The sequence below is a fragment of the Micromonospora sp. SD12 genome, from assembly GCF_052068495.1.
Taxonomy (GTDB): domain Bacteria; phylum Actinomycetota; class Actinomycetes; order Mycobacteriales; family Micromonosporaceae; genus Micromonospora; species Micromonospora echinofusca.
The window spans coordinates 111,555-168,084 of record NZ_JBQHDF010000002.1 but is presented as its reverse complement, the minus strand read 5'-3'; the positions used below and the strand labels follow the sequence as shown (position 1 = coordinate 168,084).

Annotated in this window: 52 protein-coding genes and 1 pseudogene (2 of these 53 only partly in view); 31 read left to right on the top strand and 22 right to left on the bottom strand. The window is 73.5% G+C overall.

What is annotated here, in order from left to right; genetic code table 11:
• Both ACTMS2_RS04555 and ACTMS2_RS04550 read left to right on the top strand, forming a co-directional pair.
• On the top strand, window positions 1–580 hold the 3' portion of the coding sequence (locus tag ACTMS2_RS04555; RefSeq protein WP_441174255.1) for a MerR family transcriptional regulator. Its footprint begins 179 nt before the window's first position; the window shows 580 of its 759 coding nt (coding positions 180–759); its start codon lies beyond the left edge, outside the window; its stop codon occupies window positions 578–580.
• A 26-nt stretch (window positions 581–606) separates the two neighbouring features.
• Complete coding sequence (locus ACTMS2_RS04550; protein WP_089001854.1) at window positions 607–891, top strand: putative quinol monooxygenase; 285 nt, start codon at window positions 607–609, stop codon at window positions 889–891.
• Between the two features lie 10 nt (window positions 892–901).
• On the opposite strand, the gene ACTMS2_RS04545 is transcribed toward ACTMS2_RS04550, so the two are convergent.
• Window positions 902–2,422, bottom strand: coding sequence for a gluconokinase (locus tag ACTMS2_RS04545; protein ID WP_441174254.1), 1,521 nt, complete (start codon window positions 2,420–2,422; stop codon window positions 902–904).
• A gap of 173 nt (window positions 2,423–2,595) precedes the next feature.
• On the opposite strand from ACTMS2_RS04545, the gene ACTMS2_RS04540 reads away from it, so the two are divergent.
• From ACTMS2_RS04540 to ACTMS2_RS04525, 4 genes are all read left to right on the top strand, one after another.
• Window positions 2,596–4,974: an acylase gene (locus ACTMS2_RS04540; RefSeq protein ID WP_441174253.1), complete on the top strand. Its 2,379-nt coding sequence runs from the start codon at window positions 2,596–2,598 to the stop codon at window positions 4,972–4,974.
• Window positions 4,975–5,277: 303 nt separating this feature from the next.
• Window positions 5,278–6,423: a hypothetical protein gene (locus ACTMS2_RS04535; RefSeq protein WP_441174252.1), complete on the top strand. Its 1,146-nt coding sequence runs from the start codon at window positions 5,278–5,280 to the stop codon at window positions 6,421–6,423.
• A 474-nt stretch (window positions 6,424–6,897) separates the two neighbouring features.
• On the top strand, window positions 6,898–7,335 hold the full coding sequence (yidD, locus tag ACTMS2_RS04530) for a membrane protein insertion efficiency factor YidD (protein ID WP_441174251.1): 438 nt from the start codon (window positions 6,898–6,900) through the stop codon (window positions 7,333–7,335).
• Between the two features lie 93 nt (window positions 7,336–7,428).
• Entirely contained in the window at window positions 7,429–7,917 is a 489-nt protein-coding gene (locus ACTMS2_RS04525) for a WapI family immunity protein (protein ID WP_441174250.1), read from the top strand.
• Window positions 7,918–7,921: 4 nt separating this feature from the next.
• On the opposite strand, the gene ACTMS2_RS04520 is transcribed toward ACTMS2_RS04525, so the two are convergent.
• Entirely contained in the window at window positions 7,922–8,362 is a 441-nt protein-coding gene (locus ACTMS2_RS04520) for a VOC family protein (protein ID WP_441174249.1), read from the bottom strand.
• A gap of 81 nt (window positions 8,363–8,443) precedes the next feature.
• Window positions 8,444–8,887 carry a MarR family winged helix-turn-helix transcriptional regulator gene (locus ACTMS2_RS04515; protein WP_441174248.1) on the bottom strand — a complete coding sequence of 148 codons (444 nt, stop codon included), beginning with the start codon at window positions 8,885–8,887 and terminating at the stop codon, window positions 8,444–8,446.
• A 79-nt stretch (window positions 8,888–8,966) separates the two neighbouring features.
• On the opposite strand from ACTMS2_RS04515, the gene ACTMS2_RS04510 reads away from it, so the two are divergent.
• Window positions 8,967–10,199 carry a multidrug effflux MFS transporter gene (locus ACTMS2_RS04510; protein ID WP_441174247.1) on the top strand — a complete coding sequence of 411 codons (1,233 nt, stop codon included), beginning with the start codon at window positions 8,967–8,969 and terminating at the stop codon, window positions 10,197–10,199.
• A gap of 67 nt (window positions 10,200–10,266) precedes the next feature.
• On the opposite strand, the gene ACTMS2_RS04505 is transcribed toward ACTMS2_RS04510, so the two are convergent.
• The 3 genes from ACTMS2_RS04505 to ACTMS2_RS04495 all read right to left on the bottom strand — a co-directional run bounded on the left by ACTMS2_RS04505 (window position 10,267) and on the right by ACTMS2_RS04495 (window position 14,907).
• The gene (locus ACTMS2_RS04505; RefSeq protein WP_441174246.1) at window positions 10,267–10,947 is read right to left on the bottom strand and encodes a hypothetical protein; all 681 of its coding nucleotides are present in this window, start codon (window positions 10,945–10,947) and stop codon (window positions 10,267–10,269) included.
• A gap of 5 nt (window positions 10,948–10,952) precedes the next feature.
• The gene (locus ACTMS2_RS04500; protein ID WP_441174245.1) at window positions 10,953–12,806 is read right to left on the bottom strand and encodes a hypothetical protein; all 1,854 of its coding nucleotides are present in this window, start codon (window positions 12,804–12,806) and stop codon (window positions 10,953–10,955) included.
• 553 nt (window positions 12,807–13,359) lie between these two features.
• Window positions 13,360–14,907 (bottom strand): sigma-70 family RNA polymerase sigma factor, encoded by a 1,548-nt coding sequence (locus tag ACTMS2_RS04495; protein ID WP_441174244.1) that lies wholly within the window; start codon window positions 14,905–14,907, stop codon window positions 13,360–13,362.
• Window positions 14,908–15,111: 204 nt separating this feature from the next.
• Here ACTMS2_RS04495 and ACTMS2_RS04490 point away from each other — a divergent pair, with 204 nt between their 5' ends.
• Window positions 15,112–16,320 (top strand): aminoglycoside phosphotransferase family protein, encoded by a 1,209-nt coding sequence (locus tag ACTMS2_RS04490; protein WP_441174243.1) that lies wholly within the window; start codon window positions 15,112–15,114, stop codon window positions 16,318–16,320.
• Between the two features lie 23 nt (window positions 16,321–16,343).
• On the opposite strand, the gene ACTMS2_RS04485 is transcribed toward ACTMS2_RS04490, so the two are convergent.
• The 3 genes and pseudogenes from ACTMS2_RS04485 to ACTMS2_RS04475 form a co-directional block, all read right to left on the bottom strand.
• Window positions 16,344–16,460, bottom strand: coding sequence for a hypothetical protein (locus ACTMS2_RS04485; RefSeq protein ID WP_441174242.1), 117 nt, complete (start codon window positions 16,458–16,460; stop codon window positions 16,344–16,346).
• A gap of 68 nt (window positions 16,461–16,528) precedes the next feature.
• Window positions 16,529–16,795 (bottom strand): annotated as a pseudogene (locus tag ACTMS2_RS04480) (macro domain-containing protein); the annotation flags it as partial.
• Window positions 16,796–16,807: 12 nt separating this feature from the next.
• Complete coding sequence (locus ACTMS2_RS04475; RefSeq protein ID WP_441174241.1) at window positions 16,808–17,818, bottom strand: hypothetical protein; 1,011 nt, start codon at window positions 17,816–17,818, stop codon at window positions 16,808–16,810.
• Window positions 17,819–18,168: 350 nt separating this feature from the next.
• On the opposite strand from ACTMS2_RS04475, the gene ACTMS2_RS04470 reads away from it, so the two are divergent.
• Together ACTMS2_RS04470 and ACTMS2_RS04465 are read left to right on the top strand one after the other, a co-directional pair.
• Window positions 18,169–18,417 carry a type II toxin-antitoxin system RelE/ParE family toxin gene (locus tag ACTMS2_RS04470; protein ID WP_441174239.1) on the top strand — a complete coding sequence of 83 codons (249 nt, stop codon included), beginning with the start codon at window positions 18,169–18,171 and terminating at the stop codon, window positions 18,415–18,417.
• A 2-nt stretch (window positions 18,418–18,419) separates the two neighbouring features.
• Window positions 18,420–18,722, top strand: coding sequence for a helix-turn-helix domain-containing protein (locus ACTMS2_RS04465; RefSeq protein ID WP_441174238.1), 303 nt, complete (start codon window positions 18,420–18,422; stop codon window positions 18,720–18,722).
• Window positions 18,723–18,862: 140 nt separating this feature from the next.
• Here the strand turns inward: ACTMS2_RS04465 and ACTMS2_RS04460 are convergent, their stop codons facing one another.
• The 5 genes from ACTMS2_RS04460 to ACTMS2_RS04440 form a co-directional block, all read right to left on the bottom strand.
• On the bottom strand, window positions 18,863–21,937 hold the full coding sequence (locus tag ACTMS2_RS04460) for a DUF3427 domain-containing protein (protein WP_441174237.1): 3,075 nt from the start codon (window positions 21,935–21,937) through the stop codon (window positions 18,863–18,865).
• Between the two features lie 220 nt (window positions 21,938–22,157).
• The gene (locus ACTMS2_RS04455) at window positions 22,158–22,781 is read right to left on the bottom strand and encodes a hypothetical protein (protein ID WP_441174236.1); all 624 of its coding nucleotides are present in this window, start codon (window positions 22,779–22,781) and stop codon (window positions 22,158–22,160) included.
• A gap of 64 nt (window positions 22,782–22,845) precedes the next feature.
• Window positions 22,846–23,598, bottom strand: coding sequence for a hypothetical protein (locus ACTMS2_RS04450; RefSeq protein WP_441174235.1), 753 nt, complete (start codon window positions 23,596–23,598; stop codon window positions 22,846–22,848).
• A 339-nt stretch (window positions 23,599–23,937) separates the two neighbouring features.
• Window positions 23,938–24,771 (bottom strand): inositol monophosphatase family protein, encoded by an 834-nt coding sequence (locus tag ACTMS2_RS04445; protein WP_441174234.1) that lies wholly within the window; start codon window positions 24,769–24,771, stop codon window positions 23,938–23,940.
• Complete coding sequence (locus tag ACTMS2_RS04440; protein ID WP_441174233.1) at window positions 24,768–25,826, bottom strand: DUF5919 domain-containing protein; 1,059 nt, start codon at window positions 25,824–25,826, stop codon at window positions 24,768–24,770. The genes ACTMS2_RS04445 and ACTMS2_RS04440 overlap by 4 nt, the downstream gene beginning before the upstream one ends.
• A gap of 293 nt (window positions 25,827–26,119) precedes the next feature.
• Here ACTMS2_RS04440 and ACTMS2_RS04435 point away from each other — a divergent pair, with 293 nt between their 5' ends.
• The 5 genes from ACTMS2_RS04435 to ACTMS2_RS04415 all read left to right on the top strand — a co-directional run bounded on the left by ACTMS2_RS04435 (window position 26,120) and on the right by ACTMS2_RS04415 (window position 29,952).
• On the top strand, window positions 26,120–26,413 hold the full coding sequence (locus tag ACTMS2_RS04435; protein WP_441174232.1) for a hypothetical protein: 294 nt from the start codon (window positions 26,120–26,122) through the stop codon (window positions 26,411–26,413).
• The gene (locus ACTMS2_RS04430) at window positions 26,410–27,480 is read left to right on the top strand and encodes an FAD-binding oxidoreductase (protein WP_441174231.1); all 1,071 of its coding nucleotides are present in this window, start codon (window positions 26,410–26,412) and stop codon (window positions 27,478–27,480) included. Before ACTMS2_RS04435 ends, ACTMS2_RS04430 begins: the two co-directional genes overlap by 4 nt.
• On the top strand, window positions 27,480–27,755 hold the full coding sequence (locus ACTMS2_RS04425) for a DivIVA domain-containing protein (protein ID WP_441174230.1): 276 nt from the start codon (window positions 27,480–27,482) through the stop codon (window positions 27,753–27,755). The genes ACTMS2_RS04430 and ACTMS2_RS04425 overlap by 1 nt, the downstream gene beginning before the upstream one ends.
• A 62-nt stretch (window positions 27,756–27,817) precedes the next feature.
• Window positions 27,818–29,122, top strand: coding sequence for a VWA domain-containing protein (locus ACTMS2_RS04420; RefSeq protein ID WP_441174647.1), 1,305 nt, complete (start codon window positions 27,818–27,820; stop codon window positions 29,120–29,122).
• Entirely contained in the window at window positions 29,119–29,952 is an 834-nt protein-coding gene (locus tag ACTMS2_RS04415; protein WP_441174229.1) for a peptidase, read from the top strand. Before ACTMS2_RS04420 ends, ACTMS2_RS04415 begins: the two co-directional genes overlap by 4 nt.
• Before the next feature lie 170 nt (window positions 29,953–30,122).
• Here ACTMS2_RS04415 and ACTMS2_RS04410 read toward each other — a convergent pair whose 3' ends face one another.
• Complete coding sequence (locus tag ACTMS2_RS04410) at window positions 30,123–30,443, bottom strand: GYD domain-containing protein (protein WP_441174228.1); 321 nt, start codon at window positions 30,441–30,443, stop codon at window positions 30,123–30,125.
• A gap of 109 nt (window positions 30,444–30,552) precedes the next feature.
• Entirely contained in the window at window positions 30,553–33,825 is a 3,273-nt protein-coding gene (locus ACTMS2_RS04405; protein WP_441174227.1) for an NACHT domain-containing protein, read from the bottom strand.
• Window positions 33,826–34,008: 183 nt separating this feature from the next.
• On the opposite strand from ACTMS2_RS04405, the gene ACTMS2_RS04400 reads away from it, so the two are divergent.
• The 3 genes from ACTMS2_RS04400 (at window position 34,009) to ACTMS2_RS04390 (ending at window position 37,397) form a co-directional block, all read left to right on the top strand.
• Window positions 34,009–34,857, top strand: a complete 849-nt coding sequence (locus ACTMS2_RS04400; protein ID WP_441174226.1) for a sugar phosphate isomerase/epimerase family protein — start codon at window positions 34,009–34,011, stop codon at window positions 34,855–34,857.
• Between the two features lie 23 nt (window positions 34,858–34,880).
• Window positions 34,881–36,206 (top strand): AAA family ATPase, encoded by a 1,326-nt coding sequence (locus tag ACTMS2_RS04395; protein ID WP_441174225.1) that lies wholly within the window; start codon window positions 34,881–34,883, stop codon window positions 36,204–36,206.
• Between the two features lie 285 nt (window positions 36,207–36,491).
• Window positions 36,492–37,397, top strand: coding sequence for a hypothetical protein (locus ACTMS2_RS04390; protein ID WP_441174224.1), 906 nt, complete (start codon window positions 36,492–36,494; stop codon window positions 37,395–37,397).
• Window positions 37,398–37,517: 120 nt separating this feature from the next.
• On the opposite strand, the gene ACTMS2_RS04385 is transcribed toward ACTMS2_RS04390, so the two are convergent.
• Window positions 37,518–38,417, bottom strand: coding sequence for a cellulose binding domain-containing protein (locus ACTMS2_RS04385; protein WP_441174223.1), 900 nt, complete (start codon window positions 38,415–38,417; stop codon window positions 37,518–37,520).
• A gap of 256 nt (window positions 38,418–38,673) precedes the next feature.
• On the opposite strand from ACTMS2_RS04385, the gene ACTMS2_RS04380 reads away from it, so the two are divergent.
• From ACTMS2_RS04380 to ACTMS2_RS04365, 4 genes are all read left to right on the top strand, one after another.
• Complete coding sequence (locus ACTMS2_RS04380; protein ID WP_441174221.1) at window positions 38,674–39,351, top strand: hypothetical protein; 678 nt, start codon at window positions 38,674–38,676, stop codon at window positions 39,349–39,351.
• A 16-nt stretch (window positions 39,352–39,367) separates the two neighbouring features.
• Window positions 39,368–39,628, top strand: a complete 261-nt coding sequence (locus tag ACTMS2_RS04375) for a hypothetical protein (protein ID WP_363623956.1) — start codon at window positions 39,368–39,370, stop codon at window positions 39,626–39,628.
• The gene (locus tag ACTMS2_RS04370) at window positions 39,625–40,026 is read left to right on the top strand and encodes a hypothetical protein (protein ID WP_441174220.1); all 402 of its coding nucleotides are present in this window, start codon (window positions 39,625–39,627) and stop codon (window positions 40,024–40,026) included. Before ACTMS2_RS04375 ends, ACTMS2_RS04370 begins: the two co-directional genes overlap by 4 nt.
• Window positions 40,027–40,154: 128 nt before the next feature.
• Window positions 40,155–43,577: an ATP-binding protein gene (locus tag ACTMS2_RS04365; protein WP_441174219.1), complete on the top strand. Its 3,423-nt coding sequence runs from the start codon at window positions 40,155–40,157 to the stop codon at window positions 43,575–43,577.
• A 100-nt stretch (window positions 43,578–43,677) separates the two neighbouring features.
• Here the strand turns inward: ACTMS2_RS04365 and ACTMS2_RS04360 are convergent, their stop codons facing one another.
• The 3 genes from ACTMS2_RS04360 to ACTMS2_RS04350 form a co-directional block, all read right to left on the bottom strand.
• Window positions 43,678–44,529, bottom strand: a complete 852-nt coding sequence (locus ACTMS2_RS04360; RefSeq protein ID WP_441174217.1) for an ABC transporter permease — start codon at window positions 44,527–44,529, stop codon at window positions 43,678–43,680.
• Window positions 44,526–45,536 (bottom strand): ATP-binding cassette domain-containing protein, encoded by a 1,011-nt coding sequence (locus tag ACTMS2_RS04355; RefSeq protein WP_441174216.1) that lies wholly within the window; start codon window positions 45,534–45,536, stop codon window positions 44,526–44,528. Before ACTMS2_RS04355 ends, ACTMS2_RS04360 begins: the two co-directional genes overlap by 4 nt.
• Before the next feature lie 338 nt (window positions 45,537–45,874).
• A complete protein-coding gene (locus tag ACTMS2_RS04350; protein ID WP_441174214.1) occupies window positions 45,875–46,831 on the bottom strand; it encodes a LysR family transcriptional regulator in 957 nt (318 codons plus the stop codon).
• 59 nt (window positions 46,832–46,890) lie between these two features.
• Here ACTMS2_RS04350 and ACTMS2_RS04345 point away from each other — a divergent pair, with 59 nt between their 5' ends.
• On the top strand, window positions 46,891–47,850 hold the full coding sequence (locus ACTMS2_RS04345; protein WP_441174213.1) for a serine hydrolase: 960 nt from the start codon (window positions 46,891–46,893) through the stop codon (window positions 47,848–47,850).
• 154 nt (window positions 47,851–48,004) lie between these two features.
• On the top strand, window positions 48,005–48,985 hold the full coding sequence (locus ACTMS2_RS04340) for an MBL fold metallo-hydrolase (RefSeq protein ID WP_441174212.1): 981 nt from the start codon (window positions 48,005–48,007) through the stop codon (window positions 48,983–48,985).
• 33 nt (window positions 48,986–49,018) lie between these two features.
• Here ACTMS2_RS04340 and ACTMS2_RS04335 read toward each other — a convergent pair whose 3' ends face one another.
• The gene (locus ACTMS2_RS04335) at window positions 49,019–49,555 is read right to left on the bottom strand and encodes a hypothetical protein (protein WP_441174211.1); all 537 of its coding nucleotides are present in this window, start codon (window positions 49,553–49,555) and stop codon (window positions 49,019–49,021) included.
• A complete protein-coding gene (locus ACTMS2_RS04330; protein ID WP_441174210.1) occupies window positions 49,552–50,484 on the bottom strand; it encodes a ParA family protein in 933 nt (310 codons plus the stop codon). The genes ACTMS2_RS04335 and ACTMS2_RS04330 overlap by 4 nt, the downstream gene beginning before the upstream one ends.
• Before the next feature lie 105 nt (window positions 50,485–50,589).
• Between ACTMS2_RS04330 and ACTMS2_RS04325 the strand changes: the two genes are divergently transcribed.
• The 7 genes from ACTMS2_RS04325 to ACTMS2_RS04295 form a co-directional block, all read left to right on the top strand.
• On the top strand, window positions 50,590–51,102 hold the full coding sequence (locus tag ACTMS2_RS04325) for an ArsR/SmtB family transcription factor (RefSeq protein WP_441174209.1): 513 nt from the start codon (window positions 50,590–50,592) through the stop codon (window positions 51,100–51,102).
• A 146-nt stretch (window positions 51,103–51,248) separates the two neighbouring features.
• On the top strand, window positions 51,249–52,721 hold the full coding sequence (locus ACTMS2_RS04320; RefSeq protein ID WP_441174208.1) for a serine hydrolase domain-containing protein: 1,473 nt from the start codon (window positions 51,249–51,251) through the stop codon (window positions 52,719–52,721).
• 155 nt (window positions 52,722–52,876) lie between these two features.
• A complete protein-coding gene (locus ACTMS2_RS04315; protein WP_441174207.1) occupies window positions 52,877–54,508 on the top strand; it encodes an AAA family ATPase in 1,632 nt (543 codons plus the stop codon).
• A gap of 31 nt (window positions 54,509–54,539) precedes the next feature.
• A complete protein-coding gene (locus tag ACTMS2_RS04310) occupies window positions 54,540–54,992 on the top strand; it encodes a hypothetical protein (protein WP_441174206.1) in 453 nt (150 codons plus the stop codon).
• Entirely contained in the window at window positions 54,989–55,204 is a 216-nt protein-coding gene (locus ACTMS2_RS04305; protein WP_089001817.1) for a DUF2997 domain-containing protein, read from the top strand. The genes ACTMS2_RS04310 and ACTMS2_RS04305 overlap by 4 nt, the downstream gene beginning before the upstream one ends.
• A complete protein-coding gene (locus tag ACTMS2_RS04300; RefSeq protein WP_441174205.1) occupies window positions 55,188–56,150 on the top strand; it encodes a ComEA family DNA-binding protein in 963 nt (320 codons plus the stop codon). Before ACTMS2_RS04305 ends, ACTMS2_RS04300 begins: the two co-directional genes overlap by 17 nt.
• On the top strand, window positions 56,143–56,530 hold the 5' portion of the coding sequence (locus ACTMS2_RS04295) for a 4Fe-4S single cluster domain-containing protein (protein WP_441174204.1). Its footprint extends 296 nt past the window's final position; only the first 388 of its 684 coding nucleotides appear in the window; its start codon is at window positions 56,143–56,145; the stop codon falls past the right edge of the window. Before ACTMS2_RS04300 ends, ACTMS2_RS04295 begins: the two co-directional genes overlap by 8 nt.

Here is a 56,530-nt window from a genome sequence, read left to right as displayed (position 1 = left end):
CCCGCTGGAGGAGATCGCCGCGATCCTCGACGACCCGGCGAGCGACCCGGCGGCGCACCTGCGCCGCCAGCACGAGCTGCTGTCCGTACGGATCAGGAAGCTCCAGGAGATGGTCGCGGCGATCGAGTTCGCGATGGAGGCGAGCAAGTTGAACATTCCACTCACCCCGCAGGAGCGGTTCGAGGTCTTCGGCGACTTCGACCCGGACGCGCACACCGAGGAGGTCGAGCAGCGCTGGGGCGACACCGACGCGTACCGCCAGTCGAACGAGCGGGTCTCCCGCTACACGAAGGACGACTGGCTGCGGAACAAGGCCGAGAACGAGGACTGGGCGCGGCGGTTCGTCGAGGTGATGTCCTCCGGGGCACCCGCGGACGGGCCGGCGGCGATGGACCTGGCCGAGGAGCACCGGCAGCTCATCAGCCGCTGGTTCTACGACTGCCCGTTCGAGCTGCACACCTGTCTGGCCGACATGTACGTGTCGGACGAGCGGTTCACCGCGTACTTCGAGACGATCAGGCCGGGGATGGCCGCGTACCTGGGTGAGGCCATCCACGCCAACGCGATCACCCGCGCCTGAGGCGCGGCCGTCCCCGGAGGTCAGCAGTGCTCATCGTCGCCGGCAGTCTCTACGTCGACCCGGACCAGCGGGACGCCTACCTCGCCGACTGCGTGGAGGTCGTCCGGCAGGCACGGTCGGCGCCGGGCTGCGTCGACTTCGCGATCGGCGCGGACCTGGTCGAGCCTGGCCGGATCAACGTCTACGAGCGCTGGGAGTCCGAGGAGCAACTGCTCGACTTCCGGGGATCCGGCCCCGCCGAGGAGCAGACCGTGGCGATCCGCGGCGCGGAGGTGCACCGCTACCTGATCTCCGGGGTCGAGGCGCCCTGACCGGGCCGGGTCACTGCGGCGGCAGGCCAGGGGCGAGGCGGCGCAGCGAGGTGAAGGTGGGGACCAGCGCGTCGTACAGCTCGTTGAACAGCGGCAGCAGGGCGGCGTAGGTGGCGGCGGCGGCCGGGTCGGGGTACGCCGTCTGCTCGATGCGCACCAGGTCGGCGGCGACGTCGACGGACGGGATGAGCCCCAGCGCCTGCATGCCGAGCAGGGCCGCGCCGAAACCGGAGCCCTCGTGCCCGGCGGGGAAGCGCACCGGCACGCCGAGCACGTCGGCGAGCATCTGCCGCCACAGCGGACTGCGCGAGAAGCCGCCGCCGGCCCGGATCTCGCGGACCTCGTTGCCGGCGGCGCGTACCGAGGCCAGCACCAGCGCCAGCTGCTGGCAGACGCCCTCCAGCGCGGCCCGCACCAGGTGCGCGCGGCGGTGGCCGTTGGTCAGCCCCACGTACGCGCCGCGCGGCAGCGCGCTCCAGTGCGGGGCGCGCTCGCTGAGCAGGTACGGCAGCATGATCAGGCCGCCGGAGCCCACCGGTGCCCGGGCGGCCAGCGCCAGCAACTCCTCGGCGTCCTCGCCCAGCTCGGGGGCGAGCGCCTCGCCGACCCAGTCCAGCACGATGCCGCCGTTGTTGATGGCCCCGCCGACCACCCAGCGGTCCTCGGTCAGCGCGTAGCAGAACACCCCGCCGAGTGGGTCGACGCCGGGGTGCTCCACCATCACCCGCATCGCGCCGCTGGTGCCGATCGAGCAGGCCATCACGCCCGGGGCGACCGCGCCGAGCCCGAGGTTGGCCAGCGGGCCGTCCCCGGCGCCGACGACCACCCTCGTGTCGCGGGGCAGCCCGGTGGCCGCGGCGGCCTCGGCGGTGAGGCCGGGCAGCACGGTGGTGGTGGGCACGAGCTGCGGCAACTGCTCGGCGGTGATCTCGGCGATGCCGAGCGCCTCGGAGTCCCAGGAGAGCTGGCGCAGGTCCATCAGCCCGGTGGCGGAGGCGACCGAGTGGTCGGTCACCAGCGTGTCGCACAGCCGCAGCAGCACCCAGTCCTTGACGCCCACCCAGTACGCCACCCGGCCGAACAGCACCGGCTCCTGCTCGGCGAACCAGAGCAGCTTGGGCAACGGCGCCATCGGGTGCACCGGGGTGCCGGTGCGGCGGTGCAGCGCCAGCCCGGACGGGGCGGCGCGCAGCCGCTCGGCCTGTCGGCTGGCCCGCGAGTCCGCCCAGGTGACCGACGGGGTGAGCGGGCGGCCGTCCGGGTCCAGGCCCATCAGGCTGTGCATGGCCGTGCCGAAGCTCAGCCCGGCGACCGGGCGGTCCAGCTCCGCCACGACAGTGCCTATCGCCTCCAGCACCGCCGCGTGGATGTGCCGCGCGTCCTGCTCTGCGTAGCCGGGGTGCGGCTCGTCGAGCGGGTAGCCCGCCGAGTGGTGGGCGAGGCGCACACCGTCCACGTCGTACGCGATCGCCTTGGTGCTGGTGGTGCCGATGTCGACGCCGATCACCACCGGGCGGAGCGGGTAACCCACCGGCCCCACCCCCTCGTCGGCCCTGGGTGCCGCCGACGTTACCCAGCGTCCGGGCGGCCCGTAGGGGGAACAACCTGTTTCCCGACCGGGTCTTCCTCGGCACGCCCGCGCCCGGCGAGAATGCCCGTCAGTGTGAACGCTTCACACGTCCACCCGACGGGGAGGAAGTCACGATGAGGCCGAAGCCGCTCTGCGCGCTGGTCACCGCCCTCGCCACGGTCGCCACCACGGCGGTCGCCGGCGTCCCGCCCGCCGCCGCGCGGCACCAGGACGGCGGCTACTCGGCGGAGATCCGCCGGGCGTCGTACGGCGTTCCGCACATCACCGCCCGCACCTTCGCCAGCCTCGGCTTCGGCGTCGGCCACGTTCAGGCCGAGGACAACATCTGCGTCATCGCGGAGAAGGTCGTCACGGTCAACGCCGAGCGGTCCCGCTACTTCGGCGCCGCGAGCCCCACGGACGCCAACGTGCGCAGCGACCTGTTCCACCGCAAGGCGATCGACGACCGCACCGCAGAGCGGCTGTTGCAGGGGCCCCGCGACGGCGTGCACTCCCCGTCGAACGAGGTCCGCGACCAGATCCGCGGCTTCGTCGCCGGCTACAACAGCTACCTGCGCCGCACCGGCGCGGCCAACCTCACCGACCCGGCCTGCCGGGGCAAGCCGTGGGTGCGCCCGCTGACCGAGCTGGACATGTGGCGGACGAGCTGGGCCAGCATGGTGCGGGCCAGCTCCCGGGCGGTGCTCGACGGTATCGTCGCCGCCGCCCCGCCCACGGCCACCGGCCCGGCCGCCGTCCTCGACGCGCCGGGCGCCGCGGCGGTCGTCGCCGCCCGCGACGGCGCGCCCGCCGGAGTCGGCAGCAACGCGTACGGGCTGGGCGCGCGGGCCACCACCCACGGCGGCGGCATGGTGCTGGCCAACCCGCACTTCCCGTGGGAGGGCGCGGAGCGCTTCTACCGGATGCACCTGAAGGTCCCCGGCCGCTACGACGTGGAGGGCGCGGCGCTGATCGGCGACCCGGTCATCGAGATCGGGCACAACCGCACGCTCGCCTGGAGCCACACCGTCTCCACCGCCCGCCGCTTCGTCTGGCACCGCCTCGCCCTGGTCCCCGGCGACCCCACCTCGTACTACGTGGACGGCCGGGCCCGGAAGATGACCACCCGCACGGTCACCGTCCAGGTGCCCGCCCCGGGCGGCGGCACCGTGCCGGTCAGCCGCACCTTCCACGACACCCACTTCGGGCCGGTGGTCGTCGTCCCCGGCACCTTCGACTGGACCGCCACCGCCGCGTACGCGATCACCGACGTCAACGCCACCAACAACCGCGCCTTCGACGGCTGGCTGGAGATGGGCCGGGCGAAGACCGTACGCGAGCTGAAGCGGGTCCTCGACCGGCACCAGTTCCTGCCCTGGGTGAACGTGATCGCCGCCGACGCCCGCGGCGAGGCGCTCTACGCCGACCACTCGGTGGTGCCCCGGGTCACCGACGAGCTGGCCGCCGCCTGCATCCCCGCGCCGTTCCAGCCGCTCTACGCCTCCAGCGGCCAGGCCGTCCTCGACGGCTCCCGGTCGGCCTGCGCGCTGGGCCGCGACCGCGACGCGGTGGTGCCCGGCATCCTCGGCCCGGCCAACCTGCCGGTCCGCTTCCGCGCCGACTACGTGACGAACTCCAACGACAGCCACTGGCTGGCCAACCCCGAGGCGCCGCTGGAGGGCTACCCGCGCATCATCGGCAACGAGCGCACCGAGCGCAGCCTGCGTACGCGCCTCGGCGTGGAGCAGGTACGGGAGCGGCTCGCCGGCACCGACGGGCTGCCCGGGCGGGGCTACACCACGTCCCGGCTCTGGCAGACGGTCTTCGGCAACCGCGCGTACGGCGGCGAGCTGCTGCGCGACGACCTGGTGGCGCTGTGCGCCGCGCACCCGACGGCGACCGCCTCGGACGGGACGACCGTCGACCTGCGCGGGGCGTGCGCGGCGCTGAAGGGCTGGGACCTGCGGGTCGACCTGGACAGTCGGGGCGCGCACCTGTTCACCGAGTTCGCCCTGGCCGGCGGCATCCGGTTCGCCGACGCGTTCGACGCCGCCGACCCGGTGCGTACGCCGAGCCGGCTGAACACCGCCGACCCGCGCGTGCTCACCGCCCTCGCCGACGCGGTCCGCAAGCTCGCCGGCATCCCGCTCGACGCGCGCCTCGGCGACATCCAGACCGAGCCGCGCGGCGACCGGCGCATCCCGATCCACGGTGGACGCGCCGAGGCCGGCGTCTTCAACTTGATCATCAGTCCGCTGGCGCCCGGCGTCGGCTACCCGAAGGTGGTCCACGGCTCGTCCTTCGTGATGGCCGTCGAGCTGGGCCGCGACGGCCCCTCGGGCCGGCAGATCCTCACCTACTCCCAGTCGAGCAACCCGAATTCTCCCTGGTACGCCGACCAGACCCGGCTCTACTCCGGCAAGGGCTGGGACACCATCAAGTACACGGAGGCGCAGATCAAGGCCGACCCGAACCTGCGCACCTACCGGGTGGGGGAGGGCCGCCGCCACTGACCCGCCGTCCGTCGCGCCCGCCCGGTCACCGCGACCGGGCGGGCGCGACCGCGTTCCCGGCTGCGCCGTGCGGGAGTGCGGGCCACACCCCGTCGGCGCCTACGCTCGCGTCCGCCGCTCGGCGCTCGGCGCTCGCCGTCGACACGCCCGACGGATGCGAATCGACTCGGCGAAATCCTCCTCTCGCCCGATTTCGCCCGTCGTTCGGCCAATTTGCCCCGTTACGGCGTGTCCCCGCCGGGCGTTGTCGCAGTTGACAGCTGTGACACCCCGGTTGGTGGCCTGCGCGGCGAAGGAGTCGGCGTGGCAAGGACTGATTCGACGGGTTCCACGTGGCGGTACCGGTGGGTGCACCGGCAGAACGAACGGCGGCGGCGGGAGTTCCGCAGCGCCGACAAGGCATGGCGACGACGCGACGACGAGCTGCGCCGCCTGCGTACCCTCGCCGAGGAGTTCCAGGGCTCGGCCGAGGCGGGCGCCGGCCTACCCCTGGAGCTCGCGCCCGACGAGGTGGTCTTCTGGGTGCTGCCGGCCGCGCAACTGGTGGAGGTCCGACACACCACCGTGCTGCCCGCGCCGGACCTGACGGTCGCCCCGGCGGCCGCGCCGCCGCGGCCACGCCGGCCCGACGGCGTCCGGGTCGCCGACGCCGGCATGGCGGTCATCACCAACCGCCGGCTGGTGCTGCTCGGCGGTCGCGGCCGGCGCGACTGGTCGTACGGGAGGATGACCGGCCTGGCCCACGACCCGCACGCGCCGGTCACCCTCATGCAGGTGCTGGACCGGCGGCGTACCTCCGGTCTGATGCTCCCCGCCGACGTCGCCGCGGACTTCCGGTTCAAGCTGACCCTGGCCTTCGCCGACGCCATCGAGCAGCGCGGCGCGGTGCTCGACCAGCTCGACGAGGCGATCGCCGAGCACGCGCAGCTCAAGCCGTTCCGGCCGCAGATCGCCACCCCCGCGCAGGCCCGGCACTTCGCGTTCGTGCCCGGCGGCCGGCGCACCGTGGCCGTCGCCGCCGGCATCGCACTGCTGGTGCCCGCGGCCCTGCTGGACACCGATCCCTCCGACCCGACCGGCTCCGAGGTCGCCGTCGCCGCGACCCCCGCGCCGAGCACCGCCGCCCCGCCTGTCGTCCTGCCGGCTGCGCCGGCGAAGGCGCCGCCCGCCGTGTCGAAGCCGCGCCGCAGCAGCACCGCCGCCACGCCGACGCCCGCCCGCGAGCCGCGCTGCGGCGCCCCGGCAAACCCGATGGGGTACGACTTCTGCGGCGGCGAGCGCATCCGCAGGCCGGCCGTCGAGGTCTGCGACTGGTTCGACTGCGTGCCCGAGTTCTGGGCCGGCCGGGGCCACCTCGTGCAGTGCGGGGACGGCTCGGTCAGCCTCACGGGCGGGCGGCGCGACGCCTGCGCCGCGCACGACGGGGTGCGCCGCACGGTCTGGCGCTGACCCCGCTGCGCCACCTGGCCGGGCTGCGACGGGCCGGCTGCGCCACCTGGCCGGGCGGCGGCGGGCCGGCTGGGGCAACGGGCCGGCGGAGGTGACGGGCCGGCGGAGGCGACGGGCCGCGTGTCGTCGTCCGGCTTGGCGGGGGCGTCCGCACCGGCTCCGCGGCACCCCGGTCGGGGCGAGGGCTGACGTGCGCAACGCTGTCGAGCTGATGTCGTAGACGATTCACCGCCCGCTGGCGGCACCGCGCGCCGGATACCAACACCCGATGTCGCAGACGACTCAGCTCGACAGCGTCGCAACGAGCCGCTCTCCGGTACCACCGGGAACACGCCCCAGCTCTCCACCCGCTGTCCCTGCGCCTTCGACCAGCACGCGCCCCCGGCGGGGCAGCCCGGCCGGGCCGGCTCGCCGATTACCGCCGAGGCGATGCGACGCCATCCGAGGAATCCGGGGTGGCGCGGCCGTCGCATGATGTTCCCTGTGATCCACCTCAAGAGCGACCGGCGTCGCAAGAAGAAGAGCCGCTTCGACAACTGCGACGCCTGCAACTGCGACATCCCCTGCTGCGACCTGGGGCTCTTCTCCACCCTGCTGACCCTGGGCGCGCTGGCCGCCCGGCTCGTGGCGCCCGGCCGGGCCTCGGCGCCGTCGACCGACGCCGCCGGGCCCACCATCGCCGCCGGGCGCGCGCCGCTGGTGGACCGGGCCGGACGGGCCGCGATCCTGGGCTACCGGCGCTGGCTGTCGCACCGCTGGCCCGGGCAGTGCCGCTTCACCCCGACGTGCAGCGCGTACGGGCTGGCCGCCGTGGAGCGGTACGGGCTGGCTGTCGGCGGGCGGATGGCCGCCGACCGGGTGCGCCGCTGCCGGCCCGACGTGCCGCGCGGCACCCACGACCCCGTGCGCTGACCGGGTGCCGGCGACCGCTGCGCTGCTGGTCGCGGCGCTCTGAGCTGCGGATATGCCCCCCATCCGCGCCTCGGTATCGGTCATGATGACAGCATGGAGATCCGCTCCGACGACGGTGCCCGGGTGAGAATGCGGCCCGTGGGCTACCAGCCCGGGGTCGAGCCGCCGGACGACCCGGACGAGGCGGCGGAGTGGGACGACTGGCTGCTCGTCGAGACCGACGCCCGCACCGCCGACGGGCAGGCCTGGTCGCACCTCGAACCCTGCCTGACGGTCACCGAGGCGTACGCGCTGGCGGGCTGGCTGCGACAGCAGGCCGAGACGACCAGCGACCCGGCGGAGCCGTCGGCGGTGGCCCGCTTCACCGAGCCGAACCTGGCCTTCCGCACCCGCGTGCTGCGTCGCCGCCGGCTCGCGTTGACGGTCGAGTTCGCGTACGAGTCCCTGCCGCCGTGGATGCGGCGGCAGCCGCCCGGCGCGGTCTACCCGCTGACGCTCACCGTCTCCGCCGACGCCCTCTCGGTGGCCGCGGAGCAGTGGGCGCGGGAGGCCGACGCGTACCCCCGCCGTGCCACCTGCTGACCGCTCAGCCCGGTGGGCTCAGGTCGGGGACGGTGAGTGAGCCGTCGGGGCCGAGGGGGAGGCCCGGGTTCCAGGCGATCTCCCAGACGTGCCCGTCGGGGTCGGCGAAGCAGCCGGCGTAGCCGCCGTAGAAGGTCTCGCGTGCCGGCACGGTCACCCGCGCCCCGGCGTCGGCCGCCGCCGTCAGCAGCTTGTCGACCTCGCCCCGGGAGCGGACGTTCTGCGCCAGCGTCGTCCCGCCGAAGCCGCCCGCGCCCCGGTCGTGCACGCCCGCGTCGGCGGCCAGCTTCTCCCGGCTCCACAGCACCAGCGCCAAGCCGCCGGCCTGGAAGAAGACGGTCTCCTCGACCTCCTGGCCGCGCCAGCCGAGCCGCTCGTAGAAGGCGCGTGCCCTGGCCACGTCGGCGACGCCGAGCGTCACGAGGCTGATCCGCTGCTCCATCATCGGGCGACCCTCCACCTACGACCCGGCACCGTCCACCGCCACCGTAGCGTCGAGCCCGCAGGCTGTCCCGGCTCCGGTGGCTCAGGCCTGGCCCGTCATCCGGTCGGCGAGGCGGCGCAGGGCGGGGGCGGCGGCGAGCAGCGTCTCGCGGTCCGCGCCGTCCAGCTCGGCCAGGGTGGCGGCGAGCAGGTCGCGGCGGTGCCGCCCGTACGCGGCCATCCGCTCCCGGGCCGCGTCGGTCAGCTCCAGTCGGACGGTACGGCGGTCGGCCGGGTCGCGCTCCCGGCGCAGCAGGCCGGCGGTGGTCAGCTCGCCGACGAGGGTGCTGACCGTGTTCGGCGCGGTGCCGAGTCGTTCGGCGGCCTCGCGGACGCCGATTCCCGGCCACCGCTGCACGAGCCGCAGCACCTCCACCTGGGCGTCCGGCAGGACGGTGCGGCCGACCCGCTGGATGGCGGTCCGGCGCAGCATCCGGTGCAGGTCGCCGAGCGCTCCGCCGAGCTGGTCGACCGTCTCGTCCGTCACAGTCAGGCCCTTCGTCGGCGCAATAGCTCTGTAGTCAGAGCTATCGTAACCGGGCCGAGCCGTCAGTGAGGGGACCACCATGCCGCACGCCACCGCGCCACCCGTACCACCGGGCGAGCGCGTCGCCGCGCCCACCGGGCGGGCCGCCGTCGTGCTGCTGGTGCTGCTCGGCACGCTCACCGCCGTCGGGCCGCTCTCCCTCGACACCTACCTGCCGGCGTTCCCGGAGATGACCCGCGACCTGTCCGCCAGCCAGGCGCAGATCCAGCTCTCGCTGACCACGTGCCTCATCGGCATGGCCCTCGGCCAGCTCGTCACCGGCCCGCTCAGCGACCGCTTCGGGCGGCGCCGGCCCGTGCTGGTGGGCGTCGCCGCGTACACCCTGCTGTCGTTGGTGTGCGCGGCCGTGCCGACGGCCGAGACCCTGGCCGCGGCGCGCCTCGCGCAGGGCTTCGCCGGCGGCATGGGCGTCGTCGTCGCCCGCGCCGTCGTCCGCGACCTCTACTCCGGGCGCGAGGCCGCCAAGTACTTCTCCCGGCTCACCCTGGTCTTCGGCGTCGCCCCGATGGCCGCGCCCGCCTTCGGCAGCCTGGTGCTGCGCTTCGGGGACTGGCGTACCGTCTTCGTCGCCCTCGCCGTGACCGGCGCGCTGCTCGCCGCCGCCGTGGCGTGGCGGCTGCCGGAGACGCTGCCCGCCGCGCGGCGCAGCACCGGCGGCCTCGCCGCCACGGCCGCCGCCGGCCGCTCGCTCTTCACCGACCGGATCTTCCTGGGGTACGCGCTGGCGCAGGGCCTCGCCTTCGCCGCGCTCTTCGCCTACATCTCCGGGTCGTCCTTCGTCTTCCAGGACGTCTTCGGCGTCTCGGCCGGCGCGTTCAGCCTCATCTTCGGCGTCAACGCGCTCGCCCTGGTCGCCGCCGGCCAGCTCAACGCCCGCCTGCTGGACCGCTTCGCGCCCCGCACCCTGCTGCTGCGCCCGCTGGGCGTGGGGGTGCTGGCCGCCGCCGTCCTGCTCGCCGGCGCGCTGCTCGGCAGCCTGCCTCTGGTGGCCGTCGCGATCTTCGTCTTCATGGGCTCCCTCGGCATGGTGATGCCGAACGGCACCGCGCTCGCCCTGGACCGGCACCCCGCCCACGCCGGCACGGCCGCCGCGCTGCTCGGCACCATCCAGTCGCTGGTGGGGGCGATGGCCGCGCCGCTGGTCGGCCTGGGCGGCGAGGGCAGCGCCGTCCCGATGGCCGTGGTGCTCGCCGGGGCGGCGGCCGCCTCCCTCGCCGTCGTCGGCACCCTGGCCCGCACCCGCCGCCCCTGACCGCCGCCCCTGACCGCCGTTGCCGTCGCTGTCGGCGCGGAGGGCGGGCCCGAGGTCAGATGGTCGGCTAGCGGCTCAGGTCCGGCGTCGCCGTGCCGGTCAGCCACAGCTCCCCGGCGTTCGCGCGGGCGTGCCCGGCGAGGATCTCCCGTGCCTCGGCGGGGTCGCGACGCGCCGCCGTGATCACCTCGGCCACCCGTCCGGCGGCCTCCTCGACCCAGTCCAGGGGCTGCGGGTCCCGGCGGTTCTGCTCGGCGGCACGCTCGGCGAACCCGGCCGTCACCTCGGCGGCAGGCAGATCACCCAGCAGCAGGTGGGTGTACGTCAGCTCCTCGTCGAGCAGGATGTCGATCCACTCCTGCCCCGGGTCGAGGTCGGCCAACCGTTCCCGCAGGTGCGACAGGTATCCGTCGAGCGACCCGTGGCGGTCGAAGAACGGCACGGCACGGGAGACGATCGTGTCGACCACCTGAGCCGCGATCGGCGCGTACGCGGCCAGGGTGCCCGGTGCCTCCCAACGGCCGAGCCGGAATCCGCAGGTGTAGCTCTCCGGCTCCGGCTCGGCCAGCAACTGCACCTGCGCGTGCAGGAAGAACGCCGGCCCGTGCGCCGACGGCTGCGGTACGACCCGCGCAGCCGTCCAGCCGACCGGGGTGCGGACGAGCGAGTCGCCGGCCAGTTCCCACCCGTCGCCCAGCGCCGGGATCACGTGGCGCCTCAGCGCCTCGATCCACACCTGCGTGTCCATGACGCTCAGCACCGTACCTCGAACACCGGTAGCTGCTTGTTGCGGTACTGCGCCGGCAGGTTGCGGTGCAGCTTGTCGTACCAGTCCTGCTTGAGCCCCTCGTCGCCCGTCTTCAGATCGAGGAAGAACTCGGGCTTCAGCGGGTCGGCGCCCACCACGACGTCGGCACGGGCGCTGCCGGCGGGCCAGGCCTTGCGCCCGAAGTACGGGTTGTAGCGCATCGGCGCGAGGCGGCCCCGCAGGTAGGAGACCTCGCTGTGCAGGTTGCCGCCCTCGGCCTCGATCAGCTCGGCGAACCGTGAGTGCACGGCCGTGCCCCAGGTGGCAGCCGTGTGGTGGGGCTGCCGGGTGACCTCCCGGCAGGCCTGCCGCGCGAGCTGCTCCACCCGGGCCTTCGTCTGCTGCTGGGCGGGCGTCAGGCTGGGCGACGTCGTGGTGGGGAAGACCATCGCGCTGCGGGTGGCCTGGGGCTTGGCGCTGGCCGTGGGGGCGTTCGGCGCCGTGCCCGCCGGGGTCGGCGTGGGCGTGCCCCGAAGACGGCGGTTGCGGATGAGCTCCTTGGCCAGGTCGTCGGCGAGCGCCTTGATGTCGGCCTGGACGAGCGCCCGCGCGACCGTCGACGCCTGGGCGCGGACCGTGTGGACCCTGGGGTTCCGCGACGGGGGGATGCGGTAGCGGGCGAAGCAGGACGTGGTGACGCTGCCGTTGGGCCGCATGCTCTTCGTCGTGGTGCAGGTGGCGACCGGGCGGCCGTCCAGCGTCATCGAGGTGGTGATGGACGCGTTCACCGGCCGGTTGACCGACAGGTACGGCGAGCTCGACACCACCCGGTTCGACACCGTCACGTTGGCGCGGCACCCGTTGACCGTGCACGGCGCGAGGGTGATCGCCCCGTTGAGGGTGAACCTGACCTGGGAGTCGACCGAGTTGCGCAGCTCCTGGACGCGGGCGGCCAGGGTGCGGAAGAACTCCTCGGTCTCCTCGGGAGTGAGGCGGGCGAAGTCGAACTCGAACTCGTCGTCGGCCCGCTCGCCCCGGGCGATCAGCCGTACGCCTCCCGATCCGTGGTCGTTGCGGGTGCCGGTGACCGTCGGGCCGGTGCCCGCCCGGGCCGCCACCCGGACGACCTGCCGCGGCTCGGCGGTGGTCACGTAGACCTGCATCCCGCCCGCGTCGATGACCTGCACCGGCACGCCGTCGACCGTCGTGGTGGCGCCGGGGACCGGCAGGTCGGCGACGCCCTCGCCCGCCAGCACCTCGGCCAGGGTCGAGGGGGCCAGCGAGTCGCCGAGGTCGAGGCCGAAATGGTCGTCGGCGACCTGCACCCACTGCCGGCCGTACTCCGCGACGACGTCGGCCCGTACGCCCGTGCCGCGCCAGTAGGCGGCGGGGGCCTTGACGAAGGTGCGTTCGCCGGTGTCCAGCGCCTGGAGGCGGTGACCGTTCACGCCGAGCTGCGCCAACGTCGAGCCCTCGGCGGTGACCCGCGCGTCGACGGTGACCCGGTCGCCGTCGTCGGTGAACCAGCCGGTGTAGCGGGCGCCGGGCACACCCGCCACGGTCACCGCCGCGGCGGCCAGGTCGCCGGCCGCCGCGACCTGCCGTGCGACGTGCGGGTCGAGGGGTGGCGCGTCGGGGTCGTCGCCGACGGTGCGGACCAGGAAGACGCCGAGCAGGGCGCAGACCAGCAGCAGCGCGAGGGCGCCGCCGCCGAGGCCGAGGAGGAGCGCGGTGTGATTGCGGCGCGGGGGTGGTGGCGGTGGCGGATAGCCCGGGTACGGCGGGGGCGTGGTCGCGCGCAGCGGGGCTCCCGCCCACGGCTGCCCGGGCGCGGGCCCCGGCCGGTACTGCGGCGGCACCGGTGCCCCGGCGGCGTGGGGCGGCAGCGGCGGGCCCGGCGAAAAGCCGGTGTGTGCGGGCTGCGGGCCCGCCGGTGGGCCGCCCTGCGCAGGCGTCGGACCCGGCGTCGGGCCGGCCTGCGCGGGTGTCGGACCCGGCGTCGGGCCGGTGGGCGCGGGTGTCGGACCCGGCGTCGGGCCGGTGGGCGCGGGCGGCGATGTGGCCGGTGGGCCGGGCTGGGCAGGCACCGGACCCGTCGCCGGGCTGGCCTGCCCGGGCGGCGCAGGCACCGGTGCCTGCGGAGGGTGCGTCGGCTGCTGCTCCGGCTGTGCGTCGTCGGATGCTGCGCCCTGGACCATGATGCCTCCCCGTGAGGTGACCGGCACCGTCGGTGACAGCCTATGGCCTCAATGCAAGAGGGTGTATGTCCGGACGCCTGCGCGGGTGTGACAGTCATCGCGCGCCGGACGCGACGGATGCGGCGGCTGAGCCGGCCGGGCGACCGGCCCGGCACCGGTTGGCGTCGGGCCGGTCGCGCCGTGGCACCGGGCCACCCTCGCAGGTGCGGGATGTTCAGTAGTCGATGTTGATGGCGGCGATCTGGCGGGTGCCGTTCCAGACGATGGCGGGGCCGGCGAAGCGGGAACTGGCGTAGGTCAGCGCCGTCTTGTGGCCGGGGCTGTTGAACCAGGCCTCGATCATCTGCTCGGGTGAGGAGTTGCCCGAGGACGCCCACAGGACCTCGTGGCCGCAGTGCTCGAAGGTGCCGGCGTCCAGGTTCTGCTTCACGCAGGCATCCGCGGCGCGTTGCTCCGTCGTGCGCAGCCTGACCTCGGGCAGCCCGAGCGCGCGACGCCGCTCGTTGAGCAGCACCAGCAGACGCTGTTCCGCCGCGGACACGCCGGTGGACGTGCCGGCAGACCTGGTCGGCGACTTCGTGGGCGTCGGCGATCTGGTCTTCGATGGTTTGGTCGGCGTCGGCGTCGGCGGCATGGTGGAGGCGGAGCGCGAGGGGGTGGGGGACCGGTCGAGCGCCGTCGGGGTAGGGGACGCGAGCGCAGGCTCGGTCGTCCCGGAGGCCGGTGCGGTGACCGCTGTCGAGGACCGCGCGCCTGTCGCGCTCAACGGCTGCCTGCTCGGCTCGGCGGCGTAACCGGCGAGGATGAAACCTCCGCCTCCGACCACGGCGACGGCCGCGAGGACGCCGACCAGGGTCTTGGGTAGGGACACCGCTGCGACGCGGGCCTGCCCCAGCAACCCGGCGGTCTTCGCGTGGCCGCCCGCCGACGCGGCGCCCCGGGACGCGCCGGCGGCGGTGCGCACCCGCTGCGTGACGTGCCAGGCGAGACCGGCCGGGAGCGGCGTGAGCGCCAGGCCGGCCAGCAGCCGCTCGGCCGGGACCAGGTCCGACGTGACGTCCGGGCAGTACGCGCAGGTCCGGATGTGCCGTGCCAACCGCTTACGCCACACCGGCGCCGGCCGGCCGTCCCAGTCGGAGGCCGTGTCGAGCAGGCCGGCGCAGCCGGGCCGGGCGGCGAGGGCCCGCACCACCAGACGAGCGATGTCCAGCTGTGCCTTCATCCGGGCCACGCGGACGGTCACGTGGTGCGGGTCCAGGTGCAGGGCGTCGGCGAGGTCGGCGCGGGAGAGGTGACCGGCCTCGACCAGCCACCACAGGGACAGCAGGTGGCGGTGGTCGTCGTCCAGCCAGCGCGTGGCCAGGGCGACCTCGCGGCGCTGGTCGGAGAGACGGAGCCGGGTCAGGGTCAGATCCTCGAAGTCGGAACCCGGATCGATCACGCTGTCGATGTCCTCCGGCGACGCCGGTGCGGTGTGCCGGTACTGGCGGGAGGTGCGAACCTCGTTCATGGTGACGGCCACCAGCCACGACCGGAAGAGCCGCGGGTCGCGCACGCCCGCCAGCCCCCGCACGACGCTCAACATCGTGTTCTGCACGACGTCGTCGACATCCGCCGACCGGTTCAGTGCCCGGCCCACGATGTTGTAGACAAGTGGCAGGTAGTGCGAGACGAGTTCGTCCATTGCCGCCTGGTCGCCGCGACGCGCGGCGTCCACCACCGCCGACATGTCGGTCCTGATCGGGTACGCGTGATCGGTCACGCTCACAACCTCGCCTTCACGAGACATCCTCGTACCTACGTGGAGACTGGTTGGCACCTGTCCAGGTCACACAAACTCACGTCGTCGTCGGGGCGCCTCTGAAAGTACCGGCCACCAGCGCGCCCCCGGCATGCCACAGGGGCCGCCGCGACGTGGGGTGTTAAACGGTCGCCCCGGCCCGGCGGGCGCCGGTAGCGTGCCGGCGTGTCCCACCGCACCGTGACCCTCGCCCTGGTCGACGCCGCCGGCGCCCCGCTGGGCGCCCTGCCGCCGTTCGACGTGCCATCACCGTGGTGGCAGGAGATCGCCCCCGTCGTGGCCGAGGCCCGCCGACGGTACGGCGTCGAGGTCGCCGTCCTGCGCCTGCTCAGCGGGGACGACACCGGCACCATCGGCGGCACGGTGACGTACCTCGGACAGGTCGACGAGCCGCCCGCCACGCCGCTCCTCCCCGCGGAGGTGGACCTGTCGGCGGACCCGTTGCGCGCCCCGTACGCCGAACCGGGCGGCCCGGCGCGCAGCCTGGCCTGGGCGACGGGGGAGCTGCGGCGGCTCGGCCGCCCGGCCGAGACCGTCACCCAGCAGCGAACCTGGAACCTGTCGGCGGTCTGGCGGCTCGACGGGCCGGGCGGAACGGCCTGGCTGAAGCAGGTGCCGGCGTTCTTCCGGCACGAGGCCGCCGTGCTGCGCTGGCTCGGCCGGGCCGCGCCGGGGAAGACGTCGACGCTGCTCGCGGACGACGGCGACGGGCGGATGCTGATCGAGCACGTGCCCGGCGAGGACCGCTACGGGGCGCCGATCGAGGAGCGGCTGGCGATGGCCGGCGGCTTCCACCCGGTGCAGGTGCGGTCCGTCCCGGACGTGGCGGAGCTGGTCGCGGCGGGCGTACCCGACCTGCGCGCCGACGCCCTGCCCGGCTGGATCCGCGATCGGCTGGCCGGCCACGACACCTCGCCGGTGCAGGCCCTGCTGGCGGGGCTGGAGGCGCGGCTCGACGAGGTACGCGGGTGCGGGCTGCCGGACACCCTCGTGCACGGCGACCTGCACCCCGGCAACGTACGCGCCGACGCCGGGCGGCACGTCGTCATCGACTGGGGCGACGCGTTCGTGGGACACCCGGCGTTCGACGCGCTGCGGCTGGCCGAGGGGCTCGCCGACGACGTCGCCGCCCCGGTGCTCGCCGAGTGGTGCGCGCGGTGGCGGGCCGAGGTGCCGGGCTGCGAGCCGGAGCGGGCCGTGGAACTGCTGCGGCCGGTCGCGGCGCTGCGAATGGCGGCGGTGTACGCGATGTTCCTCGACGGCATCGAGGCGAGCGAACGGATCTACCACGCGACCGACGTCGACACCTACCTTGAGCAGGCACTCGCGCAAATCGGGCCGGCAATCCCCAGCGGCGGGCACGCCGTCAGGTAGGCCTCGTTCCGGGCCGGCATGGGTTACGCGGGTCCGTACAGAGACACCTCAACGTCGGGCAGGCCGGCGAGAGCGGCCTCTATCAGGGGGCGGACCTCGGCCCAGTCGAGGCCGCCGTTGCCACAGCCGAGAGCCGGCACCGCCACCGAGGCGATGCGGTCGTGGCGGAGGACGCGTACCAGATCGGGTAACCCGGCTTCATGTCAGCGAGGCGGGACGATGAACGCCAGTGACCCTTGGTCGGGAAGTTGATGACGTAGCGGTGCCGACCCGGCACGCGTGAGTCGTACACGAACATCCGCCCGAGACGGACGGTGCCGGCGGCGCACGCGGCGCGGTAGGCGGTGAAGTTGGCGGGGTGTGCCCGCTTGAAGGTCAGGGCGAGGCCCTTGCCCATCACGCCGACGGTGTTGACGGGGTTGACGAGGGCCTCGACGTCCGCGTCGAGAAGGTCGCCGTGCCGGATGCCGATCACCGCACCATGCTGTCAGCCGGCTGTGACACCACCCTTGTGCTCTTCGCCCTTGGTCACTTTGGGTGAGCGGCCACGGTAGCCGATGGCGCCCTCGCCCACCCGCTGGTATGTGCCGACGAAGGCGTCGCCGGGACCGGTGAACGCGACAGTTCCGATGTTGCCGCGCTTGTCCCGCCAACTGGCCCTGGTCAGTGGCAACGAGTCGGCGCCGATCGCGAAGGTGATCTCGCTCGAGCGGTGCCAGCCGCCGCCCCATCCCTCCTCCGTCGTGAATGAGCGCCTCGTCACGGCGGCGTCGGGGTGATCGGCGTGCCACCGCCCGGTCAGCGAGCCCCGGATCTCGCGCGGAGGCTCTCCGCCAGCCGGTCGGCACCAGCCGTAGAAGGCGTTCAGCTCGGCGGTGAGGGTGACCGCGTACTCCGCGCCGGAGGCGTCCGCCCAGGCGAGGTCGGCCAGCAGGCTCTGCTCGCCCCGGTCCACGTACACGGTGATGTCCGGGCCGGGCTGCCACCGGCGGCCCTTGGCCGGCAGGAGTCGGGTCGAGTACCGGAGCACCGGTTCCTCGGCCTCGCGCTGGTCCATGGCCCGCGCGGAACGGCCCCGGTCGAACACCGCGTCGACGGTGATCCGGTTGAGCCAGAGCATGCTGCGGGCGTCGACGGCAGTGGCGAGCCGGAGCCTGTTGGCGCCCGGCCGCAGCCAGCCGGCGGGTATGACGAAGTCCATCTGCTGGAAGAGGTCGCCGCCGCCGGGGATGCGCCAGCCGTGCACCAGGCACCGGTCGTTGACGGTGATGTCGAGCGGCGCGAACCCGGGGGCACCGCCCGACCTGGACACGAGCGCCACGATCCCCAGGGTGGCCTCCCCGCCGGCGTCCGCCGCCGGAACGTCGAACGTCATCTCCACGCACCCGTCGGGGCCGAGCGTGAGATGCCCCCCGGTCGCGGTGCCGCGGTCGATGCGCAGGTCGGCATTCGCGGTCGCCGCCGGACTTCCGGCGAAGGTCACATAGGTCGGTTGCATCGCGCGATGCTATCCACCGGACACAGAGGCAACGGCTCTGCCCGGGTTGGCGCCCTCGTCATCCCGCCGGGCCAGCGTCCGTCCGTGGTGCCCCGGCCACCCTTCCGGCTGCTGTTCACCGACGAGGAACTCGCCATCGCCAGCAACCGGGTGGTGGACGCCTCGGCACACGCATTCTGACAAGCAGTTCGTAACGACATGCGGGGCGCAATGCCCAGGGGAATTGTCACGAGGCCATAGCATCGATGCTATGACCTCGGGTAGCGTGGAGCTGGATCCAGAGGTTCGAGACTGGTTGGAGGGACTGTCAAGCGCAGACTTCGCGCGAGCGGCGTTCTATATCGACCTACTTGGGAGTAGGGGGAGTTCTGCTCGGCCAGCCGCACTCCCGGCAGCTCGACGGCAAGCTGCGAGAGCTGCGTTTCTACCTGGAGCGCGATGCAGTCCGGGTGACGTACTGGATAGCCTCCGATCGGCGGATCATCCTGCTGACCGTGTTTCGCAAGACGCGTATGCGGGAGGACCGGGAGGTGGAACGAGCCCGCCGGGCGCTTGAGCGATGCGTGGCGGAGCGGCACACGGTGAACGAGGGGGCGTAGTGGTGAGTGATCGCGTCGACTGGAACGACCTGCGTGACCGCCGGATGGCGGAACCAGGAGCCGCCGAGGCTTACGAGGCGACGCGCATCGCCTTCGAGCTTGGGCAGGAGGTGCGGCACCTGAGGGAACACAAGGGGTGGAGCCAGAGTCAGTTAGCGAAGTCTGCGGGAATGACCCAGTCCGCCGTTGCCCGGTTCGAGGCTGGCGGCACCGTGCCAACCCTGCCGGTCCTGGAACGTCTCGCACGCGCGCTCAGCATGAAACTGGACGTCAGATTCGCTCCGGACGACGCCGAAGCTGCCTGAGCCGTTCCTTCCCCGAATCGGTTCGTCGTTCCTATGCGGCGAGAGACTCGCACGTGGGGCGGTAAGTGCTGCTCCACGAGTGCGCGGGCGCTGATGCAGCCGCAGGGAGGTCAGCCGGTCCAACCCCTCTTGGCGGGTGCTCATGCGGCGATGGTGCGGGCGGTGGCGTAGACGTCGGCGGGCAGGGCGTGCGCCAACCGCCAGATGATCCGCATGGGCCGGTCGCCGGTGTGCTCCCGGTAGGTCATCGGGCCGGCGTAGAGGTAGGCCGGTGCGCCCAGGTCCCGGTCCGCGACCCGGGTCTCCCGTACGAACAGGTGCACCGTCGAGCCGCGCGAGGCATGGTGGATGTAGCGCTGGCCGGTCGCCGAGGCCGACGACGTGGTGCTCTGCGACTCCCACTGGAACAGGCTGTCGGTGATGGCCCGGTCGGCGTACATGGTGGTGGGGGAGTAGTGCGCCTCCGACTTGACCAGGGTGACGAAGAAGAGGTCGGCCTGGGCGTCGGGCAGCCACTTGACGCCCTCGCGCAGCGATCCCGGGTTCGGCATGCCGAAGGCGGCGCACGCCTCGTTGCGGCTGTAGCGGGCGTGCACCCGCAGCGGCACCTCCGCCGACAGCGGCTCCGGCGTGACCCGGTGGATCCGGTCGCGCAGCACCTCGGCCACCTGCCGCAGCTCGCCGCAGCGGGCCGGCTCCGCCCAGAGCCGCGCCAGCCGCTCGTCCCGGGAGGCCAGCGGCGCGTTCGGCCCCCACAGGTCGAAGTGCAGCATGTCCCAGAGTCGCCCAGCGTCCGGCCGCTGGCCCGCCGCCACCCGGGCCAGCAGGTTCAGGCGGTCCGGGTCGTCGAGGTGCAGCATCCGCCCGATGGCCCGGCCCAATTCCCGGTCGTCCGGCCCCGGCGTCGACGATTCCAGCCCGGCGAGCCGCCGCAGCCCGGTCCACCCGCCGATGGTCGCCGACCGGTAGACGTCCTCGATCTCCACGCCGGTCTCCCGCAGGAACCCGGCGAGGCTGACGTCCCCGAGGTGCCGCAGCTCCGCCAGCAGACCGTTCTTCGACGTCGGCATGACGGTACGCAGGTTGTCGAGCACGACCCGGCGGGCGACGGGGTCCAGCTGGATGTGGCACCCGCTGGGCAGCGACGGGAAGTCCTGCTCGACGGCATCCCTGATCTCCCTGCGGCTGACCCCGGTCAGGGCGCGCCAGCGCAGGTCGAAGCGGAAGTTGGCGTGCTGCCCGCCGATGAAGTCGAGCACCGTCAGGCAGGGCTTGTCGTCGTCCAGGCGCAGCCCCCGGCCGAGCTGCTGGAGGAAGATCGTGGCGCTCTCGGTGGGCCGCAGCATCAGGATCGTGTCGACCATCGGCAGGTCGACGCCCTCGTTGAACAGGTCGACGGTGAAGAGCACCCGCAGCTTGCCGGCCTTGAACTCCCGCAGCAGGTCCTGCTGCACGGGCCGGTCGACCTGGGAGGTCACCGCCGCCGACGGCACTCCGTGCCGGGTGAACCACTCCGCCATGAAGCGGGCGTGGGCGATGCTCACGCAGAACCCGAGCGCCCGCATCCGGTCCACGTCGACCGTGTCGCGTACCGCCGTCAGCACCAGCCGGGCCCGCGCGTCGTTGCCGGTGTAGAGGCCGTCGAGTTCGCCGAGGTCGTACCCCTGGCCGCGCTTCCAGCGCAGCCGCGACAGGTCCACGTCGTCGTGCAGCCCGAAATACTGAAACGGCGCGAGCAACTGCCGCTCCAACGCCTCCCACAGGTGCAGCTCCACCGCCACGCGGCCGTCGAACCACCGCCGTACATCGCGACCGTCGGCCCGGTCGGGGGTCGCCGTCAGCCCCAGCAGTACGCGCGGCCGAAGCCGCTCCAACAGTCGGGCGTACGTCGGTGCCTCCGCGTGGTGGAACTCGTCGACGATCACCATGTCGTACGCCTCGGGGTCGATCTCCCGCCGGTGCAGCGACTGGATGGAGGCGAAGACGTGCCGCCACCTGGTCGGGGTTTTGCCCCCGACCAGCGTTTCGCCGAAGCTGCCGTCGAGCATCACCTGCCGGAACGTCGCCAGGCTCTGGGTGAGGATCTGCTCCTGGTGGGCGACGAAGAGCAGCGAGTCGACCTGACCGTTGCGGTGCAGGCGCCGGAAGTCCAGCGCCGCGACGACCGTCTTGCCGGTGCCGGTCGCCATCACCACCAGGTTCCGGTGCCGGCCGTGCACCTGCCGCTCGGCGTCCAGGTCGGCGAGGATCTCCGCCTGGTACGGGTACGGCCGCACGTCCAGGTTGGCGATCTGCGTGGGCGAGTCCTCGCGCCGCTCCCCGCTGAGCGCGTTGCGTAGCCGCTCGGCGTCCCGGCTGGCGTCGTAGTCCTCGAACGCCGGGTCGTTCCAGTAGTCCTCGAAGGTGGCGGTGAACGTGTCGATGACGTGCGGCTGCTCGACGTTGGAGACGCGCACGTTCCACTCCACGCCGTCGATCAGCGCGGTCTTCGACAGGTTGGACGATCCGACGTACGCGGTGCTCATGCCGTTGTGCCGGCGGAACAGCCACGCCTTGGCGTGCAGTCGGGTGGTCCTGGTCTCGTAGGACACCTTGATCTCGGCGCCCAGCTCGGCGAGCCGGTCGAGGGCCCGCTGATCCGTCGCGCCGAGGTAGGTCGTGGTGATGACGCGCAGCTTGCCGCCCCGGGCGATCAGCTCGCGGATGGCGGGCTCGACGATGCGCAGGCCGTACCACTTGATGAACGCACAGAGCAGGTCGACATGCTCCGCCGACGCCATCTCGTGGGTGACCTCGTGGCCGATGCGGGGCTGGTGGCGGCCGTTGACGAGCAGCGCGCCGGTGGAGAGCGGGGTGGTGGGGCGCTGCGGAAATGCTGGCTGCGCGGGAGGGGTGGGTGGGGCGGCGACGGCGTGCAGGAGGTGCTTGGCGTCGGTGACCTGGTCCTGTGCCGTCGATGCCTGCGGGCTTTCGGCGGCGATGGCGTCGGCGATGCGGTTGGCGAGTTCGATCTGGCGGTGGAGTTTGTCGTCGCCGCTCGGTACGGCGTGCAGGGCGCGGTGGGCCAGGGCGGCGAGGTGACGGGCGAGAGCGTCGGGGGCGTCGGCGGGGTCGAGCTTGTGGTGCTGGACGAGGGCGGGGTCGACGTGCTGGAGGCGGCCGGCCAGCTCGCGGGTGATGAGGTGCTCGTAGATGCCCTGCTCAACATCAGTCATTTGTGAATCCCACTGCTCATAAAAATAGATATGGCCAGCCGTGCTTCGGGGACGGCCTCAGTCCAAGATGGGAAAACTGTAGCCATGCGAGCGAGCTCCAGCGGTCGGTGAAAGTTCTATTTATTGGCTGGGCTCGGAAGAGTGCAGTCGTGAGTATCTGTTATCGTTTGAAGAGTAGGAGCCCTCAGCGCTGAAAGTGTGCTAGCCAATAAAGATCTTCTCAACGTCGCTGTCGATAGCTGCGGAGCGCGATGGCGAAGCGCGCCTGGAGATCCAGTTCTGCCTTTCGTCCGGGAAGTACGCCCACCTCAAACTCCTGCCGCCTCCCTTCAAGCAGATGAACCAGGGATGAGCTCGTTACGGTTGCTGCAAAGATGCATTTCTTCGAGAGGTCCGCAGCAAGTCCCAAAAATTGTCTTCCCATTCCCAGGCTGACGGGCGTTGTGTAGTACTTCCCTTCAACAGTGAGGATCGCGCTACTGCTGGGCGGATCGATTCCCAATTGACGGCAGCGATCGGCGTTCGATTGCGGGAGAACGATGACGTCTGCTTCGTGTGCCACCTTACTCCTGCCGATAACGGCGATTCCCGTATGGACTTCGAGTGGGTCCTTTTGGCTATTTGGAAGGGTTAGGACGGCGTGCGTAAAACTACCTCCAGTGGGGAGCCGCCCAGGGCTGCGGCGAAGGCGGAAGATCGTCGGCGGCAGGTTGGATCCGTCCTCAAAGGATATCTCAAAGCCTTCCTCTGCTGCGGCCTTTAATACGACCGTGAACAGGAAAGCCTCGTATAGGTCGTTGCCGGCAGTTGGTGAAGGTCCACTAGCCGAGAGTGCGGTAGGCATGGCTGCAGGAATAGCGTCCCGTAGCTGTTTAAGAAGATCGTGAGGAGTCCTGCCGGTCGGGGATTCACCCGCGGGTGCCATGTTGTCTCCTAGCAGGTTCCCAGATGTCGTTTCTGGCAATTCTGTCGCCCGGCATGAGCCAGTCGCTGCGGGAAAGCTCCGCTTGGGCGCGGATCTCGTCGATCAGGCTCACAACTGCCCTTGCCCTAGAGGCTGCTGCCTGTGATTCCTCTAGGCTTGGAAGCCGCCACGGCTCCCCCACCCGCCCCCTTACCTCTGCTTCCGGGGGGTCGGCGAATTCTATGCGACCACTCCATGTGTCTATCCAAAGGGAGCCGCCGTCGCCCCTGTCGTCCTCACTAAGTCGGGTCGAGGGCGCTGGGTCTCGATGTGTCGCTACTTCCCGGATATTCGACAGCTCGATTGCTATTTCCTGCTCAATGGCCACTGATCCGGCAGTGGCGACCTCGATTAGGTCGAGAAGCAGCTGCAGCCTCTGCCTGGTTGTTAAAGGTGTGACGACCGCATCCTCATTGCTGAAGCGCGGTCTGGGTGTGCGTCGCCCGACCCCGCTCTGTGGAACTTCGGGGTTGGCGTCTATGGTGATTGAACTTAGCGTAAGGTAATCCGTGATGCCCTCTCCTGTCCGTGGTGGGGTGTGCGCCGTGCGAGAGGACTGTCGCCGGGTATCGTTTGGACTATGCGTAATTCCCTCGGCGGCAAGAATTCTCTCTTGATCTACGAGGAATTCTAATCCGGTTTCGCGCAGAAGTTCTTCAAGAGCTGACAGGAGGTCCTGAATCTGCTCTTCGTTCAAGGGTGCTCCTTTGTTGGTTAAATGGGATTCCTGCCGGTCTGAAACTTGATGATTGCCCTTCCGCTGCGGATGGTCACATTTGTGCACTTAGGGCTTGATCGGTGCGGCGACCGGGACCGTGGTGGCTGGTTGGAGTGCCTGTGGGGATGAAGAGATTTGGATCGGCTCATGGGCTCGTTTGAGATCGGTGGCAACTTCTCGGTGCTGTTTGCTGATACGGGGAGATCTAAGCCTGCTTCTGGGCGTGAGGGGTGGCGGAGCGAAACAATAGTCAGCAACCGAAGGTTTGTGTAGCCTCCACAGCCCACAGCCGTGCAACTTTGGGGTGATTCGATTCATCTATTCGATATCTGTGGTGGTTGTTTGTCGGATCTCGGACAGAAGGAGTGACTCGTGCCCTCGGAACTGACTGAGCGTGTGATCAACCAGGGCGGGCGTGACGCCCAACGTTACGGACGAGTTAGTGCCGTACCTGGTGCCGTCCCAGTCCACTACCTGAGCGCCTGCCTCGCGGGCGATGGCCACACCGGCTGCCATATCCCAGACATGGTTGGATAGCGTAAGCGCGGCATCGAGCTTGCCTTCGGCCAGCCATGCCAAGTCAAGCGCCGCCGTGCCGGTCATTCGAACCCGCTGCACGGACTCGGCGAGCTGCGCGGTCAGGGCGAGCCGGAGTCGGTTTTTGTCCGCCGCACCCTCGCCAACGGCGTAGTCGCCGATGGCCACGATCGCCTCGCTCAGTCGGCTCGTCTGGCTCACCTGAATCGGGCTGCCGTCGACCGTTGCGCCGTCGCCCTGAGCGGCGGCGTAACGGTTGCGGAGGAAGGGCAGCTCGATGACGCCGAGGACCGCCTCGCCGCGGTGCAGCAGCCCGAGCGACACCGCGCAGAGCGGGATGCCTCGCACGAAGTTGGCCGTTCCGTCGATCGGATCGAGCACCCATTGCAGCTCTCCCGACCCGCTGATGCCGTCCTCCTCGCCGAGGAACCCGATGTCGGGAGTCGCGACGCGGAGAAGCTCGCGGACGCTGCGCTCGATCTCGTAGTCCAACGCGGACGCCATGTCGCGGTCGCCCTTGGCTGTGAGTGCACCCGGTGGCTTACGCCGCATGTCCTCGGCCGCCCGCGCAACCGCCTCGATCGCAACAGGCAACAGTGGCCCGTAGTCGCTCACAACTGCTGCCCCCGTCGCCACTGCGTCTCGAAGTGCTGTTCGAACACCGGATACAGTCCGCCGCGAGCCTGTCTCCGTCTGGCGACGAACGCGGGGGAGTCGACCCCTCGGCTCTCCGCGAGGTACGGCTGCGCGACGCAGAGATCGTCGACCAGGATGACGTTGAAGCGCAACGTATCGTCGTAGACCGCCAGTTCCATGCGGTCGTGGAACCCGTCGGGTAGCCGGTCACGTACACGCATCAGCGTTTCGATGTTGAGCTTCGTCAGCCCGGACAACTGCCCCGCCGGAAAGCCCTCCTCCGCCTCGCGTGCCTGGACAGCCTGCCCCGATGGATCGAGGAACAGAAGGCGGACGTGCGCACCGGCCTCGACCAGCTCGTGCCAGCGGCGATCCGGGTAACCCTGCGACAGGAGGTTGAGCGACAGGCCAACGGCGCGCACAGTGCTCGCGCCGCCGAGCAGTTGATCGGGCGGAATGTTGGTGGAGAACTCGGAGCGGTTCGGGTGGACGGCGACGAGGTCTCCGAACCGCTCCTCACCCACGTTGCCCGCGCCGGACGGGTCGAGAATCGCGGAGAGCGCGAGGACCACATCGCCGGGTGGGACTGTGCTCGTCTCCCAGTTGGTGATGTCGTCACCGGTGGGCCGCCAAGTCAGCGTTCGGGCCAGCGCGGCGGCGAAGTCTCCGACGCTAAGTCCGAGGGCTTGACGAGTTCGGGCAACCTGCTCGCGCGCGGCGGCTCCAAGGTCGAGCACGTCCCTGGAGCCCGGGGCTGGCGGGTTCGCCTGAGGTAGCGCCGCGGCGAACCGGCGCTGCGCCTCGTGGGCAGCCTGGGCGAGGGCAGTGTCCAGGGCCGCCTGCATCTCCGGGCGGGGGTTCACGTACTCCCCGCCGGCTTCCCACTTGGAAACGGTCCGTTCGGCCACGCCCAGGTGCACGGCGAAGTCACGGATGCTCATGCGGAGCGCATGGCGGAGTGTCTTCGTCTCGCGGCCGGTCCATCGCTGCACGGGTGTCATCGTGCCGCCTTCGATCATGTCGAGAACGGTCATCGTGCACCTTACCGGCAGCAGATGCAGCGCAGTTACTGGCCAAGTGCAGTGCGTGGTCGTTCTGGTCTTCCCGAAGCTCAGAAATGGTGGATCTATGGCCCGGGGCGGGTGCTGGCTCCGGAACTGCGTCGGTCCCCGAACGACACAGCTCCGCTCCCGCCCACCCCGGCGCCACTCCACCAGCCGCAACGCGAGGGGCAGAAGAACGTGACCACCCTGATCGACGTCATCCCGGCACTGACCATCGCCACCGCAGAGGAAGCCGAAGCCCGACCCGAGCAGGGCGGCTGGGCGTGACCGTGCAGGAGGTGGTCGGCCAGTGGCTGCGGCTCGTGGTGGCGGACGCGGAGCTGTCGCCGTACCTCATCGGGGTCGACCTGGAGCGGCTCGGCGCGCACCTGGCGGCGGGCCTCGCCGCGGCAGTCGAGGGCCAGCCGGCGACCGACCCGTGGCGCGGGTTCGGCCTGTCGGAGGAGCAGCACCGGCGCGTCGTCGACTACCTGGCGGGGGTGCTCTGGGCGCTCGACGTGCCCGACGAGCGGATCGCCCGCGCCCGCCGGGCCTTCGCCGGCGAGGTGGGCGCGTGACCATCGCCGCCGCCTGGGAGACGGCCGTCGAGCGGGGCGTCGACGACTTCTGGTGCACGCTGGAGGATCGTCGCCCCGGCCTGCTCCCCGAGCGGGACGCGCCGCTGCTCTTCGCCGCGCTCGGCCGCCTCACGGTCGGCGGCGACGGCCCGGCCGGGCGGGCGGCGCTGCTGGCGGTGCTCGGCCGCGCGTACCGCCAGCATGGCCTGCTGCCACACGCCGCCACGATCGGCGACGCGCTGCTCGCCGCCGTCGCCCGGCACGCCCGCCCACTGTGGACGCGGCGGCTCGCCGATGCCTGGGAGCACGCCGGCCGCCGCGCCGACGAGGCCGTGCGCCGCGCCGTCGCCCGCGCCGACGACGGGCCAGCCTGGTGCCCCGCCGAGGTGATCGGCCACGACCGGCCGTGCGACACGATCGCCATTCTGACCGTACGCCCCTGGCAGCGCCTGCCCTTCCGGCCCGGCCAGGCGGTCCCGGTCTGCACGCCGCGCCGGCCCGGCCGCTGGCGCTGGCTCTCCCCGGCCAACGCCCCGCGCCCCGACGGCACCGTCGAGCTGCACGTCCGCGCCATCGCCGCCGGGGCCGTCGCCCACAGCCTCGTCCACGACGTACGCCCCGGCGAGCTGCTCTGGCTCGGCCCGCCGCGTGACGCCGGGCTTTGCCTGGACCCGTCCGCGCGGCGGGACCTGCTGCTCGTGGCCGGGGGCACCGGGCTGGCGCCGCTGCGCGCCCTGGTCGAGCAGGTCGCCGCCGCGCCCGACGGCCGGCGGGTGACCCTGGTCGTCGGCGCGCGCACCTTCGCGGACCTGTACGACGCGCCCGCCCTCGACAGCCTCCAGCGTGCCCACCACTGGCTGACCGTCGTGCCCGCCCTCAGCCACGACCCCGGCGCCGAGCCTGCCGAGCGGGGCGACGCCCTCACCGTCGCCCTCGGCCACCGCCGCCCCGAGCACGACGTGTACGTCTGCGGCCCGCCCCCGATGCTCGCCGGTGCGCGGCTGCGGCTGCTCGCCGCCGGGGTGTCCGCCGACCGCATCCACCTGCCGGCGGAGCTGGTGCCCTGATGGCCGTCTACCGCAGCCGCCACGCCCTGCCCGGCCCGCTCACCCCCGACCGGGTCCTCGACGTCACCCTGCCGCGTACGCCGCTCGGCCGGCGCGGCTACCGGGTCGACGAGGTCGACGCGCTGCTGTGCCGCCTCGCCCACGAGCTGCGCGACCGCACCCGCCAGCTCGACCTGACCCGCGCCGAGAACCACCGCATCAAGGAGGCGCTGCGCACCTGGCAGACCCGGCACGCCGAGGAGCGCTCGCGCGCCCGGCAGGCCGGTTCCTCCTGAGTGGACGGAGTGACGCCACCCGATCGGCCACGAGCACGATGATCACTAGGATCGGCGCCGTGATGATCAAACGACGGCTTCCGGCAGTCCTTTTAGGACTGTTGGTGGCCTTCCCGACACTGGGCGTTCCCGCCTACGCCGACGAGCACGAGACCGAGCCCGTCGAACCGCCCAAAGTGGAGCTGGTGCTCGACGTGAGCGGCTCGATGCGGGCCAAGGACATCGGCGGGCGCTCCCGCATCGCCGTCGCGCAGGAGGCGTTCAACGACGTCGTGGACGCGTTGCCCGAGACGACGGATCTCGGCATCCGGGTCCTCGGTGCCACCTACGGCGGCGACGACAAGAAGGTCGGCTGCCAGGACACCCAGCAGCTCGTACCGGTCGGCCCCGTCGACCGGGTGAAGGCCAAGAACGCCATCGCCACCCTGCGCCCGACCGGCTTCACCCCCGTCGGGTTGGCCCTGCGCGAGGCGGCCAAGGACCTCGGCACCGGCGAGACCACCCGGCGCATCGTGCTCATCACCGACGGCGAGGACACCTGCGCGCCGCCGGACCCCTGCGAGGTGGCCCGCGAGCTGGCCGCCCAGGGCACCAAACTGGTGGTCGACACGCTCGGCCTCATCCCCGACGAGAAGGTACGCAGGCAGCTCGTCTGCATCGCCTCGGCGACCGGCGGCACCTATACCTCCGCGCAGAGCAAGGACGACCTGACCCGGCGGATCAAACAGCTCGTGGAACGGGCCAAGGACACGCACGCCAAGACGCCGGCGAAGGTGGCCGGCACCGACGTCTGCGCCAAGGCACCCGTGCTCACCCCCGGCGTCTACACCGACCGGGAGCGCTTCGAGGAGCACCGGTGGTACCGGATCCCGGTCCAGCCGGGGCAGGAGCTGCGGGCCTCGGTGAGCATCGGCCTGGACCGGCCGTTGAACCGGGACTACGGCGTACTGCTGCGGGCCACCGCCACCGACGGGCGGGAACTGGTCCGGGGCAACGACGCCGGCAGCGGTCGTACCGACGTGCTGTCGACCGGCGTGCGCTGGGCGGCGGCGGACGACGACGAGGAGGAGTCGGAGGACGGCGACGAGGGCGGCCTCTTCTCCGACTCGACGGAGAAGGCTCCCGAGCCCACCGTCGTCTGCCTGGTCGTTAGCAACTCCTTCTCCGCCAAGGCGGGTGCCGGTCAGGCCCCGGGCATGCCGCTCGAACTGACCGTCGACCTGGTCGACGCGTCGCCCGCCCCGAACAGCCCGGGCCTCGGCCGGGGCTGGGTGCTGCTGGGCGTACTGACCCTCGCGGGTCTGCTCAGTGGGTTGATCGTTGGTTGGCTGACCCGTTGGTGGGTAGCGGTCTGGAGGACCCGATGACGATGCGGAAGGCTCCGGCCCTGATCTCGGCCCGCCGGGCGGCGGTGCTGCTCGCCGCCACCGGTATCGCCGTCGCGCTGCCGGCCGCCGCCGGCGCCGACACGCCCACCCCGTCGCCGGGGGCCGCCACCATCAACAAGGCCGGCACCTCGTTCCTCACCGCCGCCGGCATCAGCCCCGGCCAGCCCGTACGGGTCGGTGCCTCCGTGGGCGACTACCTGTACTGGTCGTTCACGGCAGCGGCGGGGGACACCCATCACGTGGCGGCCACCGTGTCGCTGCCCGCCGCGGCGAGCCGGAAGGGCGACTCCACCTGGACCGTCGAGGTCTTCGACGGGCTGCGCCGCCGGCAGGCGTGCGTCGCCGGGGCACAGGCCCCGGTGGCCTCCAAGAGCGCCGCCACCGTCGAACTCGACTGCGAGCTGCGCCAGGTGCGCTCGTGGGCCGAGCCGTGGTCGGGTGACCCGCTGCCGGGCACGTACTACGTCCGGCTGTCCGGCATCGAGTTGCCGGAGCAGGAACTGGGCCTGCCGATCGAGGTGAGCCTGCTCGTCGGGGTGGAGTCCGACGGCGACACCGAGCCGGAGGGCGGCGACCTGAAGGAGCCCCTGGTCCCGGCGGTGAACCCGGGCAAGGTGCTCGCCGGCGACCCGACCGCCAGCGCGCCGGCCCCGGCGGCGGCCGGTGACGAGGAGGACGGCTGGTTCGACTGGGTCCGGTGGCCGAGCCTGTCGTCCCGCTGGTACTGGACCATCGCCGGCGGCATCCTGGCCGCCGTCGCGGGTGTGGTCGGCTTCGCCCTGACCCGCCCCCGCCAGCGCGTCAACTGACGATCGCGCGGTGCCGGGCACGGTGAAACCGGTGCACCGGACGAACGAGATCGACGATGACGGCAGGGCGGGCATGACCGAACGGGTCGTGTCCGCCCTGCTCCACCGCCGTAAGTGGGCCGGAATGCCGTGACGGTCCTCGACGCCACGGCGGTGGCCGGGTCGGCGGGTCAGGCTCCCGGCGGCCGGTAGGCCATCCTCATCCGGAGCGCCTCGTCCATGTCCTGGGGCGTCAGGAGCGGGTTGACCCGGGTGTCCAAACCGCCGGCCGCCCGGATCGTGGCGGCCAGGGCGACGGCGGTCTGCTGGTCGGAAAGGTCGCAGATCACGTACGCGTCGTGTGTGCCGAGCGCGAAGTGCAGCGACTCCATCCGGCCGCCGGTGTTCTCGATCAACGCCTGGATCACCTCGGCGCGTCTCGTCCCGCCGTCCTTCATCAACCCGTTGATCCCCTCGACCGTGTAGGTCGCCGTGAACAGGAACTTCGCCATCCGGGCACCACCTCCAGATCCCGGCCGCGCGTACCCGGTCTGCCGGTGTCTAGTCCTGCCGCTCACCGGGACGCGGCCGGGCGGAGCCAGAACGCCGGGGCTCGCCAGCTCACTTCCGCCACGCTGGCGCCATCCGTTCGGACATCTCGCGCCAGAACGTACGCAGGTCCCTGCGGTTGACCGCCTGCCAGTCGGCCCGCGCGCCGGGCCGGAACCAGTGCCCGACGAGGTCGATCTGGTGGGCGCAGAAGACCTCCTCCATCTGGTACGGCAGCTCGTCGCCCTTCGGTGGCAGTGGGCACAGCCGGAACGGGCAGTCGTCGATGCAGGTGGAGCCCGGCTGGACGTCGTGCGCCTGGCGGCGGCTGAGGGTGACCCGCATGGCGCTGCGGTCGATGGTGAGGCACGGGGGCAGGTCGGACCGGCTGGCCCGGGTGAGCCGGCGGGCCCGCTCGATGCCGTTCTGGCCCCGGTCGGCGAGGTTGAGCAGCAGCATCACGTCGGCCAGCAGCCGTTGCGCCCGGGGCTCCAGGACGGCCCAGCCGTGCGAGGCGGGCAGCCAGGAGTCCTGGAGCCGGCGGATGCCGGGCTGCGGGCTGACCGTGCCCACCCGCCCGACGATCTCCCGCTCGTCGATCCAGCAGCGTCGTTCGGGGTGCCGGTCGACGAGCGACTCGACGCACAGGTCCGCGACCTTGCGGACGAGCGGATGGTCGGTGCCGCTGTGGCGGTACGGGGCGCGGTCGCCGCCGCCGGCGATCGAGGTCCAGAAGTCGACCAGCCCGCGCGGGTCCGATCCGTGGCCCCGCTCGCGCAGCGTCTCGCCGGGGTCGCGGGGCAGGGCCAGCAGGGTCAGCGCCTGGATGAGCACCAGGTGGGAGTACCAGAACCGGGAGTGCCGCAGCGCCTTCTCGGCCTCCTCGATCAGCAGGCTGCGGTGCGCCGGATAGACCCGGCAGTTCGCCGCGAGGCGGAACCCCTGGGCGAGCGTGAGCTCGTAGACGCGGGCGCCGTCGGTGGCGTCGGTGACCAGCCGGTGCACCCAGTGCCGCAGGGCCCGGTGGGCCTCGTGCCGCCAGTTCGGCTCGCCGGGGGCGTGCGCGTCGTCGGCGTAGAGGAACAGCGACGGCGTCAGCCAGGTGCGCACCTCGTCGAGTCGTTCCCGGCCCGGCGAGTCGTCCGCCTGCTCGAACGGCAGGTTGCGCAGCGCCCGTACGGCCGCGTTGCCGCCGGCGGCGATCTCGCGGGCCGCGGCCAGCCGGGGAAGGTAGGACGTCTCGTCGGCCATCATGAGGAACAGTTGGTCGTACTGCGGGGTGGGCCGCTGCGACCGGAACCCGGTGGGGGCGGGTGGCCGGTCCACGAGCTGCCGGGCGGCGTCGCCGTACCGGTGCACGAGGGCGATCTTGGCGTCCTCGAGCGGGCGGTCGGTGACGGACCCGTCGCCCTGATAGTGGCACCAGGCGCCGCGGATGGCGTCGGCCAGTCGCCGGTGCGAGGTGTGCCCGGTGGCGGCGTCCATCTCCAGCGCGGCCGCGAACATCTCCAGCGCCCGCGTGCGGTTGCGGGTACGCGCGGCCTCGTCGCAGAGTCGCCGCAGGAAGTCGATCGACCTCTTCCGGGTGGCGTTCGCGTCCCGGCTGTCGACGGGCAGCCCCACCTTCCGCCGTACGGCGTCGCCGAGGCGCGGCAGGTTCCCGGCCCGTACGGTCGGCCGTCGTCGCCCGTCCAGTTGCTCGAACGCGCCCGCGCTGCGGGCGTGCAGGGTGAGGGCGGCCAGCAGCTCCCGCCCGGGACCGTGGTGGTGGCCGAAGGCCCGGGCGAGGAAGCCGGGGTCGCGCGTGGCGGCGGTGAGGAAGCGCGAGCCGAGGTACGCCTGGACGACGCCGTGCTGGAAGCGCACCCCGTCCTGCCGCTTCAGCACGATGTTCAGCGCGTCCCCGGTGGTCTCGGCCAGCCCGACGTCCTGCGCGTTGTCGGCGTCGAGCTTGCACAGCCGGTTCCGCAGCTCGGTCAGGATCCACTGCCGGCTGGCGTCTGCGGTGTCGCCGCCGGTGAGTTCGGTCGTCCGCACGAACAGCCGGTTGTCGCGCAGTCCGAGGCAGGCGAGGGCGGAGAGCACCTCGATCGCGTCGGAGCGCTCGACCTGCGGCAGGCCGTAGTCCTCGTACAGGTCACCGGCGACGGTGGCGTGGTACCACTCCTCCAGCAGGCACCACCGCAGCGCGGCCCTGCCCGGCCCCGTCGGCTCGACGCGGTCCAGCCGGTCGACCTCGTGGAGCTGCCCGATGATCCGCAGGTAGAACGGCGAGTCCGCGACGTCGGCGGCCTTGACCAGTTCGCTGATGCGGTCCCACCGGTGGCCCGCTTCCGAGCGGTGGCTGCGGGCCCGCACGTATTCCAGGGCGGGGCCCTGGGCGAGCGGCTCCAGTTGCAGCAGCAGCGCGTCCAGCCCGCGCAGCGGATCGTCGGGACGCGAGGCGACCACCAGGGGTAGGCGCTCGCGGACCGCGGTGTGGATCGCGTCCCGTAGCACGCTGTCCCGGTCGGCGGGCTCGCCGGCGTCGGCGAGGCTCTCCTCCAGCCCGTCGGCGAGCACCACGAGGCGGTTCTCCAGCCAGAGCCGCCGCCAGATCCGGTCGGCCTCGCCCGAGGACCGCAGCCGGGTGTCGATGGTGCTCTCGAACTGCGCGAGGGCGAGCTGGCGGAAGTTCAGCTTCTCCGGATCGGTGACGCTGCGCAGGTCGACCCCGACCGGTACGACGTCGGCGGCCATCAGCATCTCCGCGAGTCGCGCCAGGGTGGCCGTCTTGCCGGTGCCGATGCCGCCGACCAGGAGCAGCGGTCGCCGGGTCGCCCGGTCGCGCAGCCGCTGGATCAGCAACTCGCACAGCTCGTCGCGGCCGACGACGTCGCTCGGGTCGAGGCCCCGCTCGGCGCTGGGCAGCACCATCCGGCTGTTGCGCATCACGCTGTGCCGGTACCAGCGGCGGACCGGGACGTAACGCCAGTAGTAGAAGAACGCGACGCCCAGCGCCGCGACCATCAGGGGCTTGACGAAGCCCTGCACCTGCCCGCAGTAGTACGCCCTCGGCTGGTTTCCCCCGCACCACCGGGTGACCGGCAGGAGGCGCGGCTCGGTGTCGAGGACCGTCAGGACCAGGGAGAGCACGGTCCAGCCGAGCAACGCCCAGGCGACGGCGACGATCGTCCACCGCAGCCAGCGGCGGTAGCGCCACCGCACCCGGCCGCTGGCCCGCTCGTCGGACCGTCGGCGGCGGTCCCGCTCCGTCCGGCGTTCCCGTCGGGTACGCCACCGGCGCCGGCGCTGGCGTAGCCACAGCTGGGCCGCCCAGACCGGACCACGTTTCGGCCCGCGCACGGACACCCCCATGGTCGACGTGGCCGGTCGACGGACGGAGGCGTCCCGGCCCTCACGTTCACGTTAATGCGGTTCCCGCAGGTGGGAGCCCGGTTTCGGCGTTCCCGCGCCGGCCGGTCACGCCAGAGGCGCCGGACCCTCTACAGTCGACGGTCTCATCGAGGCGACGGCGAGAGGGTACGGATGCGCATCGGCATCAACACGTGGGCGTGGGCGGCGCCGCTGACCGACGAGGCGCTCGCCGAACTGGCCCCACGGATCAGGGCCTGGGGCTTCGACGCCGTCGAGCTGACCGTCCAGGCGCCCGGCGACTGGGACCCCGACCGCGCCGCCGGCCTGCTCGCCGGGCTGGGCCTGGCCCCCGCCGTCTGCGCCGGCCTGCTGCCCGAGCACGACCTGCTCGCCGACGACGAGGAGGTCGTACGGCGTACGGAAGAGTTCGTGCGGCAGTGCGTGCGGGCCGCCGGCCGGGTGGGGGCCGCCGTGGTGGCGGGCCCGCTCTACGCGCCGGCCGGCCGGCGGTGGCTGCTGGACGCGGACGCCCGGCGGGCCACCGTCGCGCGCCTCGTCGAGCGGCTCCGGCCCCTGGCCGACGAGGCCGCCGGCCAGGGCGTGACGATCGCTCTCGAACCGCTCAACCGGTTCGAGACGAGCTTGCTCAACACCGTCGAGCAGGCGCTGGAGGTGGTGGCCGACGTCCCCGGCCTGGGCCTCGCCCTGGACACCTTCCACCTGAACATCGAGGAGCGCGACCTGCCGGCCGCCGTCCGGCTGGCCGGCGACCGGCTCGCGCACGTGCAGGTGTGCGGCAACGACCGTGGGGTGCCCGGCGGCGACCACCTCGACTGGCCGGGGATGTTCGACGCCCTGACCGGCATCGGCTACCGCGGCCAGGTGAACATCGAGTCGTTCACCGCCGAGGCGCTGGCCGTGCCGATGTCCGTGTGGCGGCCCCTCACCGCCGACCCCGACACCCTCGCCATCGAGGGGCTGGCCTTCCTGCGCGGCCTGACCGGGCGTAATCTCCCGTAGACCTCGGGGGGAAGGTGGGATCGATGCGCTCCGGGCTGGAGGTGCCGCCGGCGGTCGAGGCGGAGCGGGTCATCACCGCCGTACTGGCCGACCTGCGCTCCGGCGACCATCGCGGCGTCGTGGTCGACTCGCCGCCGGGGGCCGGCAAGTCGACCCTGGTGGTGCGCGCCGCCGTGGAGCTGGCCGCCGCCGGCGAGCCGCTGATCATCGTCGCGCAGACCAATGAGCAGGTCGACGACCTCATCGACCGGCTGGCGCGCAAGGCGCCCGAGCTGCGCATCGGCCGGCTCTCCGCCGCCGACTACCGGCCGTCCGCGCGGGTCAGGGGCCACGAGACGGTCCGGGTCGCCGCGAAGGTCGCCGACCTCGGCGGTCCGGCCGTCATCATCGGTACGGCCGCCAAGTGGGCGACGGTCGCCGAGGGCTCCTGGCCGTGGGCGATCGTGGACGAGGCGTACCAGATGCGCTCGGACGCCCTGCTGCGCGTGGCCGGGCGGTTCGAGCGGGCGCTGTTCGTCGGCGACCCCGGTCAGCTCGACCCGTTCTCGACCGTGGAGACGGGTCGCTGGACGGGCCTGACCTGGGACCCGATGCAGTCGGCGGTGGCGGTGCTGCTGCGGCACAACCCGGAGCTGCCCGTGCACCGGCTGCCGGTGTCGTGGCGGCTGCCCGCCTCGGCGGCGCCGGTGGTCGCGGCGGCGTTCTACCCGTTCACCGGGTTCCGTGCCGGCACCGGCTCCGCCGACCGGGCGCTGCACCTCGCCGAGCCCGGGGCGGGGGACGCCCTGGACCGGACCGTGGAGCTGGCCGCCGCCACCGGCTGGGCCCTGCACGAGCTGCCGGCGCGGCAGACCCTGCGTACCGATGGCGAGGCCGCCTCGGCCTGTGCGGCCCTGGCGCTGCGGGTGCTCCAGCGCGGCGCGGTCGCCGTCAGCGAGCACGCGCCGGCGGGCGCGCCGGTCACCGCCGACCGGATCGCCGTCGGGGCCGCCCACCGTGACCAGGTCGCGGCCATCCGCGCGCACCTGGGCGAGGCCGGGGCGGGCATCACCGTCGACACCGCCAACCGGCTCCAGGGCCGGGAGTACGACGTGACGATCGTGCTGCACCCGCTGTCGGGCCGCCGCGACGCGACCGCGTTCCACCTCGAGTCGGGGCGGCTGTGCGTGCTGACGTCGCGGCACCGGCACGCGTGCGTCGTCGTGGCGCGCGCCGGGATCGGCGAGCTGTTGGACGCCCACCCGTCGACGGAGATCGTGCACCTCGACGTGCCGGTCAGGTTCCCCGACGGCTGGGAGGCCAACCAGACGATCCTCGCCCTGCTCGCCGCCACGACGGCGACCGCCTGACGCGGCCGTACGCCGTTCGCCGCCGGCCGCGCCACGGATGGTGGCCGACCGCGCGCTGACGGCCGCGTACGCCGTCCGGGGGCCGCGCGGCGTCGGCGCGGGCCCTCGGGCGGGCTGGCGCTCCGTCGTCGGGGCGAGCAGTCGATTACTTGACGTAGTCGGCTTGGAGATAATGCCTGGTCGAGTGACTACCTAGCGTGAGATTCGTTAATCGCACCGCCTTCGTGCCGGTCGGACCCCACATCTGCGGGAGGCCGTCACCGAGGCGACAGACAGGAGAGTCACATGTCAGCTCAGCCAGTCGCCCGCCGGCCCCGACCCCGCGCGGTCGCCCTCCTCCTCGGCGCCGCCGTGGCGGCCGGGGTGATCGTCCCCGCCGCTCCCGCGTCGGCCGCCGTCCCCGGCCTCGTCCGGATCGCCGCGACCAGCGCCAGCAACTCGAACGACTTCCGTAGCGTCACGGCGACCTGCCCGGTGGGCAAGGTGCTGACCGGGACGGGTTACGAGCTCAACGGTGCGACCGGCGAGGCGGTGGTCGACGACCTGCGGCCCAACGGCGGCCCGGCCGTCGCGCCGACCGCCGTCACCGTCGGGGCGTACGAGGCGGAGGCGTTCGCGGGCAACTGGTCCCTCACCGCGTTCGCCATCTGCGCCAACCCGGTCACGGGACTGGTGCGCGTCTCGGCGGCCAGCGCCAGCAACTCGAACGACTTCCGTAGCGTCACGGCGACCTGCCCGGTGGGCAAGGTACTGACCGGGACGGGTTACGAGCTCAACGGTGCGACCGGCGAGGCGGTGGTCGACGACTTCCGGCCCAACGGTGGTGTGGCCGCCGCGCCGACCTCCGTCTTCGTGGGCGCGTACGAGGCCGACGCCTTCGCCGGCAACTGGTCCGCGACGGCGTACGCGATCTGCGCCAACCCCCTGGCGGGCCTGGTCCGCATCTCGGCGGTGAGCCCCAGCGACTCGAACGACTTCCACAGCGTCGCCGCGGCCTGCCCGTTCGGCAAGGTGCTGACCGGGGCCGGCTACGAACTCAACGGCGTCACGGGCGAGGGCGTGGTCGACGACTTCCGCCCCAACGGCGGTCCCGCCGCCGCGCCGGCCACCGCCACCGTCGGCGCGTACGAGGAGGACACGTTCACCGGCAACTGGACCAGCACCGCGTACGCCATCTGCGCGACGGCGTAGCCGGCGGCACCGGCCGGTGGCGTCGCCCCGACCCGGGGCCGGCGCCACCGGCCGAACCCCGCGCCGCCGCCGTCACTCCGGCCGGTCGGGCCCGTGTTCGCGAGCGGTCGTCGCCGCGCGTCAGGCGAACGTGTCGCCGAACTCGCGCACGCCGTCGACGTCGAGCGTGATCCGGCTGTTGTCGGCCCACTGGCCGGTGGCGGCGCGCCAGCTCGGGTCGTCGCGCTCGTCGATGTCGGTCCAGCCGGGCCGGTGGTGGCGCAACTGGATCGGCCCGGACGACGCGCCCGGGGCGAGGACGCCGTCGGTGAAGGTCAGCTCCACCCAGCCGGGGATCGGCGTGCCCGGCGGCGGGAAGCGGGTCGGCGTCGGGGTGGGTGCCGGCGTCGACGGCCCGCCGGGCGGCAGGGGCGGCGGGAAGAACGTCGTCGTGCGCCGGATCCGGTCGCAGCCCAGCGCCGCCCAGTCGCAGTTGAGCACCAGCGAGGTGTCGCCGCCCTCGAAGGTCACGTGGTAGCGCACCCGCACGTCGGCGAGGTCGAGCGGCCCGGTGCCGGTGTTGACGACCTGGAGGACGTGCTGGATCTGGTTGTCCGTCGGCGACCAGTCGAGGTTGAGGTAGCTGACCTTCGCCCGCCCGTACGCCGTGCGGACCGGTGTGACGGGGGAGGGGTCGGAGTAGCCGCCGAGGGTGTAGGCGTTGACGACGAGCCGGTACTCGCTGCCCGGCGCGAGGTTGGTCAGCGTCAGGGTGGTGGCGGTCGTGCTGCCGAGGCTGCGGTAGACGTGCGGACCGAGCTGCGCCCGCACCTCGTACGTGATCGGTTCCTCGCCGGCCGGCTCGCCCACCCAGGTCGAGGGCGCCCAGGAGAGGGTGAGCAGGTGCGGCTGGTCGACCACGACGACCGGGCTGCCGGGCGTGGTGAGCGCGGGGGCGTCGTCCGCCCGTGCGGCACCCACGGCGAGCGGGCCCAGCAGCGCGGCGAGGACGACGGCGGTGGTGACGCGACGGACACGCATGGTGGCGATGCTACGAGCAGGAATGGACGCTTATCAATCGTTAGGTGTTCCCCGGGGTGTCGGCCTCGGGTGTCGTCGCCTTCCGAAGTGGACTTCGGCCCGTCTCCGGTGCGACGGCGGCCGACAGCACAGCCGCCGGATTTGCGCCGCCGTCGATCACCTGGATTCATGTCGGTCTACCGATAGATCGACGGCCCAGACGATCTACGTCTGTCGATAGCGTTTCGTGGCACAGGCCGTCCACGAAAGGCGGACCATGAACGATTCCCATACCTCACTGTCCCGGCGGCGGATACTGATCGGCGCCGCTGCCGCCTCGGCGGTCACTGTCGGCGCGGCGGGCGCCGCCCGCGCCGCACCACCCGCCGGCGCAGCGGCGCCGGCCCGGTCCCTCGTCGTGCGGGACCGGATCGCCACCGCCCGGCTCGCGGGTGCGCCGGCCCGCTTCCAGGCCGACTTCCACGAACGTCTCGACGCCTGGCTGGCCTTCTGGTCGGCCAACTCACCGCACGCCTGGAGCCCGCCGGTGCAGGTGTCGGGGCGGGTGGGCGCGGACGGTGCCGCTTTCACGCTGCACGCCATCCGGGTCACCCGCGACGACGAGACGCGGGACGCCTTCGCCGCCGGGCGGTCGGACGCCGCTCACCTGGCCACCCTCGCCAGCCTGCACCACCACTTCCCGTCGGTACGCGTCGAGGCCGGCGGCGCGCTCCGGGTGATCGACGGCCCCGCCGGCTGGACCGGCTCGGCCGAGCAGGTCGCGTTCGCGGTCACCGCCTGCCGCGAACTGTGGGGGCTGCGCGGCGCCGACGCGGCGGACTGGCGGGAGCACCTGGGGCGGGCCGGGCACACCGCCGACCCGACCTCCCGTTCCGGCTGGGCGGCCTTCACCAGGGCGGGCCTGCGGCGCGGGCTGCGGACCGACACGTACTGACCATCGGAGGTAGGACATGGCACGCAGCGAATTCCGTTTCGTCGTCGACGGTGTCGATCTGACGACTGAACAGCAGAGCCTCATCGCCAGCGAGATCCAGAAGGCCGGGCTCAACGCGCTCACCGCCGCGGGCAAGCGGCTGACCAACCCGCTCGCCGTCGGGCACGCCAACATCAAGCTCCGCCCCGAGTGGTACGGCATGTGGGTCATCGACGGCCCGTTCGCCGAGGAACTCGGCCAGAAGATCAACGACATCGGCTTCTGGATGCAGCGGTGACGGATCCCGTCCACCGGCCGGACCCGCCGGAGCGGATGTGCCCGAGTACCCCCGCGGCCAATGCCACGGTGTTCCTCGGCATGATCACTCCGGCGGGGCGGGTCGCCTACGTCACGCCGCCGCTCCCGGCCGAGGTCGCGCTCGCCCAGGCCGCCACGGACACCCCGGTCGAGTCGCGGTACCGGCTCGCCGGCCCGTGCGTCACCGCGAAGTGCGGCTTCTGGACGGGCGAGCACTGCGGCCTCGGTGAACGCGTGGCCGCGTCGTTCCGGGAGGTCGCCGGTCCGGCGGAGGACGACCTGCCGCGCTGCGCGATCCGCCGGACCTGCCGGTGGTACGCCGAACAGGGCCGCGCCGCCTGTGCCGCCTGTTCCCAGGTGGTCACCGACGCCCGCTGACCACCTGACCGCCCCGCCCTCGTGGGCGACCAACCGCCGGGCGGATCCGAGCGGACGCCCGTCCGCCGCGGCGTCGCCCCGCGTAAAGGGCTCGCGATGTCCCACCGTTCCGCTACCGTCTGGGCGTCATGGATCCGCGGTACGACGAGGCCGTCATCGGGCGGGAGCATCCCGCGGCCCTGCTGCGCGCCGAGGTCGACCGGGTGACCGCCAGCCACGGCGGCCTGGTCCTCGTCGCCGGGGAGCCGGGCATCGGCAAGACGACGCTGGTCACGGCGGCGGCCGGCGAGGCCCGTCGGCGGGGCGCGCTGGTGCTCGGCGCGGCCTGCTGGGATTCCGACAGCGCGCCCGGCTACTGGCCCTGGGTGCAGGTGCTACGCGGTCTGCGTCGCTCGTCCGACGACTGGGCCGTGGCCCGCGAGGCGGCCGAGCCGGGCCTCGCGGCGCTGCTCGGCGAGGCGACCGGCGGCACCGCCGGCGAGCCGACGGACGGCGAGGCCGACGAGGCGACCGGCGGTCCGGCCGGCGACGACCTCGTCGAGCAGGAGGAGTTCGCGCTGCACGACGCGGTGACCACCGCGCTGGTCGCGGCGTCGCAGCGCCGTCCGGTGGTGGTGGTGCTCGACGACCTGCACTGGGCCGATCCCGCCTCGATGCGGCTGCTGCGGTTCGCCGCCCAGCACACCTGGTTCGAGCGGCTGCTGCTGATCGGCACCTACCGCGACGCCGAGGTCGAGTCCCCCGACCACCCGCTGCGCGAGCTGCTGATGCCACTGGTGGCGAAGGCGACCACGCTCACCCTCACCGGCCTGTCCCGCGACGAGGTGGCCGCGCTGATGACCCGCACGGCGGGCCGGGCACCCGACGCCGGTCTCCTCGACGAGGTGCACCGGCGCACCGGCGGCAACCCGTTCTTCGTGGAGCAGACCGCCCGGATCTGGCGTGCCGACGGGCGGGTCGGCGCGATCCCCCCGGGCGTACGGGAGGCGGTGCGCCGCCGTCTCGCCCAGTTGCCGGCGGCGGTCGTCGAGGCACTCACCGCCGCCGCCGTGCTCGGCCGGGAGTTCCACCGCCAGGTCCTCGCCGCGTACGCGGGCACGCCCGCGGCGCAGGCCGACCGGCTCCTCGACCGGGCGGTGACCGCCCGGCTCGTGGTGTCCCGGGGCGGTGGCCGGTTCGCCTTCGTCCACGACCTCGTGCGGGAGACCCTCTACGACGCGCTGCCCGACGACGACCGGTGCTCCCGGCACGCCGCGCTCGTGCGGGCCGTCGACCGCGCGCCGGCGCTCGCCGAGCGGCTGATCCCCGCCGACCTGGCCCGGCACGCCCATCTCGCGGGCACCCACCTCGACCCGTCGCGCGCCGCCGAGCTGCTGGTCGCCGCCGCCCGCGACGCGGGTGGCCGGCTCGCGGTGGACGAGTCGGTGGTGCACTTCCGCCGGGCGCTGGAGGTCGCGGAGGACCCGGCCGGCCGCGTGAAGATCATGATCGAGCTGGGTCAACTGCTGCACCACGCGGGCGGCGGCGACGAGGCCCGGCGGCTGCTCGCCGAGGCCGTCACGCTGGCCGTGGCGGTCGACGACCCGGTGGTGCTGGCCCACGTCGCCCTCGTCGTGCACCGCCGCCACGCCGACGGCTCCAGACGTGTCCCCGACCCGGAGGGCGTCGTGCGGGAGGCGTACCGGCGGTTGATCGGCGAGTCCGCCGGCGCCGTCCCGGTCAGCACGCTCGTCACCGATCTGATCGCCGCCACGGAGTCCCTGGCCCGGCGCGGGCACGACGACGAGGCGCTCACCTTCAGCCTCTGGGCCCGCCACGACACCACCTGGGGGCTGGGCTCGGCCCGCGACCGGGCCGCGATCACCGCCGAGATCCGGGACGTGGCGCGCCGGGGCGGCGACGCGGAGACCGTGCTCTGGGCCACCGCGCTGCGCTGGGTCGCGCTGCTGGAACTGGGCGACCCCCGCTACCACGACGAGTTCGCCACCTTCGTGGCCGGCGCCCGACGGGGCGACGTGCGGCACCGCGCCGCCGCCACCATGGACGACGCGATCATCGCCGCGTTCCGTGGCGACTTCGCCCGGGCCGACGAGCTGTTCGGCGAGCTGGCCGGCGTCGGCGAGTGGGACCATTCCGACTTCGCCTTCATGGGTCACCATCTGCGCTGGTCCCGGCTGCACCTCCAGGGTCGCTCCGACGCCGCCCTCCTCGACGAGCTCTCCTCGACCGGCTACCCCCATCCCGAGCTGCTCCGGGGCATCACCGCCGTCGAACGCGGCGACACCGGGTCGGCCCTGCGGCTGGTCACCGGCATCGAGGCCGCCGGCACGGCGTACCCGGGAGCGGTGTCGCCGCTGTGGCTGCGGCTGCGTGCCGGGGTCGCCGCCGCGACCCGCGACCCCCGGCGCTGCGCCGAGGTCCGGGAGGCCCTGCGACCGCACCGCGGGCAGTGGATGTCGGCGCTGTTCGGCTGCGACCTGAGCGGCCCCGTGGACCACTGGCTGGCCCTCGTCGACGCCGCGCAGCGACGCTGGGACGACGCGGTGGCCGGCTTCTCCGCCGCCCGCGACTCCGCCGACCGGTTGGGCGCCCGCCCGTGGTCGGTCCTGGCCCGTGCCGCCCTGGCCGACGCGCTGACCGGGCGGGACGGCCCCGGCGACGTCGCGGCCGCCGCCGGGCTGCGCGAGGCCACCGCCCGCGACGCCACCGACCTGGGCATGCACCAGGTGACCCGACGCCTCACCGGCGCAGAGGAGGCCGGGGCGCCGCCCGTCGGCCACTCCGGGGCCCTCCTCGCGATCACCGGCCCGGTCCCGAACCTCGTCGCCGCTCCGCAGGTGGCGGTCGTCTGGCCGCCCGGCCCGCAGGCGGCGCGCGGGCCGCACGAACCGCGGGCGGCGACCGGGCCGCGGGTGCCGGCCGGCGCCGCCGTTCCGACCGGTGCCGCCGTGGCGCAGCCGTCCGGCGGCAGGCAGGCGTCCGCCAGCGAGCAGGCGCCGGGCCGGGCGTACGGGTTCCGCCGCGACGGGCCGGTCTGGCAGCTCGCGTACGCCGGCGTGGTGGTGCATCTGCCCGACGCGAAGGGGCTGCGCGACCTGCACGTGCTGCTGAGCCGGCCGGGCGTCGACGTCCCTGCGGTCGAACTGCTCGACCCGACCGCCGGGCCGGAACTCGTCGCGGCCCGCCGGATGGGCGGCGACCCGGTCCTCGACGACGAGGCGAAGGCCCGTTACCGGCGGCACCTGGAACGGCTCGACGACGAGATCGACCGGGCCGCCGAGCGCGGCGACCGGCGGCGGATGGCCGACCTCGACGCCGAGCGGGGTGCCCTGCTCGCCGAGCTGCGCGCCGCCGCCGGGCTGGCCGGTCGCAGCCGTCGCCTCGGCGACGAGGCCGAGCGGGCCCGCAAGGCGGTGACCGCCCGCATCCGGGACGCGCTGCGCAAGCTCGACCAGCGCCACCCGGCGCTCGCCGGCCACCTGCGCGACACCGTGTCCACGGGCAGCACCTGCCGCTACCTCCCGCCCGACCCGTTGCCCTGGCGCCTGTAGCCGATCCGCGACCGATCCCCCTCGCGCACGCCGGCAGCCGCGCGCAGCCGGCCCGGCGGACGGACGCCGCGACCCACGCGACGCCCGTCCGGTGGATCGGTCAGCGGCGGTTGTAGCGGTACATCGTCAGCGTGCCGAAGACCACCACGAAGCCGGCGCTCCACAGCAGCGTCCACATCGTGGCCGACGCGTCCGACGTGCCCGACATGACCGCGCGTACCGAGGCCACCAGCTGCGTGATCGGGTTGACCTTGACGAACGCCTGGAGCCAGCCGGGCATCGTCGCGGGCTCGACGAACACGTTGCTGAGGAAGGTCAGCGGGAACAGCACCATCATGCTCACCCCCATCACGGACTTCTCGCTGCGCAGGACGAGACCGAAGAACGTCCAGACCCAGGAGAACGCGAACGAGAAGACCACGAGCAGGCCGATCCCGGCCAGCACACCGGGCAGCCCCCCGTCTGGCCGGAACCCCAGCACCAGCCCGACGCCGAGGATGACCACGGCCGCCAGCACGTACCGCAGCACGTCGCCGAAGATCATGCCGACCAGCGGGGCGGGCCGCCAGACCGAAAGCGTGCGGAACCGGTCGAAGACGCCCTTCTCGATGTCGGTGTTCAGCCCCACCCCGGTGTACATGGTGATCATCACGACGCTCGTCACCATGATGCCGGGCAGGAAGAACTGGAGGTAGTCACGCGGGCTGTCGGCGAGGGCGCCGCCGAACAGGTACGTGAACATCAGCACCATGATGATCGGGAACGCCGTCACGTCGAACAGCTGCTCCGGCACGTGCTTGATCTTCAGCAGCGCGCGCCAGCCGAACGCGAGCGACGCCGACAGCGCGCTCGGTCGGGGCGGTCGCGCGCCGGGCGCGAGGACGGTGGAGAGCGCCTCCGCCGACGGTACGTAGACGGACGGGGCGCGCCCGGTCGTGGTGGCGTTGCTCATCGGGCTGCCTCCAGCTCATCGTCCCGCTCGTCGGCCGCGACGGCGGGGTGGTCGGTCAGGGCCAGGAAGACCTCGTCCAGGCTCGGCTGACCGAGGGAGAAGTCGTCGACGACGATCCCGGCGCGGGCCAGGTCGCCGAGCGCGCGGGCGGCCTGCGCGCCGGCGTCGAGGTCGCTGCCGGCCCCGCCGACGCGCGCGGTGAGCGCGACCGGATCGGGTGCGAGCTGCACCGGTACGCCGAGCGCCGCCTGGAGCAGCTTCTCCGCCTCCGGCCGCTGCCCGGGGTCGCGCAGTCGCAGGTGGACGGTGCCGGAGCCGACCGAGGACTTCAGCTCGCCCGGGGTGCCCTCCGCGATCACCCGGCCGTGGTCCACCACCGCGATGCGGCCGGCGAGATGGTCGGCCTCGTCCAGGTACTGCGTGGTCAGCAGCACGGTCGTGCCGTGCGCCACGACGGCCCGCACGATCTCCCACACCTGGTTGCGGCTGCGCGGGTCCAGCCCCGTCGTCGGCTCGTCGAGGAAGAGCAGGTCGGGGGTGTTGAGGATGCTCGCCGCGATGTCGATGCGCCGCCGCATGCCGCCCGAGTACTTCTTGACCTGCCGGTCGCCCGCCTCGGTCAGGCCGAACGCGGCGAGCATGCCCTCCGCGCGCGCCCGGGCGGCCGGCTTGCGGTGCCCGAGCAGGCGGGCGAGGAGCATCAGGTTCTCCAGCCCGGTCAGGTCCTCGTCCACGGAGGCGTACTGGCCGGTCAGGCTCATCCGGGCGCGTACGGCGTCGGCCTCGGTGACGACGTCGTGACCGAAGACGCGGGCCCGCCCGCCGTCGGGGCGCAGCAGCGTCGCCAGCACCCGTACCGCCGTGGTCTTGCCGGCGCCGTTGGGCCCGAGCAGGCCGTAGACGGTGCCGGCCGGGACCTGGAGATCGATGCCGGCGAGCGCCCGGGTGTCCCCGAACGACCGGGTCAGGCCCTCGGCCTCGATGGCCAGGCCGGTGGTGCGTTTCATGCGTTCTACCTTCCTCATGCGTGACACGTTCAGGAGACGTACGGGCGCGGGGCACGACCGTCGCGCGGGTCCACCCGGCCGACGTAGCCCGTCGTGCCGGCGTGCGGCGCGGTTGAAGACCGTGCGGAGCCGGTCGGGTACCGGCCGATGGAACCGCACCCGTACGACACGATGCCGACCGGTTCGGCCACCCGTCGTACGCGTGGTCGACTCTGTTTCAACGAGCCCGGGAAGCTGTGGTTGTACGTCGGGGTCCCCCTCCCGGCTCCGGTCCCACCCGGGAGGCGCTAGACGACGGCCAGCGCCCCGCCAGATCGGAACTGGCGGGGCGGCGGGCGTCAGGCCGGCTCGTCGAAGAGCACCGGCCAGGGGCGGGGCGACGGCGTGGGCGGCGGTGGCGGGGGCTCCGACCCGTCGGCGAGCACTTCCGCCGCGAGCTGCCCGAACATCGGCGCGGCCGGATGCGCGGCCCGGCGCGGCCAGGCCGCCGAGGTGCGTCGGACCAGGGGTGATCCGGCGATCGGCCGCCAGGCGATCCGGGGCTCCCGACGGGCCGTCGCCGCCGGTTCGACGGCCACCCCGCCGCCGGCCAGCACCAGGCCGAAGAGGAACTCCGGGTTGCGCGCCGGGCGGACCCGGCCGGGGGTGAACCCGTGCCGGCGGCAGACCTCCAGCAGGTGGTCGTGCCAGCCGGGCGCGGTGGCCCGGGGCGCGGTCACCAGGTCCAGGCCGGCCAGCGCCGCCAGCTCGACCTCCCGGCCCCGGGCCAGCGTCGAGGCGCGCGGCAGCAGCACCCCCAGCGGTACGTCGACGGCGGCGCCGAGGCGCAGCCCGCCGTCGGTGACGGGGTGGTGGAGCAGGCCGACGTCCAGCCGCCCCTCGCCCAGCATCCGTTCCTGCTCGCCGCTGGTCAGCTCGTGCAGGTCCACGTCGAGGCCGGGGGCGCGCCCGGCCAGCCGGTCGAGCAGCTCGCGCAGGGTCACCGCGGGGGTCTCCGGCGGCACCCCGGCCCGGAGCACCCCCGACACCCCGTCGCGTACCTGCCGCATCAGGTTGCGCAGCCGGCCCTCCCCGGCGAGCAGTTCCTCGGCCTCGCCGAGGAGCAACTGGCCGGCGACGGTCAGCCGCACCTGCCGGCGGGAGCGGTCGAACAGCTCGACCGCCAGCTCCCGCTCCAGGCGCTGCACGGACTGGCTCAGCGGCGGCTGGGCCATGCCGAGCAGCTCGGCGGCGCGACCGAAGTGCAGCTCGTTGGCGACCACCACGAAGTGGCGCAGGTGCCGGAGCAGGTCCACGGCCGGACCCTACGCCAGCGCCCCGACGCGGGCCGGCGGGCGGCGGCTACGGTGCGCAGGTGGCGACGGAGCGGATCGGCGGGATCTTCGAACGGGCCGGGGTCGTCGGCTGCCTGCACGCCGTCGACCTCGACGCGCCCGACGGGAGCTGCGACGCGGCCGACGAACAGGCGGGGCCGGGAGGGCCGGGGCTCGGGGGAGCGGGACGGCCGGGTGGCCGGCGGGAGGTGGCCCTCCGGGCGGACGAGCAGGTGGTGATCGCCTCGATCTTCAAGGTGCTGCTGGTGCTGGAGTTCGCCCGGCAGGTCGTCGCCGGCCAGCTCGACCCCCGGGAGCGGGTCCTCGTCACCGCCGACGACCGGCTCGGCGGGTGGGGGATCGCCGGCTGCGCCGACGACGCCGAGGTGTCGCTGCGGGACCTGGCGTACTTCGCCATGTCGGTCAGCGACAACACGGCCGCCGACCTGCTGCTGCGCCGGGTCGGGGCGGACGTGCTGCCGATGCTGGCCGCCGAGCTGGGGTTGCCGCGTACCCGGATCGTCGGCGGCCCCCGGCAGCTGGTCGAGACGATGCTCGCCGACGTCGGCGCGCGTACCGAGGCGGACTTCGCCCGGATCTTCCCGACCCTGCCGCCCGAGCGGGTCCGCGCGATGCGGATGTTCGACCCGGCGCACACCACGTCGAGCACCGCCCGGGAGATCACCCGGCTGCTCGGCCTGATCTGGCGGGACGAGGCCGGCCCGCCCGAGGCGTGCGAGATGGTCCGGGGCTGGATGGCCCGGCAGCTCTTCTGGACCCGGCTGGCCTCGGGTTTCCCGCCCGGCGTACGGGTGGCCGGCAAGACCGGCACCCTGCCGGGCCTGCACCTGGAGGCCGGCGTGGTCGAGTATCCCGACGGCGGCCGGTACGCCGTCGCCGTCTTCGTCCGCGCCAGCCAACTCGCCACCCGCCGCATCGACGTGGACCTGGCGATGGGCCAGGCCGCCCGGACCGCCGTCGAGGCCCTGCGCGCCGGCTGACTTTCCGGCCGCGAGACCCCGCCGAAGACCCCGCCGAGCTGGCCCGATATGCCGGCGGATATCGACCGTGTCGGACCCGGATCTTGGACCGTGCGGGGTTCGTGCTGATTGGCTCGGCACCGACCGATCAGCACCACGACGGGGAGAGTTCCGCATGCCCAACCTCGACCGCCGCCGCTTCCTGCGCGACGCCGCCGCCAGCACCGCGCTGGTCACCGCCGGCGGGCTCGCCGGCGCCGCCCCGGCGCACGCCGTGCCGCCGACCACCGCACCGGTCGCCGCCGCCCCGGTGGGCCGCCGCCGCGGCCCGGTCAGCTTCCGCTGGTGGGGTACGTCGGCCTGGCGCATCGACATCGGCGACCGGACGGTCCTGGTCGACCCGTTCCTCAGCCGGATCGACACCGGGCTGTTCAAGGGCGCCTTCGACCAGGCCACCGAGCTGAAGGTCCGCGCCGACGTCGTCGACTCCCTGGTGGACCGGGCCGAGACGGTGCTCGTCACGCACACCCACTGGGACCACTACATGGACACCCCGCACATCGTCGGGCGCACCGGCGCCCGGGTGATCGGCACGCTCACCGCCTACCACCTGGGGCTCGCGTACGGGCTGCCGTCGGGCAGGCTAAGCCCGGTGCGGGGCGGGGAGGTGCTGGACTTCGGCGCGTACACCGTGGAGGTCGTCAGCTCCCTGCACAGCCGCAACGCGTCCTACTCGATGGCCTTCCCCGGCGTACGGGTCAGCCCGCCGCCGAAGCCGGCGACCATCGCCGACCTGCCCGAGGGCGACACCCTCGCCTACCTGCTGCGGGTCTCCGACGGCCCGTCGGTGTTCTTCATGGGCGCGAGCGACTTCGCCGAGCGCAACCTGACCGGGCTGGCCCCCGACGTGGCCATGGTCGCGCTGCCCAGCAGCACGGCCACCGCCGACTACGCCGAGCGGCTGCTCGACGCCCTGGACCGGCCGAAGGTGGTGGTGCCGGTGCACTTCGACAACTTCGAGACCGAGCTGCGCAACCCGGTGCCCGTGGCGCCGTCGGACCGCGAGCGGCTCGACGCGCTCGTCGCGGCCGTACGTCGGGTCTCCCCGCGCAGCCGCGTGATCGTGCCCGAGTACCACACCGCATACCACTTCTGAGGACGGCCGGTGGCCGGGGCCGCCACGGTCGGATCAGAGCCGGCGGATGGCGGCGGAGTCGAGCCGGTAGCCGATGGTGCGGTCGACGATCCGGCCGACGAGGTCCGCCTTGCGTAGCCCGGCGACCCCGCGCAGCTCCAGGCTCGCGGCGAGCACCCGCAGGTCGCGGGCGGTCCAGCCGGAGAGGTACGCCGTACCGTCGTCGCGCCGGGCCATGGCCGCCAGCGCGGCGCGGGCCCGGTTCGGGTCCGGCGCCGGTGCCGCCCGCCGGGCGGGCAGCCGGGCGGGGGCGGCGGCTGTCGTGCCCGGGCGCCCAGCGCGGGTGATCCGGTCGGAGGATGCGGTGGCCGGGGCGGCCCGGTCGGGGAGCGCGGTGGCCGGGGTGGCCCCGTCGGTGGCCGGGTTCCCGGCGGAGGCGAGCAGATCGGTCGGCTCGGCGGGCGGCGCCGCGTCGACCGGCACCACCGCGAGGCGGGCCCGTCCCTCGGCCAGCGCGGCGAGGTCGGCGGCGGGCAGCGCGCGGAGCAGCGCGGCCACCAGTTCGGCGACGTCGCGGGCCGACCCGGTCACGCCCCGACCCGCTCGGGCTGGAGGTGGTCGAGGAACTCGGTGGCGAGCTGGCGCAGCTCGTCGCGGACGGCCGGGGTGGCGACCCGGTCGCGGAGCACCACCGGCACGCCGCGCGGGGCGTTCGTGGCGAACGCGGTGACGTTCTCCCGCAGGGAGGTGGGGAAGACCGGGAGGCCGAGCGCCCGCACCTGGTCCATGTAGCCCTGGTGGGCGGCGATCGGCCGCTGCGCCATGACCTGGATCATGGTGAACACCACGCCGGCGACGCCGGGGGCGACCTTGTGGTGCCGGCGGGTCGTGGCGAACCGGCGGGCGTCGGCGTTGTACTGGTCGACCAGCTCCCGGACGTTGCCGTGCAGGTAGTCGATGCCCAACGTGGACAGGTAGTCGGCCTTCGCCGGGATGAGCAGGTGGTCGCTGGCGATGATGGCCGACTGGGTGACCACGTTGAAGTTCGGCGGGCAGTCGATGAGCACCATGTCGTAGCCGCCGAGCGCGTCGTCGTGCAGGCCCTCGGCCAGTGAGCCGCGTACCCGGAACAGCTCGCGGTCGTACTCGTCGCCGTCGGCCACGGCCCGGGCCAGCGCCAGGTCGATGTCGACGAGCTGGAGGTGGGACGCGATCAGGTCGAGCCGGCCCGCGCCGGTGAGCCGCGCGTTCGCGGGGCCGGGTGAGACGACCAGCTCGCCCAGGGGCGTCGCGGGGACGTCCCCGCGCAGGCCGTCGTACCAGCGCTTCACCGTCCGGCCGTCGCGCAGCCGGTCCCGCCAGTCGTCGGGATCGTAGAAGCCGAACGTCAGGCTGGCCTGCGGATCGAGGTCGATGAGCAGCACCTTCATCCCCCGGTTGGCCAGCTCGGCACCGAGGTTGGCGGTCACCGTGGTCTTGCCGACCCCACCCTTGTAGTTGATCACCGATACGACGTACACCGGCACCTCCCCAGACCGGGAACGGTAGCGGGCCGCCGGAGCGGTGCGGCACCCGCTCCGGGACCCGCTCTTGCTCGTAAATACGTATGTTCGTATTATCGACGTGTGGCGGAGATCGAGGAACGGCTGAGTGCGCTGGAGGCGCAGGTCGCCGCCCTGATGGAGCGCTTCGGGGCGGCGACGCCCCCGGTCGAGGCGGCGCCGGCGGCCGGCGACGTCTTCTGGGCGCTCGACGGGCTGAAACAACGGATTCCGGCCGACGGCGGCGGCGCGGTGCTCTACACCGGCACCGTCCGCCTCGACGACCAGCGCTACGACTGGCAGTACGGGCGCATGGTCGACGACGTGCTCGCGGGCGACTGGACGGAGCTGGCCGGCGTGCTGAGCGCCCTGGCGCATCCGGTGCGGCTGCGCCTGCTGCGGGAGATCCTCGGCGGCCGGCACGGCACCGGCGAGCTGGCCGAGATCGAGGGCCTGGGCACCACCGGCCAACTGCACCACCACCTGCGCCAGCTCACCGCCGCCGGCTGGCTGCACAGCGCCGGCCGGGGCCGCTACGCCGTCACGGCCGAACGGGTCGTGCCGCTGCTGGCCATCCTCACCGCCGCCCGCCGCTGACCCGCCGCACCGGCGCCGCACTCCGCTGACCGCCGCACCGCCGTCGCCCGCCGCTGACCCGCCGCCCACCGCCGTCGCCCGGTTGACGCCTCGCCGGGCCCGGTGGGTGCCGACCCGCCGAAAGCCCCCGACGGAGGGAAGCACCAATGCGTAAGCCAACCGCCCTCGCCCTGGTCGTCGGCCTCGTCGCCGCCGTCGCGGCCATCGGGATCATGCCGCGCGCGCCCCGACTGGGCGGGCAGAGCACCGGCGACGCCGCGCTGGCCGCCGACGTCCGCGCGGCGGTGCCCGACCCGGAGGGCCACCGTGGCCTCGCCGTCGCCGTGCTGGAGAACGGCCTCGTCCGCACCGCCGGCCTGGGCGACCGCGACCCGGCCGGTGGGCCGGTGGAACCGGGCACCCCGTTCGAGATCGGCTCGATCACCAAGGCGATGACCGGGATGCTCCTCGCCCGGCAGGTCGCGACCAACGCGGTACGCCCCGACGAGCCGGCCGGCGCCCTGCTGCCCGCGCTGACCGGGCCCGCCCGCGAGGTCACCCTCGCCGAGCTGGCCAGCCACCGCTCCGGCCTGCCCCGGCTCGCGGTCACCTCGGTCGGGGACGTGGTCGACACCTGGTGGGCGAACGTCACCGGCGGCAACCCGTACGCCGGTCGGGACGCGCGTCGGCTCGTCGACGCCGCCGGCAGCGAAGAGCCCGGCGACGGGCGCGGCGAGGTCCACTACTCCAACCTGGGGGTGGCCCTGCTCGGGCAGGCGCTCGCCACCCGGGCCGGCACGTCGTACCCGGAGCTGCTCGACCGGGAGCTGCTGCGACCGCTCGGCATGACGTCGACCGTGGTGGCGACCGACGCCGACGCCCTGCCGCCCGGACACGCCGAGGGCTCGACGGCCGGCGGTCGCCCGGCCGAGCCCTGGGTCGCCGACGGCTACGCGCCGGCGGGAGTCGGCCCCTGGTCGACCGCCGGGGACCTGGCCCGGCTGCTCGGCGCGACGCTCGCCGGCACCGCCCCCGGCGCCGACGCCGCCACCCCGCGCTTCACCGAGGACGACCGCAACCGGATCGGCTACGGATGGTTCACCACCCGGTACGGCGACCGCGAGATCGTCTGGCACAACGGCGGCACCGGCGGCTTCCGCACCTACCTCGGCTTCGAGCGGGCCACCGGGCGGGGCGTGGTGGTGCTCGGCAACACCGACAAGGGCGTCGAGCCGATCGCCCTGCGGCTGCTCGGCGTACCGGCGCGGGACGCCGACGGCGACGGCCCGCCGCTGCCCGTCTGGATCACCGCGGGGCTCGCGGTGGTGTTCACCTTCCTCGGCGGGCTGAGCCTGCTCGGCGCCGTCCGCCGGGCTCCCGACCGGCTGACCCTGGCGCCCGCCGTCGCCTGGGCGGTGCTCTACCTCGGCCTCGGGCACCGGCTGGGCAACTGGTCGGTGGTGCCCGGCTGGCTCTGGCTGCTCGGCGCCGGCCTCTCGGCGGCCGGGATCGTCCTGGCCGCGTACCGCTGGCGGGGGCTGCCGCCGCTGGCCGGCGCCCCGCCGTGGCGGCGGCTGACCTCGGCGGCGTTCTCCGCCCTCCTGGCGGCCCTGGCCGTGATGATCATCGCCCGCCCCTGAACCCCGCGCCCCGGCGGACGGGCGCACGGCGGTCACGAGGTCGGCGGGGGAGACGCCGGGGTACGCGCCGACGACCTCGTGATCGACGCCCGGGCCGGGGGCGGGTGGGGCTGTTAGAGTCGCGTCGCTCTGCGGTCCGGGGGAAGGGGGCGCGTGTGGTGCCGTTCCGCGACACGCTGTCGCAGCTGCTCAAGGCGCGCTTCCCGGTCCTCTACGTCGAGTCGTCCGAGGAACAGCGGGTGGTCGCCGAGGTCTGCGCCGTCGCCCGGGACGCCACCCTCGTCCGTACGCCCCGGGCGGTGTGGGCCTGGTCGCTGACGACGGGCCTCGTGCAGCCCGACGGCACCACCCGCAAGGGCACCACCGACCCCGACGACGCGCTGGCCGTGGCGCTGCGCGTCGACCAGCCCAGCGTGCTGATCTTCAAGGACCTGCATCCCGCGCACGGCAGCGGCGACCGGCCCGGCACCCCCGGCGTCATCCGCCGGCTGCGGGACGTGGTGGCGGCCTTCAAGGCCGGCCCGGTGCCGCGCACCCTCGTCCTGGTCTCGCCGGTGCTGCACATCCCGGTGGAGCTGGAGAAGGACGTGACGATCGTCGACTTCCCGCTGCCCACCGAGACGGAGATCCGGCGGGTGCTGGACGGCATGATCGCCGCCAACTCCGCGACCGGCCGGATCCGGATCGCGCTGGACGACCTCGGCCGGGAGCGGCTCGCCAAGGCGGCCCTCGGGCTCACCCTGCACGAGGCGGAGAACGCGTTCGCCCGGGCCATGGTCAACGACGGCGTGCTCGACGGCGGCGACCTCGCCGTGGTGCACGAGGAGAAGCGGCAGACCGTACGCAAGTCGGGGCTGCTGGAGTTCGTCGACGCCGCGGTCGACCTCGCCGACGTCGGCGGGCTGGAGAACCTGAAGCGCTGGCTGGCCAAGCGGGACGGCTCCTGGCTGGCCGAGGCGGCGGCGTACGGGCTGCCCGCCCCCCGGGGCGTGCTGATCACCGGCGTGCCCGGCTGCGGCAAGTCGCTGACCGCGAAGGCCATCGCCTCGGCCTGGGGCCTGCCGCTGCTGCGGCTGGACGTCGGACGCGTCTTCGCCGGGCTCGTCGGGTCGAGCGAGCAGAACATGCGCACCGCCATCCGGACCGCCGAGGCGACCGCCCCCTGCGTGCTGTGGGTCGACGAGATCGAGAAGGGCTTCGTCGGCGGGGCCAACGACTCCGGCACCTCCGCCCGGGTCTTCGGCTCCTTCCTGACCTGGATGCAGGAGAAGTCCCGGCCCGTCTTCGTCATCGCGACCGCCAACGACTTCGAACGGCTGCCCCCGGAACTGCTGCGCAAGGGGCGCTTCGACGAGATCTTCTTCGTCGACCTGCCGACCCGCGCGGAGCGCGCGTCGATCTGGCGGGTGCACCTCGCCCGGCGGCTGCGCAACCCGGCCGTCGCCGGCGCCCTGACGCCCGACGACGCCCTGCTCGGCGAGCTGGCCGGGCTCAGCGAGGGGTACTCGGGGGCCGAGATCGAGCAGGCCGTCGTCGGGGGGCTCTTCGACGCCTTCGCCGAACGGCGTCCACTGCGCCGCGACGACCTGATCCGGGCCCTGGTCGCCATGGTGCCGCTCAGCGTCACCCAGGCGGAACGCATCGACGCCGTACGCTCCTGGGCCGACGCCCGCGCCGTCGCCGCCACCGCCGCCGAGGACTGGGATCTCGGTGGCCGTCCCGGCGGGTCCCGGCCCGGCGGCCCGGGGCCGCAGCGGGGTCAGGGCGGACGGGCGGTCGAGTTCTAGTGTGGGCGTCGACACGAACGGAAGGGTCCCGATGAGCGTCTCACTGATACTCCTGCCGCTGGCCGTCGCCGCCGTCGCCGCGACCCACGCCGCCACCGCCGGGCGGGACGGGCAGGGCCACGTCGTCTGCGAGGTGCAGACGCGGATGCGGGACGAGACGCTGCTCGTCGCCGCGCTGCGCGACACCGCCGCGGTGGTCACCGCCGAGCCCGACGCGATCGTCGCGGACTGGGCCGACGTGCGGGCCGGCTTCCGGCGCGGTGAGGACAGCATCTGGTCGGCCCACTTCACGGGCGAGGTCGACGAGCAGCGGGCCGTCGAGGCGGTCCGGGCGATCGACGCCGCGTACGGGCGGCAGGTCCAACGGGCGGTGCTGGAGCGGCTGCGCGAGCAGGCCCCCACCGCCGGGCTGCGCCTGGAGTCCGAAGAGGTCGCCGAGGACGCGAGCGTCCGGCTGGTGTTCGCCGTCGAGGGCCGGTCGTGACGGCGCGGCAGCCACGGATCGTGGTCACCGTGACCAGCGAGGGCGTGGTGAGCGCCGAGACCCGGGACGTGCTCGGCGACGGCTGCCTCGACTACGTCGCCGTGCTGGAGGACCTGCTGGCGGCCCGCACGGTACGCAGCGCGTACACCGCCGACCACGAGCGCGCCGCCGTGCCCGCGCGGCAGGAGGAGCGCGATGTCGAACGCGCCTAGCCCCGGCTGGCCGCCCCCGGCCGTGCCGAGGCCGAGCGCCAGTTGGCAGGTGTTGCAGAGCTGGTGGCTGCTGCTGCCCGTCCTCGGGTGCAGCTGCCTCGGCGGCTTCGGGTTCATCTACGTGGGTGCGCGGGCCCGCCGCGCGGCGTGGTGGATTCCCGGCATCGTCTACGCCGTGGTGGGCTGGACGGCGTTCATGCTCGTCGGCGAGTCGGACAAGGAGAGCGCCGTCAGCGACTGGGCGGTCGGTGTGCTCCTGGCCGTCTGGGCGTCCAGCATCCTGCACGCCGCGCTGATCAACCCGGCGTGGCTGCGCTGGCTCACGCACCGCCGCGCCAGGTCGGCGGCGGCGTGGCCGGGCGGGGCGTACCCGCTGGCCCCGCTGCCCCGGGCGGCTCCCGCCGGTCCGGTGCCCGCCCCCTATCCGGGCATGACGCTGACGTACCCGCCCAGCTCACCGGCGGGGTACCCGTCCCCGTACCCGTCGGCCGCCTACCCACCCCCGTCGGCCGGTTACCCGCAGGCCGCGTCGCCGTACCCGCCCCAACCGTTCGGGCCGGCGGCCCAGCCGCCCGGGTCGCCGGTGGGACAGCCGCCCGCGCCGGCCGATCCGACGATGGTGCCGTACCAGCCGGTCGATTCCTTCGGGTCCGAGCCGCTCGCGCCGCCGTCGGACCCGTGGGCCGACGGGGAGTCCGGGAAGGTCGACGTCAACACGGTCGGGCCGGAGGCCCTCGCCGCGCTGCCCGGCTTCGACCCGCAGCGCGCCCGGCAGGTCCTGGCCGAGCGGGAGCGGCGCGGGTCCTTCGGCAGCCTGGCCGAGTTCGCCGCCGCCGCCAACCTGGCCCCCCACGAGTACGCGCGCCTGCGCGACACCCTGGACTGCGTCCCGCCCGCCGGGCCGGCGCCCGGGCAGCCGCCGCCCGGCCGGGTCCTCGATGTCTGACGACGGTCCCGCGCCCCGCCCGTCGGCCGGGGCGCGGACGGTGGCGGTGGCCCGCTTCCTGGCCGCCACCCGCGCCGAGGGGCCGGGCGAGCGGACGGCCGTCTGGGTGCAGGGCTGCGAGATCCGCTGCCCCGGCTGCTTCAACCCGCATATGTGGACCTTCCGTGGCGGGGAGCGGGTGGCCCCCGCCGACCTGATGCGCCGGGTGCTCGACGCCGGCACCGAGGGGCTGACGCTGCTGGGCGGCGAGCCCTTCGACCAGGCCGCCCCGCTGGCGGTCGTCGCCGCCGGGGTACGCGCCGCCGGTCGTTCGGTGATGACCTTCACCGGTTACACCACGGCCCGGCTGCGTCGCGCGGTCGACGCGGGCCGCGACGACG

Excerpts from the sequence above, each read along its gene's own strand:
- ACTMS2_RS04540 (WP_441174253.1), top strand. The coding sequence starts at position 2,596 with ATGAGGCCGAAGCCGCTCTGCGCGCTGGTCACCGCCCTCGCCACGGTC.
- yidD (WP_441174251.1), top strand. The coding sequence starts at position 6,898 with ATGTTCCCTGTGATCCACCTCAAGAGCGACCGGCGTCGCAAGAAGAAG.
- ACTMS2_RS04525 (WP_441174250.1), top strand. The coding sequence starts at position 7,429 with ATGGAGATCCGCTCCGACGACGGTGCCCGGGTGAGAATGCGGCCCGTG.
- ACTMS2_RS04520 (WP_441174249.1), bottom strand. The coding sequence starts at position 8,362 with ATGATGGAGCAGCGGATCAGCCTCGTGACGCTCGGCGTCGCCGACGTG.
- ACTMS2_RS04510 (WP_441174247.1), top strand. The coding sequence starts at position 8,967 with ATGCCGCACGCCACCGCGCCACCCGTACCACCGGGCGAGCGCGTCGCC.
- ACTMS2_RS04505 (WP_441174246.1), bottom strand. The coding sequence starts at position 10,947 with ATGGACACGCAGGTGTGGATCGAGGCGCTGAGGCGCCACGTGATCCCG.
- ACTMS2_RS04475 (WP_441174241.1), bottom strand. The coding sequence starts at position 17,818 with ATGCAACCGACCTATGTGACCTTCGCCGGAAGTCCGGCGGCGACCGCG.
- ACTMS2_RS04460 (WP_441174237.1), bottom strand. The coding sequence starts at position 21,937 with ATGACTGATGTTGAGCAGGGCATCTACGAGCACCTCATCACCCGCGAG.
- ACTMS2_RS04455 (WP_441174236.1), bottom strand. The coding sequence starts at position 22,781 with ATGCCTACCGCACTCTCGGCTAGTGGACCTTCACCAACTGCCGGCAAC.
- ACTMS2_RS04440 (WP_441174233.1), bottom strand. The coding sequence starts at position 25,826 with ATGACCGTTCTCGACATGATCGAAGGCGGCACGATGACACCCGTGCAG.
- ACTMS2_RS04425 (WP_441174230.1), top strand. The coding sequence starts at position 27,480 with ATGGCCGTCTACCGCAGCCGCCACGCCCTGCCCGGCCCGCTCACCCCC.
- ACTMS2_RS04420 (WP_441174647.1), top strand. The coding sequence starts at position 27,818 with ATGATCAAACGACGGCTTCCGGCAGTCCTTTTAGGACTGTTGGTGGCC.
- ACTMS2_RS04415 (WP_441174229.1), top strand. The coding sequence starts at position 29,119 with ATGACGATGCGGAAGGCTCCGGCCCTGATCTCGGCCCGCCGGGCGGCG.
- ACTMS2_RS04410 (WP_441174228.1), bottom strand. The coding sequence starts at position 30,443 with ATGGCGAAGTTCCTGTTCACGGCGACCTACACGGTCGAGGGGATCAAC.
- ACTMS2_RS04400 (WP_441174226.1), top strand. The coding sequence starts at position 34,009 with ATGCGCATCGGCATCAACACGTGGGCGTGGGCGGCGCCGCTGACCGAC.
- ACTMS2_RS04395 (WP_441174225.1), top strand. The coding sequence starts at position 34,881 with ATGCGCTCCGGGCTGGAGGTGCCGCCGGCGGTCGAGGCGGAGCGGGTC.
- ACTMS2_RS04390 (WP_441174224.1), top strand. The coding sequence starts at position 36,492 with ATGTCAGCTCAGCCAGTCGCCCGCCGGCCCCGACCCCGCGCGGTCGCC.
- ACTMS2_RS04385 (WP_441174223.1), bottom strand. The coding sequence starts at position 38,417 with ATGCGTGTCCGTCGCGTCACCACCGCCGTCGTCCTCGCCGCGCTGCTG.
- ACTMS2_RS04380 (WP_441174221.1), top strand. The coding sequence starts at position 38,674 with ATGAACGATTCCCATACCTCACTGTCCCGGCGGCGGATACTGATCGGC.
- ACTMS2_RS04375 (WP_363623956.1), top strand. The coding sequence starts at position 39,368 with ATGGCACGCAGCGAATTCCGTTTCGTCGTCGACGGTGTCGATCTGACG.
- ACTMS2_RS04365 (WP_441174219.1), top strand. The coding sequence starts at position 40,155 with ATGGATCCGCGGTACGACGAGGCCGTCATCGGGCGGGAGCATCCCGCG.
- ACTMS2_RS04360 (WP_441174217.1), bottom strand. The coding sequence starts at position 44,529 with ATGAGCAACGCCACCACGACCGGGCGCGCCCCGTCCGTCTACGTACCG.
- ACTMS2_RS04355 (WP_441174216.1), bottom strand. The coding sequence starts at position 45,536 with ATGAAACGCACCACCGGCCTGGCCATCGAGGCCGAGGGCCTGACCCGG.
- ACTMS2_RS04340 (WP_441174212.1), top strand. The coding sequence starts at position 48,005 with ATGCCCAACCTCGACCGCCGCCGCTTCCTGCGCGACGCCGCCGCCAGC.
- ACTMS2_RS04320 (WP_441174208.1), top strand. The coding sequence starts at position 51,249 with ATGCGTAAGCCAACCGCCCTCGCCCTGGTCGTCGGCCTCGTCGCCGCC.
- ACTMS2_RS04310 (WP_441174206.1), top strand. The coding sequence starts at position 54,540 with ATGAGCGTCTCACTGATACTCCTGCCGCTGGCCGTCGCCGCCGTCGCC.
- ACTMS2_RS04300 (WP_441174205.1), top strand. The coding sequence starts at position 55,188 with ATGTCGAACGCGCCTAGCCCCGGCTGGCCGCCCCCGGCCGTGCCGAGG.